Genomic DNA, 56,907 nt, shown 5'->3' on the forward strand with positions numbered 1-56,907 from the left:
TAATCCAGCATCGAGTTGATGGTGTACTTAGGGATGATCGACAGCGGGTTGCCGGTTTTTTTGTCTTTCGACTCCAGCATATAGGTGGCATTAGTCCGCCAGTCGAGCACATCACTCACCACCGGGATCGTCAGGCTGGCTTCCAGTCCTTCCACCAGCGCTTTGCCGCCATTTTCCCACTGCAGGATGTTATAACCGTTGGAGGCCTGTCCGAGCAGATCGGTGCCGGAGACGATTTTGTTTTTGTAGTCGTTGCGGAACCACGTCACACCCGCTGCATAACCGTCGGCAGCAAACTCCAGCCCCAGCTCTTTATTCACGCTGACTTCGGCGTCCAGATTGGTGTTGCCTAACAGGTAGCAGCTGCCGCTGGCAACCGTTGTCGGGCAGCCATTACCCCGGGTAGCCAGCAGGTAGCCTTCGCTTGACTGGTACAGGTTCGGGGCTTTAAACACCCGGGCAATACCGGCTTTCAGTTTAAACCCTTCACCCAGATCCTGAGAGAAGTTGAAACTCGGGCTGAAGTTACTGCCAAATTCACTGTGGTGATCAAAACGCAGGCCCGGGATCAGGAAGGTGCCTTCCCATGGCTGGATATTATCTTCGACGTAGAGTGCGGCCGTGGTCGCGCTGTTCTTGCTGCTGCGACTGGCGGGATCCCCCGACATATCGCCGATGATCACGCCGCTGGCATCGGTGGCTGACATGGAGGCACTGTCGTCCAGCTTTTCGTGATTCCACTCAGCGCCGAAAGTCACGGTTTGCTCAATCCAGCGGTCCAGCGGCATATTGGCTTCCGCGCTGGCACGGTAATTTTCCAGTCGGCTGGTGCTGTACTCATCGCTGTTGATCATCCCTTCCACGCGTCCGGTAGAACCTTCTTTCATGCGCGTGTTATTGGTTTTTTCATAGTTGAAGGCGAGCTTAGAATCGCCCCATTCCCAGAAGCCGTTATGGGTCAGGCCGTAAGACTGACGGTACAGGCGGTTGGTCTCGGAACCGTACAGTGAGTCGACCAGGCCACCGGGGCTGATGTTGCCATTGCTGTACTGGGTATCTCCGGCGTAGATATTGCCCTGGCGGCTGTAGCCGTAGCTGAAATCAACGATCTGCGAGGGGGTCATTTTCCAGGAAACCAGCGCATTAATATCTTTGTTACGCACCCCTTCACGGCCCGCAGCATAGGATCCGTTTTGCGCCTGGTTGATATCGGCGGCATCGGCGTCGGTTTTGTTGAGGTTACCGTAGAGGCGCATGGTCAGCGCGTCACCCGCCAGCGGGCCGCTCAGGCTGAAGTTGGTGCGTTTGGTGTCACCTTCTTTGCTGTTTTCCGGCTGATTGGTAAACAGCGACAGGGAACCGTGCCAGTCTTTAGTCGGGCGCTTGGTGTGGATATTGATCACGCCACCGGCGGCCCCGGAGCCATAGCGGGCAGCGGCCGGGCCACGCAGGACTTCAATACGTTCAACCATTTCAGCAGGCACCCAGTTGCTGTCGCCACGGGTATCACGTTCACCTTTCCAGCTGTAACGCACGGCGTTACGCGAGCTGACCGGCACGCCGTCAATCAGGATCAGGGTGTTCTCCGGGCCCATGCCGCGAATATCAATCTGGCGGTTATTACCCCGGCTGCCATTGGCACTGTTTCCGGTCAGGTTGACCCCGGGCATTTTGCGGATGATGTCGGACAAATCGTTAACGGGCGGATTCTTCGCAATATCCTCTGCCGTGATAATCGACACCCCTGGCTGCTGTTTTAATTCCTGCTCTGCCGTTTTCTGTACCAGCATTACATCATCCTGTTCAGCACTGACGTCGCCATCTTCAGCGGCCACGGCCGTCCCGGCCAGCGTAGCAGTCAGTAAAAGTGCCAGAGGGTGTAATCGAAAGCGTCCGTTCCTGTTCATCGCATCATCTCAAAGTGTATGGTGTTGTAAGAGAATGTGCATGATAACGATAATTGTTATCATTTCTATGGTGGGAATGACGAATCCTTAAAATCTCCACAATTGGTCACTTTTGTCAGTAAAAGTCAGTGTGATAATTTTAGTTGATAATAAACAATGGGTTGTATTATTCACATTTACCTCACAATCTGCTTATTTGGCACCGATTGTGAAAAATGGATGTTTTATGAACACTCTGTGCCATGTTCTGTCTACCCATCCTGCCGTTCAGTCGTTATTATCCCGCAACAAAATCAAACGCGAATCGTTCTCATTTTTGCTACTTATCTGATTCTCAGGAGAGAAAATGCGCTTCCCTCAGGCTTTGGCTATAACGCTGTGTTCCGCTCTGCTGGCCGTTACCCCCGCGACCTTTGCAGCAGAGGCGTCCGTGCTGTCAATCGTTCACGCGCAGGGCACCACGGAAGTGCCGAAAAATCCGCAGCGTGTGGTGATCCTCAGCCCGGCCACGCTGGATATTGCGGATGCCCTGGGGATTAACCCGATGGGTGTGCCACAAACCAGCGCGCACTATCCGCAGCATCTGGCGAAGTACAACGGCAAGGCGTATCTGAATGCCGGCACGCTGTTCGAACCCAACTTTGAAGCTCTGAGCAATGCCAGACCCGATCTGATCCTGGCCGGTGCCCGCGCCCACGATGCCTATAGCAAGCTGAGTGAAATTGCCCCGACGGTTTCGCTGGACCTCGACCCGAAACATTTTGTACAAAGCCTGACTGAGCGCACGGAGCAGTTAGGTCAGCTGTTTGGCAAAGAAGAAAAAGCCCGGCAGGTTTTGGCGGCGTTTAATGCGCAGATAGCTGACGTGCGTAAGGAGTCAGCCACTGCCGGTAGCGCCATGATGCTGATGATCAACGGCGGTAAGATCAGCGCCCATTCGCCAGGCTCGCGCTTTGGTTTTATCTATGACGTGCTGGGCTTTAAACCCGCAACCGCCTTCCCGGAAACGGGCAAACACGGTAACGCCGTGTCGCCTGAGTTCATTATGGAAGCTAACCCGGACTGGCTGTTTGTGCTGGATCGTGACAGCGCGATTGGCCGCAAAGAGGGCGAGTCAGCGCAGCAGGTGCTGGATAACCCGCTGGTGCGTAAAACCAACGCCTGGAAAAAACAGCAGGTGGTGTACCTGGATTCCGGTTCGCTGTATATCGCCGGTGGCATTCAGAGTTACAGCAATCTGATGACTCAGGTAAAACAGGTGCTGGATAAAACGAAAACCCAGCCGTAAATGAAACCCGTTGCCTTTGTTGCAGGCCTGGCATTGCTGCTGGGCCTGATGGCGTGCAGCCTGTTTGTCGGCGTCAGCCGCGTCACGCTGGTCAGCCTGTGGTCGGACCCGGAGATGCGCGAAATCCTGATGATCAGCCGCTTTCCGCGTACCGCCGCGCTGCTGCTGGCGGGCAGCGCGATGAGCGTGGCGGGGCTGATGATGCAGATGCTGACGCAGAACCGTTTCGTCGAACCTTCCGTGGTTGGCACCACGCAGTCTGCCAGCCTGGGGCTGCTGCTGGTGATGATCGTCAGCCCTGCCGCGCCGATCATGCTGAAGATGGGCGTTGCCACGCTGTTCGCCCTCGGCGGGACGGCACTGTTTATGCTGCTGATCCAACGTATCCGCATGAAATCCTCTCTGATGGTACCGCTGGCCGGCATTATGCTGGGGGCGGTGTTCAGCTCGGTCACCACTTTCCTGGCGATGAAATTTGATCTGCTACAGTCGCTGGGCGGCTGGGAGTCCGGCGATTTTTCCAGCGTGATGCAGGGACGCTATGAACTGCTGTGGGGCGTGGGGGCGATTACGCTGCTGGCGGCAGTGATTGCCGACCGCTTTACCGTGGCCGGAATGGGGCGTGACTTTTCGGTTAACGTCGGGCTGCGCTACCACCGCGTGATGCTTACCGGCATGGCGATGATTGCTATGATCAGCGGCGTGGTGATTGTCGTGGTCGGCGTGCTGCCTTTCCTTGGTCTGATCGTGCCCAATATTGTCAGCCTGGCGCTGGGCGATAACCTGCGCCGCACCGTGCCGTGGGTGGCGCTGGTGGGTGCAGTGCTGGTGATCGCCTGCGATATCATCGGCCGTTTGATTATTCATCCGTTTGAAATTCCGGTCAGCGCGCTGCTTGGTGTGCTGGGGGCGGCGATCTTCCTGGTGCTGATTGTGAGGTCGAAACGCCATGCGCACTGACCTGACACTGTCGCCGGGACAGCGTCTGCTGCTGCTTGCCGGGCTGCTGCTGGCGCTGATGGCGCTGTTTATGACCCTCGATCTGCACGGGAATATCGCCTACATCCTGCGGCATCGCGGGCAGATCCTTGCCACTATGGTGCTGGTCGGCTTTGCTTCCGGTATCAGTACGCTGTTGTTCCAGACCCTGACCCGTAACCGCATTCTGACCCCGTCGGTGATGGGGCTGGAGTCGCTGTTTGTGCTGATGCAGACGCTACTGATCTTCACGCTGGATGTCGGCGGGCTGAGTATGCTGGGCAGCGTGGGGCGGTTTGTGGCGGAAAGTACGCTGCTGGTGCTGTTTGCCACGCTGCTGTACCGCTGGCTGCTTGGCGGAGCCGGGCTGGATCTGCACCGGGTGCTGCTGATTGGTCTGGTGTGCGGCACGCTGTTCCGCAGCATTTCCGGGCTGATGCAGCGGCTGATGGAACCCGGCGAGTTTGCTGTGCTGCAGAGCCGTATTTTTGCCACCTTTACCCGCGCCGACGGTGATGTGCTGCTGATATCGGCGCTGGTGATGGCGCTGGTGACGCTGGTGGTGTGGCGGCTGCGTCACCGTCTGGATGTGATGGCGCTGGGGCCGGACAGCGCCATTGCGCTCGGCATTGCCTGGCAGCGGCACGTAACCGGCCTGCTGCTGCTGATTTCGCTGCTGGTGGCGATATCGACCGCGCTGGTTGGGCCGATGATGTTCCTCGGTCTGCTGATCGTTAACCTCGCTTATCCGCTGATTGGCTCGTGGCGTCACGGCTACCTGCTGCCCGGCTGCGTACTGATCGGCATGATTACGCTGGTGGGCGGCCAGCTTATCCTCGAACGGCTGCTGAATATGGCCGGTACTCTGTCGGTGGTGATTGAGTTCAGCGGCGGCGCATTGTTCATCTGGTTACTGCTGAGAAAGGGCGCGAAGTGATCGAAATTAAGCACGTTAGCAAAGACTATGATAACCAGCCGGTACTGCAGGATATCTGTGAAACGCTGCCATCGTCGGGTATTACCTCGATTATCGGGCCGAACGGCGCGGGGAAATCCACGTTGCTGTCGGTGATCAGCCGCCTGTTAAAAGCAGACAGCGGTGAAGTGAAGGTTGATGCGCTGGACGTCAGTGAGGCTAACAGTGAAAAACTGGCAAAAGTGTTGTCGGTGCTGCGCCAGGAGAATCACTTTACCAGCCGCCTGACGGTGTGGGACCTGGTGAGCTTTGGCCGCTATCCCTACAGCAAAGGCCGCCTGACGGAACAGGATCGTCAGCATATTGAGCAGTCGCTGACGTTTCTGGAGCTGATGCCGTTGCGCAACCGCTACCTGGATGAACTGTCCGGCGGGCAGCGTCAGCGCGCGTTTGTGGCAATGGTGCTGTGTCAGGATACTCAGTATGTGCTGCTGGATGAGCCGCTGAACAATCTGGATATGAAGCACAGCGTGGCGATGATGAAGCAATTGAGACGCGCCGCCGATCAGTTAGATAAATCCATTGTGCTGGTGATCCACGATATTAACTTTGCCTCGGCGTATTCAGACCATATCCTGGCCATGAAGGACGGACAGGTGGTATTCCGCGGTACGCCAGAGCAGGTGATGGTGCCAGAGGTGATTGAGCAGATCTTCGATCTGCCGGTGACCGTTGAGCAGGTCAACGGCCAGCGTATTGCGATGTATTACCGCTAGCCAGTCGCCGACGGTCTAAGGTGCGGATGTGGCGGTGTTCGGTGAGGATACGCGCGTTGACCACCAGCAGAGCAGCGATCCCAGGCTGACCATGCCAGCACCCTGCCAGAAGTTGATCGACAGGCTGGCGTTGAGCAGACAGGCCGCAAGCAGCGCAGAAATAACGGGGATAAAATAAGAGGCGGCCGCCAGTATCGTCACGTTGCCGTGCAGAATGCCGGTGTTCCAGGCGGCATAGCCAAAACCCATCGCCATCGCCGCCAGCCCCAGGCTGACCACGACCCGCACAGTGAAGATCATTTCCGGCTGCGGCCCGGCAAAAAATTTCACCCACAGCGCCAGTGCGGTGAGGATAAAGAACAGCGTAATGCCGTTACTGCCCTGGGCGATCTGGCGGGTGACCACGCAGTAAACCGACCAGATCACCGCACCGCTGAAGGCCAGACCGTAGCTGAGCGGGTTGGCCGCGATATGATGGCCGATCGCCATCAGGGAAAAGGCATTGTCGCCTGCCAGCACCCGGGCAATACCGGCGACCGATAGCACCAGGCCCGGGAGCAGCAGCAGGCTGCATTTCTGCCGGGTGGCCAGTACCGAGAGCACCACGGTCATCGCGGGCCACAAATAGTTGACCATACCAACCTCTATCGCCTGCGTGCGGCTAGTGGCAAAGCCCAGCGACAGCGACAGGCAGAGTTCGTAGCAGACAAACAGCAGGCTGCCGGTTATCAGATAAGCCCGGGGGAATTTTTTAACATCCGGAAAGCCCACCGTCAGCAGCAGCAGCGCGCTGAGTGAGTAGATCATCGCTGCCCCGCCTACTGCGCCCAGTCCTTCACTGACGGCGCGTATCAGCCCGACAATGGTGCTCCACAGCACGATAGCAATCAGTCCGGTCAGCGTGGCTTTGTTTTGTGTCATGGTGCGCTCCCTGCGAGTCATCATTCCCGCCTGTGACTTTACAGGTCGGAGCGTTAATGCGCACCGACTATTGTTGTCAGGAGATGGCGTCACAGGCGACGGTCATCGCCTGCGACGGGGCACTCAGGAAAGCTTAATGATCGCCATACCGGCGAGCAGCAGGAGTACCCCCAGCCAGCCTTTACGATCCAGACGCTGGCCGAACAGGATCCAGCCTGCGGCGATAGTGGCGACCAGGCCGAACCCACCCCACAAGGCATAGGCGACGGACAGATCGATACCCTTCACCGCCTGGGACAGGGCGCTGAACGCGGCCAGCACCGCCAGCAGCGACAGCAGACCGTAGGTTTTACGCTGAAAGCCGTCTGACAGCTTAAGAAAGATATTGGCGGCAATCTCCAGCAGCGTTGCCGCGCACAGCCAGGCGGCGTGGATCCACTCAAACGGCTGCATGTGGCCTCCTGCTGCGGGTGCCGGACTTAATCAGGGCAATCCCCGCCACCAGCGTGGCCAGGCCAATCGCTTTTGCCAGCGAAACGGACTCGTCAAACAGCAGCACGCTGAACAGCGTAATCAACACAATGCCAATGCCTTCCCACATCGCATAGGCAACGCCGAGGGCAATTTTTTTAATGGAAACAGAGAGTGCAATATAGGAGAGGGCGATCATCATCAGCATCAGGAAATAGCCCAGCTGATTGTCGCTGACGTTTGACCACTTCATCAATAGCGTACCGGTGATCTCAAGTGCGATCGCCAGGGCCAGTAACATCCAGTAAAACATGATTTTTTCTTCCAGATAATACGTCTACGCGCCAGCCTGAAGCGATTTCAGACGGCAATAAGTCTCAGACAAATAAAATGTGGAAGGGGACTAAAGCGCGGTGCGCCAGTGTTGTTCGCCGGAAAGGGAATAAGCAGAAGCGTGCAGGGAAGAGCGTTTTTGCCAGGTCTTGCCAATATTATCCATAATATTTACAACTTATCCGCGTTGTTGCTTCTCGTCGGTGCGGAAAGAAAATTGTCCTCAGTAGTGGTACACGCCTCTCTTTTACCCGATTATCAGCGGTTTTTCTGGCTGATTTGCAATTCTTTACGCTGCATTAGCAAGAAAAAGCAGTGACTGTCACTGCTTACAGGTTATAAGGCGTGATGATGCTGACCTGGGAAAATGGTGCCGGATCGTCCGGTGGCGTCATAAACCCGTGGAAGGCCAGAATGCTGTGAAAAATGCGCCTTGCGTCCTGCGCAAGGTCGTGGTGGATGATCGCATCCAGCCTGCCGTCACTGAGCAACTGGCGATTTTCCCGATCAAGATCGTGGCCAAGGTACGCCTTTAGCGACCGCCCTGCGTCGGAAAAGGCGCGCAGGATCGCCGTATTGCCCCCGCCTGCACAGTAGATCGCGCCCAGCAGGGGATGCGCCTCCAGCTGTTGTGACACCGCACTGTAGGTGGGGGCATCAATGCCATAGCCTGCGCGAATGCGGCGCATTTTCAGCGCGGGTGCCATCGTGGACATGGCCGCACAAAAGCCGTCTGCACGCGCCTCTTCCCCCAGAAAATGCGGGCTGCCGGTCACCACGGCCACTTCAGGCCGGTGCAGTGCCAGCAGGTGTGACATCAACCAGGCGGCGGTTTGTCCGGCGGCGTAATTATCCATACCGACGTAGCGAATACGCTGGCTGTCAGGCAGGTCGGTCACCAGCGTCACCACCGGTACGCGCTGTTTCAGCAACTCCCCGATGGCCTCCGTCAGGGCAGGGCTGCTTTCTGCCTTCAGCACGATGCCATAACTGTCGCTGGCGCAGCGCAGCATCAGCCGGGCGATCTGCTCTGCCGCGATCTCTTCAAAAATATGCAGGCGCAGGGTAAGCCGGAAGGGGGCAAAGCTGCTTAACGCCTCCATCAGCGCCGTCGCGACCAGCTGACTGAAGCGGGCGGGGGTGTGCATGATGACATCTACAGGCAGCGTTCTGCCGCTGGCCAGGCTCAAACGATGCTGCTGTTCAAGGTCGCTGATGGCCTGGGCGATGCGGCGTTCAGTCCGGGCATGAACTGCGCCGCGCTGGTGAAGGGCCCGGTCCACTGTGGCTTTGCTGACGCCCGCCTGGGCGGCAATCTGTTTAATGGAAAATTTCATCATTGAGGTCTTTCTGAGGTCATCCGTTTCGTTGAGAAATAATGTAGCGGTTAAATAAGTTGCAGGAAATGGTTAAATTGTGTAAAAAACCGTGTCAAATCTAACTGATAATCATTTTTATTTGCCTTTAGTTTTTTACCGGGAACCTTCATCCATGACCAACTCTGTGTTTGCTCCACGTGCGCTGCTCTGCGCGCTCTCTTTTGCTGTACTGGCCTTCACTCCCTCCGTTTTGGCTAAGGTTCAGACCCTGACCGACGTGATCGGCCGGGAAGTCAGCGTTGACCTGCCCGCAAAACGCGTGGTGCTGGGCTTTTACTTTGAAGATTATATGGCGGTGGGCGGGGAGAAAGCTTATGACGCCGTGGCAGGCATCTCCCGTGAGGCCTGGGAGGGCTGGGTGCCGGCCAACTGGAACATGCACGTGGCGCACCGTCCCTCGCTGAAAACTATCCCGGACGTGGGGGAGGTGGAAGCACAGAGTTTCTCGGTGGAAAAAGTGCTCAGTCTGAACCCGGACCTGGTGATCCTTGCCGACTGGCAGTTCCAGGCGCTGGGCCAGGACGTGCAGCGCATCGAAAAACAGGGTATTCCGGTGGTGGTCATTGACTACAACGCCCAGACCGTTGAGCGGCACGTCGCTTCAACGCGTGTACTGGGAACGCTGACCGGGCAGGAAGCCCGCGCCAGTGAAATGGCAGCACTGTATGCCGGTGCGCTGAAGCAGGTCGCCGACCGCATTGCCGCGGCGGGCAAACCTCAGCCAAAAGTCTACGTGGAGTTTGGTAATAAAGGGCCGGAAGAGTACTCCTTTACCTACGGTAAAAATATGTGGGGCGCAATGGCGACAGCAGCGGGCGGCAATAACATCGCCACGCCTTTCGTCGAGTGGTGGGGGCCGCTGAATCCTGAGCAGGTGCTGGCTTCAAAGCCCGATGCTGTCTTTATTTCCGGGCGTGAAAACAATAAAAACCCGAACGCCCTTCCGATGGGCCAGGGCGTGAAGGTGGAAGAAGCCCGTGCGAAGCTGAAAGGCTTTATGCAGCGCCCGGGCTGGAATGAATTACCGGCGGTGAAAAACGGTAAAGTGTTCGGGGTCTATCAGGGCGCATCGCGGACGCTGTCAGACTTCGCGATGGTGCAGTACATGGCGAAGCAGCTCTACCCGGACCTGTTTACGGATCTCGATCCGCTGGGTAACTACATGAACTTCTATAAAAAATACCTGCCGGTCACCCCGGAAGGGACGTTTGTGGTCAGTGTGAAAGAGTGAGTTGATCCCCCTGTGGGCTGACCGGAAAGAGGTCAGTCCCGCCGGTTCGGCTTTTCCGCGTGATACCCAGGACCGCTAAATGAACACACCTCCCGACCACCGTGTCGCCATTGCGGCACACCGCCTGCGTGAAGGAAAACGCTGGCGCTATGTCTTTCTCTTTGTTCTGCTTACTGCCGTTTGCCTGGTGCTGGATATTGCGACCGGGCCCTCGATGCTGGCCCCGTCAGAGGTGATCCGTTCACTGACCGGGATCGGCGAACGTGCGTCGATGACCGATGCTATCGTGCGTGAGTTTCGCCTGCCGATGGCGCTGATGGCGCTGGTGGTAGGCGCGGCGCTGGGTGCCGGGGGAGCGCAGATGCAGACCCTGCTGAATAACCCGATGGCCAGCCCCTACACGCTGGGGATGGCCGCAGCGGCCGGGTTCGGTGCAGCGTTAAGCCTGGCGTCTGGCGGCTTCGGGCTTCATCCGATGATCGCCGTGCCGGTGGGGGCATTTCTTTTCTCCATGCTGGCGGCGTTGTTCCTGTTTATGCTGGCTTCCCTGCGGCGGGTGCGTACGGAAACCATTATTCTCGGCGGCATTGCTCTGCTGTTTCTGTTCCAGTCGATGCTGTCGTTGATCCAGTTTCTCTCCGCCCCGGAACTGTCGCAGCAGATTTTATTCTGGCTGTTTGGCAGCCTGACCAAAGCCACCTGGCCGACGCTGGCCCTGACGGCAGGGGTGACGCTGGTGTGTTGCCTGCTGCTGATGGCGGACGCGTGGAAGCTGGCCGCGCTGCGGATGGGGGAAATGCGTGCGCTCAGTCTGGGGGTTAACGTACGGCGTCTGCGGATGAAGGTGCTGGTGATTGTCGCGGTGATGACCGCGACTGCCACCAGTTTTGTTGGCGTCATCGGCTTTATCGGGCTGGTCGCTCCGCATATTGCCCGCATGCTGGTGGGGGAAGATCAGCGCTTTTCTCTGCCGATGTCGCTCCTGAGCGGTGCGCTGATGCTGTCTGCCGCCTCGGTGCTGTCAAAATCCATCGTGCCCGGTGCGCTGTTTCCGGTGGGGATTGTCACTGCCATTGTCGGCGTGCCGTTCCTGCTCTGGCTGATATTTTCCCCGCGAAGGAGTGCGCTGTGATCCAGCTTGATAGGGTCTCTGTCTGTCGTCAGGGGCGAGCGGTCATCGACGACGTCAGCGCCGGGCTGGAGGGCGGTAAAATCCACGTGATGATCGGCCCGAACGGCACCGGTAAAACCACGCTGCTGAACGCCCTGTTTGGTGAACTGGCGCTGGCTTCCGGCCAGATTTTTTGTGCCGGCCAGCGGCTGGTGGCGGGAAAGCCGTCGGGCCGTTCGCTCAACGCCTGGCGTGAGCTGTTTGCCTACCTTCCGCAGGACAGCAGCGCCGATATTGGTCTGACGGTGCTGGAAGTGGTGGTGCTGGGACGGCTGGGCAGGTTGTCGCTGCATATCGATGATGAGACGTTGGAAGCGGCGATGCAGCGGCTGGAGCAGGCGGGTATCGCCCACCTTGCCGGGCGCGATATCGCCTCGTTAAGCGGCGGTCAACGTCAGATGGCGCTGTTTGCGCAGGTGATGATGCGGGAACCACAGGTGATGCTGCTGGATGAGCCGGTCAGCGCCCTTGATGTGAAGCATCAGCTGGCGCTCCTCGACCTCGTCCGGCGGGAAACCCGCGCCCGTGGCTGGGTCACGGTGATTGTGCTGCATGACCTGAATCTGGCCTGCCAGTATGCCGATAACCTGCTGGTGGTGGCACAGGGGAAAATTCAGGCTGTCGGTAAACCGCGCGATGTGGTCACCGCTGAACTGATCGCCACCACCTACGGCGTCGACGTTGAGATCCTGCGCGATCGCGTCGGTAATCCGGTGATCCAGCCGTTCAGTCCGACCGCCGGTTAATGCGTCAGGGAAGGGGCGTACCGCTGCCTTTCCTGACGTTTTGTCACTAAAAAAACTCTGTACCAGCTCGCATTTCAGGGATTGAGGTTGGGAAAGAACACCCTGCCCGGTGTATGTTGCACGCACGGGAGAATGCGGATTGCAGGATATGTACGAATTTACGTTGATTTTACTACTGTTACAGCAGATGTGTGTGTTTCTGGTTATTGCCTGGCTGATGAGTAAAACCCGTCTGTTTATCCCTCTGATGCAGGTGACCGTGCGCCTGCCGCATAAGCTGCTGTGCTACATCACCTTCTCTATTTTCTGCATCATGGGTACCTACTTTGGCCTGCATATTGAAGACTCCATTGCCAATACGCGCGCCATCGGTGCGGTGATGGGTGGGCTGCTGGGTGGGCCGGTGGTCGGCGGATTAGTTGGCCTGACCGGGGGGCTGCATCGCTATTCACTGGGGGGAATGACCGCCCTCAGCTGTATGGTTTCTACCATTGCCGAAGGGCTGCTGGGCGGCCTGATGCACAGCATTCTGATCAAACGCGGCCGCAGCGATAAAGTCTTCAGTCCGCTGACGGCGGGGGGCATTACCTTTGTGGCTGAACTGGTACAGATGGCGATCATTCTGCTGATTGCCCGCCCGTTTCAGGATGCGCTGCATCTGGTGCAGAACATTGCGGCCCCGATGATGGTGACGAATACCCTCGGGGCCGCCATGTTTATGCGCATCCTGCTGGATAAGCGGGCGATGTTTGAGAAATACACCACGGCATTTTCCACCACCGCGCTGAAGGTGGCGGCGTCTACTGAAGGCATACTGCGCCAGGGGTTTAACGAAGAGAACAGCATGAAGGTGGCGCAGGTGCTTTATCAGGAGCTGGATATCGGTGCGGTGGCGATTACCGATCGCGAACGGTTACTGGCGTTTACCGGCACCGGTGACGATCACCACCTGCCGGGCAAACCCATCTCCTCTTCCTGTACCTGGCGCGCCATCGACAGCGGGGAGGTGGTGTATGCCGACGGTAATGAAGTGCCTTACCGCTGTTCCCTGCACCCGAACTGCAAGCTGGGCTCGACGCTGGTGATCCCGCTCAGGGGGGAAAATCAGCGGGTGATCGGCACGATAAAACTCTACGAGGCACGTAACCGGCTTTTCAGCTCGATTAACCGTACGCTGGGCGAAGGGATTGCGCAGCTGCTCTCCGCGCAGATTCTGGCCGGGCAGTATGAGCGCCAGAAGGCGCTGCTGGCTCAGTCGGAAATCAAACTGCTGCACGCCCAGGTGAACCCGCATTTCCTGTTTAACGCCCTGAATACGCTGATGGCGGTGATCCGTCAGGACAGCGAAAAAGCCGGGCAGCTGGTGCACTATCTCTCCACCTTTTTCCGCAAAAATCTGAAGCGGCCTTCGGAGATAGTGACCCTGGCGAATGAGATTGAGCACGTTAACGCCTACCTGCAGATCGAACAGGCTCGTTTTCAGTCGCGGCTGAGCATCCGGCTGCGGGTGCCGGAGGCGCTGGCGTACTACCGGCTTCCGGCGTTTACTCTGCAACCGATTGTGGAAAATGCCATTAAGCACGGCACTTCGCAGTTGCTGGGCCGGGGGGAAATCACCCTTCAGGCCAGCCGCGACGGGGAGCATCTGGTGCTGGATATTGAAGATAACGCCGGGCTGTACCAGCCCAAAGAGAGCAGCGGTGGGCTGGGAATGAGTCTGGTGGATAAACGTTTGCGCGCGCGGTATGGCGATGCTTACGGCATCACCGTCACCTGTGAGAAGGATTGCCTCACCCGCATCACTCTGCGGTTGCCGTTGGAGGAAACAGTATGATTAGCGTATTGATTGTCGATGATGAACCGCTGGCACGTGAAAACCTGCGTGTTTTGCTGCAGAAAGAAGCGGATATCGAGATCGTGGGTGAGTGTGGCAATGCCGTTGAGGCCATCGGCATGGTGCATAAGCTGCACCCTGACGTCCTGTTTCTCGATATTCAGATGCCGCGCATCAGCGGCCTGGAAATGGTCAGTATGCTCGACCCGGAGGAACGCCCGTGGATCGTGTTTCTCACCGCCTTTGATGAGTTCGCCGTGCAGGCGTTTGAAGAACACGCCTTTGACTACCTGCTGAAACCGGTGGAGGCCACGCGACTGAACAAAACGTTGATGCGCCTGCGTCACGATCGCCACGGACAGGATGTCTCGGTGCTACCGGACAGCCAGCAGGATCTGAAATGTATACCCTGCAGCGGCCTGAGCCGTATCTGGCTGCTGCAGATGGAAGAGGTGGTGTTCGTCAGCAGTCGCCTGAGCGGGGTGTATGTCACCAGCCAGCAGGGAAAAGAGGGCTTTACCGAGCTGACGTTACGTACGCTGGAAAACCGCACGCCGCTGGTGCGCTGCCACCGTCAGTTTCTGGTGAATATGGCGCATCTGAAGGAGATCCGCCTGGAGGATAACGGTCAGGCCGAGCTGCTACTCAGCGGCGGCCACACCGTGCCGGTGAGCCGGCGCTATCTGAAAAGCCTGAAGGAGACCGTCGGGCTGTAGGCTAGGATTTCAGTCCGGCAAAGGCTGCGCGGATCTCCGCTTCCGGCAGCTGAATGCCGATAAACACCAGCGTGCTGGCAGGCTGTTCATCCGCCTGCCACTCGCGATCCCAGTCGGCACTGTACAGGCGCTGCACGCCCTGGAACAGCAGGCGGCAGGGATGGCCGGCAATCCACAGCATTCCCTTATAGCGCAGCAGCCTGTCGGCAAACCCGGCCAGCAGCCCTTCCATGACGGCAGACACCGCCTCCAGCGCCAGCGGATAATCCAGCTCCACTACCACCGAGGTGATGGCGTTTTCCTGCGGCGCAATAAACTGGAAACGCGGTTTTGGCGTCACAATGGTCTCTTCCAGCATAAAGCCCCGGGTATCAAAGAGCTGCGCCAGGTCAATCTTGCCGTGGATCACCGGGTGGATCGGCGCACGGGCATTGATGCGCTGTAAACGCTCCAGCAGGGCCGGGGGCGTTCCGCAGACATCGGTTTTGGTCAGCAGGATCCGGTCAGCATAGCCCACCTGCGACTGAGCAAGCGTGAACTGATCCATCTGCTGCCCGGCATGGACTGCATCCACCAGGGCAATTACCCCATCCAGCAGATAGCGCTCGCAGAGGATGTCATGAGAGAAGAAGGTCTGAATGATCGGGCCGGGGTCGGCCATACCAGTACATTCTATGATTAAGCGGTCAAAGGTCAGTTCGCCGCTGTCGCGACGCGCAAGCAGGTCGAGCAGCGCCTCTTCCAGCTCGCCGGATCGGGTGCAGCAGATGCAGCCATTCGTCAGCGTGGTGATCTGGGCGCTGCTGTCACCCAGCAGCTGGTCATCGACGGCGACGGCACCAAATTCATTCTCAATGACCGCAATTTTGTAGTCCTGCTGTTCATGCAAAATATGGCGCAACAGCGTGGTTTTGCCCGCGCCAAGAAAGCCGGTCAGTACCGTAACAGCAACAGGTGTCATCATTTTTTCCTTATCAACAGCAGCGCATTCCGCCTTTTCCATCTCCGCCATAACGTGCCTGCTGGCGCTCGCGGAAGAACTCTTTATAAGTCATCACCGGCTTATCCGGGTGATTATTCTGCATATGTTCGACATAGGTGTCGTAATCAGGAATGCCGACCAGCATACGCGCAGCCTGCCCGAGATATTTTTTCGCGCTGTTCAGATTATCAAACATCAGGTACTCCCAACGACGAGCCCCGCCGCAGCGGGGCCGTGTTAACGCGGATCAGTGTCAGTGGCCGGAAGCGATTTTCACCCCTTCCTTCGGCACGGCCACATACGGGGTTTCAGTATCCGTCGGACCATCGGCCTGGCGTGCTTTCAGCCAGGCTTTAATGCCGTAGAAGATAATACTGTACACCACCACGAGGAACAGGATACTCAGACCGGCATTTGTGTAGTTGTTGATCACAATATGATTCATATTGCTCACCTGCTGTGCCGTCAGATCGGCTCCCCCGGCAGCGGCTTTGGCTTTGTACTCGCGGGCCATGTAGAAGAAACCTTCCATCTGCGGGTTGTTGCTGAACAGCTTAAGACCCAGCGCCCAGGTGGTACAGATCAGCAGCCAGATGGCTGGCAGCATGGTCACCCAGATGTACTTCGTCCGCTTCATCTTAATCAGCACCACGCTTGCCAGCACCAGGGCGACGGCGGCCAGCATCTGGTTAGAAATCCCGAACAGCGGCCACAGGCTTTTCACGCCGCCCAGCGGGTCAACTACGCCCTGATAAAGCAGATAACCCCACAGCCCGACGCAGCCAGCGGTACCCACGACGCCCGCCAGCAGCGAGTCGGTTTTTTTCAGGAACGGCACAAAGTTACCCAGCAGATCCTGCAGCATAAAGCGGCCGGAGCGGGTACCCGCATCCAGAGCGGTCAGGATAAACAGCGCTTCAAACAGAATACCGAAGTGATACCAGAACCCCATATCGGCTATCGGCATAATTTTGTCGAACACATGGGCAATCCCGACGGCCAGCGTTGGTGCGCCCCCCGCACGGTTCAGCACCGACGGTTCACCGATATCCTTCGCCGTTTGCAGGATCGCTTCCGGGGAGATGACAAAGCCCCACGAGCTGACGGTAGCGGCCGCCTGGGCGGTCACGTCCTGCAGCTGCGCCATGATCAGCGGGGCGTTAGCGCCTCCCAGCTCATGCAGGTTCGGCATCACGATGCCAAGGCCCGCCGGTGGTGTGTTCATGGCAAAGTAGAGGCCGGGTTCGATAATCGATGCGGCCACCAGCGCCATCACGGCGACAAAGGACTCCATCAGCATCGCGCCGTAGCCGATAAAGCGGGCATCGGTTTCACAGGCCAGCAGCTTCGGCGTGGTGCCGGAGGCGATCAGCGCGTGGAAACCCGAGACTGCGCCGCAGGCGATGGTAATAAACAGGAACGGGAAGAGCGCCCCTTTCCACAGCGGGCCGGTGCCGTCGATATACTGCGTCAGCGCCGGCATTTTCAGTTCAGGGTTGAGGATGACAATCCCGATGGCCAGACCGACGATGACGCCGATTTTCAGGAAAGTGGCCAGATAGTCACGCGGGGCCAGGATCAGCCACACCGGCAGCAGGGCGGAAACAAACGCGTAGCCGATCAGGGTATAGGTAATCGTGGTGTCTTTGAAGGTCAGCGCCGGGCCCCAGTAAGGGTCGTGGGCAATCACGCCGCCGAAGTAAATAGCAGCGATCAGCAGTATCACGCCGATAACCGAAATCTCACCCACCCGTCCGGGGCGGATAAAGCGCATGTAGATACCCATAAACAGCGCAATCGGCACCGTCGAGCAGACGGTAAATACGCCCCACGGGCTCTCAGCCAGTGCCTTCACCACGATCAGCGCCAGCACCGCCAGGATAATAATCATGATCAGGAAGCAGCCGAACAGGGCGATGGTGCCGGGCACCGGGCCCATCTCATTTTTGATCATCTCACCGAGTGACGCCCCGTTACGCCGCTGGGAGATAAACAGCACCATAAAGTCCTGTACCGCCCCTGCCAGCACCACACCGGCCAGCAGCCACAGCACGCCGGGCAGGTAGCCCATCTGCGCCGCCAGTACCGGGCCGACCAGTGGACCAGCCCCGGCAATGGCAGCAAAGTGGTGACCAAACAGCACGTTACGATTGGTTGGTACGTAGTTCAGACCGTCGTTATTGATCACCGCCGGGGTGGCGCGGGTCGGGTCCAGCCGCATCACTTTTTGCGCAATGTAGAGGCTGTAGTAACGGTAGGCGACCAGGTAGACCGAGACGCTGGCAACCACAATCCACAGCGCACTGATATGTTCACCGCGCCGCAGCGCGACGACGGCCAGACAGCACGCGCCGATAATCCCAAGGATCATCCAGGGTATGTGTTTGAATAGTTTATTTTTATTCATAGGGGACCTGGTTTTTTATCAAATGATAATGAGTCGGTTTGTCACATTTTCAGACCGGGTCTATGGTGGCGAATTTCAATGGCTCCAGGGGGGATAATTCGTTGAGTGGCGTTATCGGGCGGGTAAGCGGTTGTTGAGTGGTATAAGCGGTTTTACACGTTAACCTGAGGATTAAAATTTGTGACTGGGGTCTCACTGTAAGGAGGCCGGGATAAGCGCTGCCGCAGGGTGGGGACGGGCGGGGATGAAGTGCAGCCATCACGGGAGGATTTCAGGGCCATTTATTTTCTGAATCCTGCGTTGTTAACTGATATAACAACATATTCATACATTGTCTTATTTCATCCCTTTATCAGCACAGACACGTTTTCGCCGCGTGTGGCCTGCCAGGACTGGCGGACGAAAACTCAGGAAGAAGCCATACTATGACCACGCATTTTGAACCTCTGGACGCGATCCTCAGCCGCCGCGCGCACCTGCACGCGCTGTTTGTCGGTCAGCAATTTGAAGCCCTGGAGACGTTACTGGAACAGCAGTCCCGGCCCTGGTTGAACGGCATCAGCGAAGCCTATGACTACGAGTGGAGCATCGATGTGTTCTTCGATTCACTCCAGCCTGCCACCGAAACACTGTCTCTTCTGCAGGCATGGGTCAGACGCTACCCGGCGTCTTATCATGCGCACCTTCTGCTGGGATGCTACTGGGAGCGGGCCGCCGGGCGTATTCGTACCCAGGATGGCGGTGAATACGTCTCCAGTGATCGTTGGATGGGGGCCGAACTGGCGCGGGATTTGGGCATCGCAGCCTGTCTTCAGGCCGTTGCTTTGCACCCGAAGCCTGCCTTTGCTCTGTTCCGTATCTTCCGTCTGAGCTGTTATCTGGGTGAGCCGCAGTGGCTGGCGGCGCTGGCGGCGGGCATCGCGCCGGGGGATTATTCGCAGCGCGAGGCGGAGATTGATCCGGCTCTCTGGGCCGCCGGTGTTCAGCGCCTGCGTGATGAAGGCGGCAGTGAACTGGCGATCATCCCTGCGACGTTACCCCCTTTATTACCGTTGCGCAGTGAGCAGGAGCGGGACAACAGTAAGCTCTACTGGCTGCGGTTAACCCTGGCCGCGCGGCCGAACCTCTTCGCTATCCTCAGTTCATGGGTCTATTTTCTTTACCCTCGCTGGGGGGGGAGCCATCAGGAGATGTCGGCGTTTATCGACAGCGACTGGTGCAGCGGGCTGACTGAAAACGAACGTAATGGCCTGCGGATGACCCAGGCCTGGGACTATCTTGGCTATGTGGCCCTGTTGCCGGACGCTGACGATCGCGAACATATTGCGTTTTGTTTGCAGGAATATGACGCACTGCTCACCCTCAACCTGACCCCACGCCAGCACGCTGCCGTGCTGCGCAGTTACGCTAATTTCGTTAGCCACTATGCTCGTACGGAAGAAGAGGGTGAGGTGCGCTGGGATCAACCAGCGATGCAGCGGGCTTACGATGCGCTGGTGCGGGCATGGCAGGTGGATCACCCTGTTGCCGATCCGGGGAGCAGCGATGCCTTCAGCACCTTACTCGCCTGCCTGGATTTTGCCGGTATTGAGGACAGCTTTGGCCTGCGCCCGCTGTGGCTTGAGCGCAGTCAGCAGTGGGGTGACAGCCAGTACGAGGTGCTGGTCGCGGGTCTGGCAAGTCGCTTCGGTTTTTACGGCATCGCACCGGGGCAGTTTGATCATGAAAAGCTGATCGCGCGGGGGCTGGCACTGCCGTCTGACTTAGATATCGGCCAGGCTGCGGCGAACCTGTTTGAATCCGTGTCGGAGGAGGCAGGCATTTATCTCGATCATGCGGCCGCCGGGGCCGGAGACGCATCGGCGATGGCCGGTCTGTATGACCTTTACTCCGGCAGCCTGTCACGGCGCTACGGGCGCGACGCTTCGCTCTATGAGGATCCAGCCCTGGCACAGCACTGGCTGGCGCGGGCGGCTGAGGCGGGCAGCGTGGTGTGCCAGTACAATCTCGGTTATGTCATAGCCCGGGAAAATGACATCGTCAATGCAGAGCAGTATCAGCGTGCGCGCGACCTGTTTTTCACGGTGATGAAAGCGCCCAACGTCTCTCTGGAGGTCTGGCAGCGTGCCACGCGTGAGCTGGCAGGGCTCCTCCTTTTCAGTGAGTATGCCAGCTATGCGGATCGGAAGCTGGCGGTGGCGGAGGTCCTGGGTGAACTGTGGCGTGATGAACGCGCGGAGAATCAGGAGTATGCTGCGGCCTATTATGCTTATGCCTTTTTCACCGGGACGGGATGCGTGGCCAACCGCTATCTGGCAAAAGTGTGGGTTGACCGCGGTCTCGCGATCAATCCGCAGGATGCGTATCTGCGCGAACGGGCGGATGAGATTTACCAGCGTGGCGCCCTTTTGGGCGGGCTGCGGGCGTCAATGGCCTTCCGTCGCGATCGGAAACATATCGATGAACGTGGGCAGGCCATCACTTTTGATGAGGCAGAGTAAGTCTGCCGGTACGCTTTCATTTCTTTGTCGTACTTTTTGCTATTTTTTCCGGTAGATTATTCCTGCCTGACAGGCGGGCTTCTGTCCCGCCACAATACACATTTGAGCACCTGCTAATCAGCATGACATGATGGAAAGGGCGTAAGGAAATAAGAATGATAAAGCTAAAATACGGTCTGGGGATTGGGCTGGCTATGCTGGCGCAGAACGCGCTGGCCGCCGGTTTCGACTGTTCGCTAACCGGTCTGAACAAGACGGAACAAACCATCTGCAAAGATCCCTATCTTTCCGGCCTGGATAACGTCACCAATGGGTATTTCGTTAAAGCCATGGATAACAGCTTTGCGGTCGGCAGCCTGTCGCGTGAGCAGAGAAAATGGCTGGCAGAAAGAAACCGCTGTGGGGTGGATGCGGAGTGTATCAAGCAGCGCTATATCGAGCGCAATAAAACCCTGTCGCGTGCCGGAGTTTATCAAAAGATTAGCGATGTCTTTACCCGTCCGGGCGATAAACTGGATAAACCCGTCGCTGCCGGATTAAAAAGTGAAGCCGGTTTCACCATTACCGAAGAGCCGTGGCGCGTCCGGCCGCTGATCACCTCCAGTGATGTCACCGATCTGACCGTGGGCACCAGCGGGCATTATCTCAGCCCGCTGACCTACCGCATCGTGAATAACGACCTGATAGTGTTTGTCGTACTGTATGTTGAAAAAGACGACAAAAAAGGGGCATTTCTCCTCAGTCTGAAAGACGGTGAGAAACCGCAGGTGCAGGCGGTGTACGAGGGCTATAACCTCGTGCTGACGCTGCTGGATAACGTCAACACGGTCGAGGGCGATATCCGCTACTCGGTGGCAGAATACCGCGCGCCGGGCGTGACGGTGAACAGCCAAAGCGACTTTGCCACGCCGCATGCCTATGCGCTGAAGGTTTCCAACAAAGAGCTCAGCGAGATCAAAGAGATAACTCCCCCGGCCGGTGAACCTGCTATCAACAAGTGGGTGGGGTACTGCGGAAGCAATGAGTGCAACAGCCGGCTGACGTCACCTGATGGCCAGTGGCGTCTGGCCTCTGCTGACCGCAGCAACAGCGAGGTTGATGAGGGGATGTACGTCTTCCCGCATGACCGGCCGGATGCCGGTATGAACGTGTTCCTGCCGCAGGCCGACACGGCAAAGGGCCCGGATTTCAGCTACAACCGTAACTATGTCTGGGGGCGTGATTCCTCATTCTACTTTGACAATGAGGGCGGCTACGCCTGTATCTGGAAAACCGATCTCGCCGATAAAACCACTAAGCGAATTCTGCCGGTCGAAGCCTTCCTGCAGCCGCACTACGTGAACTACCGGGGTGAAGATATGATTATCGCTTCTTACAGTTATTACAATGAGGGCGGTGATTTCCACCTCGAAGAGATCTACCTTGCCAGGAAATGATTAAGCCCGCTTTTGCCTGAAATAATCAGCCCGCCAGCCGGGCTGATTATTTCATCCTCTTGCCGTCAAAGCGGCGATCTTTTTAACCTTCGGTGATGCCTCTGGGGCGCAGACAGGCAGGCACTGAGCGGTTATGCAGCCACGAAATGTGGCGGTCACAGCACATTTTTTATTTTACTTAAGTGCATTATGACGTCTTTTGGCGGTTGTTTTTTTCTGAATTCGTTTTCCAAAAAAATTGTTAAAACCTGTTTTTTAACGGGTTTTCTATATTTAATTTAATTAAAAAACAATGGCTTAATTTTATTGTTTTTTGCTGGTGAATTTGGAAACCCCCTAAAAAGGTGTGGTGCTAGTCTGTCCACCCAGGGAATAATGGCCTGACCAGAATGGGGGGAATCAATATAAAATTCAGGACCCTTCAATTGCGAACGGAGTGAGCTGCGCCATGCCGGGAAAAAGAGTGCTGAAAATCCCTAATGAAGAACATCTTGAGTATATCTGCAGGATGGCCTTCCTTAGCGGCCTGGTCGTCACCGCCGGCTGGCTGGTCGTGTTTGCCTTCATGCAGCAGTGGACGCTGGTGATCTCTCTGTTAATCATGGGTATGGCGGCGTTTTTCAGCTGGCGCATTGCCGCGGGCGGTTATTTCTCCACCGGGCTGATGCTGGCGCAGCTGGTCCATCTGCTTTATGCCGTCCTGTTCTGCCTGCTGTATGACGTGCCTGAAACGGGTATCCCCAGAACCACGCATCTCTACCTGCTGACCATTGCCCTAGTCGGCTACATCAACTATCAGCGCAGGCATACGCTGGCGCAGCTGGTGCTGATGGGCGTGACGCTGCTGGCGTTTATTATTTTCAGCAGTGCCGATATGATCTATCCCTTTGCGCGCCCGATCCCCTATCGTCTGCACCTCTGTCTTCCGCTGATTAATGCCGTGTCGGCAACGGTCATTTTATGCGGCGGTATTGCGGCCATGCATGTGGATTTTTCCCGGCGCAGCGAGAAGATCAGGGCCATCCAGCATGCGCTGTATAACCATGAATTTGTTCTTTTTTATCAGCCGCTGCTGAATGCTACCGGGCAGATCAGCGGGGCCGAAGCGCTGCTGCGCTGGCAGGAGCCGGGCAAGGAAATGGTGCCCCCCTCTGAGTTTATTCCCGATGCCCAGCGAGCCGGGCTGATGCCCGCCGTGGGGGACTGGGTGATCGACAACGCCCTGAGCGCGCTGGCGACGTGGCAGCGCGATCCGGCGATGGACCATCTGACCATCTCCGTCAATATTACCGTTGACCACCTGATGAAAGCAGATTTTGTCGAACGCCTGATCCACCTGGCGGATGTGCGTTCCGTTGTCCCGTCACGGGTGAAGCTTGAGCTGACAGAGAGCGTGTTTGCCTCGGATATTGAGACGGTGGTCGCGAAGATGAATGCGCTGGCGGCGGCGGGATTCCGCTTCTCACTCGACGATTTTGGAACCGGCTTTTCCTCGCTTAATTATCTGCGCCGTCTGCCGCTGGAGCAGATCAAAATCGATCGCAGCTTTATCTCTGGCGCAACGGAGGGGCCGAAAGGGGCGGTCATTGCCATGAATATTGCCCGCATGGGGCTGGAACTCAAGTTGGAGGTGCTGGCGGAAGGTATTGAAACAGCGGAGCAGTGGCTGTTGATGCAGGGATTTGGCTGTACGGCCTTTCAGGGGTTCTACTTTTCCCGTCCGCTCAGTCTCAGCGATTTCCGCCTGTTCGCGCGCAGGAACAGCGCCGGACAGCAGAACGGGGCTGCGGCTGAACTCAGCCAGTAGTGCGCTGAGTTCAGCCGCATTATGCTTACCTCCCGGCAGGCGTACGTTGGCCTGACGCCGTCACCGGACGGATGCGGAACCAGATAGCGTACATCGCAGGCAGGAAGATCAGTGTCATTGCGGTTCCCCCGAGGGTTCCTCCAATCAGGGTGTAGGCCAGCGTCCCCCAGAACACCGAGTGCGTCAGGGGAATAAAGGCCAGCACCGCCGCCAGCGCGGTCAGCAGCACCGGACGGGCGCGCTGTACCGTGGCCTCCACCACCGCCTGGAAAGGTTCCAGTCCCTCCTGCTCGTTCTGATGAATCTGCCCAATCAGTATCAGCGTGTTACGCATCAGAATGCCCGACAGCGCGATCAGCCCGACCAGCGCATTGATTCCAAACGGCTGCTGGAACAGCAGCAGCGTGGGCACCACGCCAATCAGCCCCAGCGGGGCGGTCAGGAATACCATCGCCATCGCCGACATTGAACGCACCTGCAGAATAATAATCAGCAGCGTCATGGCAATCATGATGGGGAACAGCGGCAGCATCGCCTGACTGGCTTTGCCGGACTCCTCAATCGAACCGGCCTGCTCAATACGGTATCCCGGCGGAAGCGCATCCACCACCGGCTGCAGGGACCGGCCAATCGCGACCGACACATCCGGCGGTTGCAGGCCGTCGGCGATATCGCCCCGCACGGTGATCGTCGGGGTGCGATCGCGGCGTCGCAGCAGGGGATCTTCCATTCCAACGCTGACTTCCCCCACCTGGGACAGGGGAATGCGCTGCCCGGCAGCACCCACCAGCGTGAACGCAGAAATCTTAGCGGGATCGAGCCGGATGTCACCAGCGGCACGCCCCACCACCTGGACGGAACGAATATCTTCACGCACGGCCGTAATGGGCACGCCGGCAAGCAGGAACTGCAACTGCTGCGCCACGGAGCTGGAGGTCAGGCCTACGGCCTGTAGCCGGTCCTGATCCAGCGCAAAGTGCAGGACAGGCGTACGCGGCCCCCAGTCGCTGTTGACCGTTCTCATCTGCGGGCTGGCCTGCAGGATGCCCTGAACCTTCGCGGCGATGGTACGCAGCACCGCGGGATCGGGACCCATTACGCGCCAGGCCACCGGGAACGGGGAGTAGGGGCCGAACACCAGCTGCGTGACCCTGACCCGGGCATCGGGCACCAGGCCGTCGGCTGCCGCCTGACGCAGACGGCTTTTCAGCGCATCGCGATCCTGCTGGCTGTCGGTCAGCACGACGATCTTGGCAAAGGAGGGATCGGGCAGCTCCGGGGCCATGGCCAGATAGAAACGCGGCGCGCCCTGGCCGATATAGGCGGTCACAATGCGCGTCTCTTTCTGTTTTTGCAGCCAGGCCTCTACCTTTGCACTGGCCGCGCTGGTCTGCTCTATCGACGTGCCGTAAGGCATCTGTACTTCAATCAGGACTTCCGGACGGTCGGACGCCGGGAAAAACTGTTTCTTGACCAGCCCCATACCGATAACCGCCGCGACAAACAGGCTGATAACCGTGATCGCCACCAGCCACTTGCGGGCAATCACCTTGCCCAGCAGGGTACGGAAGCGGTTGTAATGACGGGTGTTATAGATAGCCGCATGGCCACCCGCCACCGGCTTGATCGCCGGCAGCAGTTTCACCCCCAGGTATGGGGTAAAGACCACTGCCACCACCCAGGAGGCAATAAGGGCGATGCCGACGATCCAGAACATATTGCTGGTGTACTCGCCTGCGGTGGACTGGGCAAACCCATTGGGCATAAAGCCAATGGCGGTCACCAGCGTCCCGGAGAGCATCGGTGCAGCCGTATGGCTCCAGGCATAGGCAGAGGCGGCGATGCGGTCATAACCCTCTTCCATTTTCACCACCATCATTTCAATGGCAATGATGGCGTCATCCACCAGCAGGCCCAGCGCCAGGATCAGCGAGCCCAGGGTAATACGGTCAAAGTTTTTTCCGCTGGCGGCCATCACCACAAACACCACGGCCAGCGTCAGGGGAACCGCTGCTGCCACCACCACGCCAACGCGCCAGCCCATGCTGACGAAACAGACCACCATCACCACCAGCAGCGCGACGAAGAATTTAACCATAAACTCGTCGACGGCCGAGCTGATGTTTACCGCCTGATCGCTGACTTTGGTCAGAGACATTCCCAGCGGCATTCCGGCATTGATCTGTGCGGTCTCTTTGTCCAGCGCCTGGCCCAGATCGAGGCCGTTCCAGCCGTCGCGCATAATCACACCCAGCAGCAGCGCCTGTTCACCGTTGTTGCGCACGATAAAGGTGGCGGGATCTTCATAGCCTCTTTCCACCGTGGCAACATCGGACAGCTTGAGGGTGCGGCCCTGCACACTGATTGGGGTATTACGGATCTTATCCAGCTTGTCGAGCGCACCTTCAAGACGCAGGAAAACCTGCGGACCGTGCGTATCGATCGAACCGGCAGGGGTCAGCAGGTTCTGACCGTTCAGGGCGTTAAAAATATCCTGGGGCATTACGCCCAGGGTGGCCAGCCTGTCATGAGAGAAGGAAACAAATATACGTTCAGGCTGCTCACCGATGATGTTGACCTTTTTCACCCCCGGCACATGCAGGATCCGCTGGCGTAACGCTTCGGCATCGCGCACCAGCTGACGCTGAGGTTCACCTCGGGCTTTCAGCGCGAACAGGGCAAAGGTCACGTCTGAAAACTCGTCGTTGACCATCGGTCCGATCACCCCGGCGGGCAGATTCTGGCTTTCGTCACTCAGCTTTTTGCGCGCCTGGTAAAAGGACTCCTGAACCTCACCGGGTGGCGTGCTGTCGAGCAGGGAGACCATGGTGAATGCCATGCCCGGACGGGTATAGGTCTCGGTACGGTCATACCATTTCAGTTCCTGCAGGCGTTTTTCTAACGGGTCAGCCACCTGGTCCTGCATTTCCTGCGCCGTTGCGCCGGGCCAGGCGGTAATGACGGTCAGCTGCTTGACGGTAAACGGAGGGTCTTCTGCCCGTCCCAGCTGAAAGAACGCCAGGATACCTGCAACGGCCACCAGCAGGATCAGAAACAGGGTCACGGAGCGTTCACGCACCGCGAGGGCGGAGAGGTTAAAGCGATGCGCACTCATGGCTGGGCTCCCGGAACATTTTGCACGGCCAGGCGTACTTTTTCCCCGCTGTGAAGCAGATGGGCACCCAGTGCCACGACCTGCTCACCGCGCGCCAGTTTCCCCGTCACGCGGGCGGTATCATCACTCAGGCTGATAACCTGTACGGCGCGCCAGGTGACGGTCGCCGGCTTGCCCTTCACTACCCACACGCCGGGCCCCTGGCCTGCGTCGTACACGGCGGCGATCGGCACCTCCACGCCCGGACGGGCATCGGCGGTTTGTGGCAGGCGCAGCGTCACTGTAGCGCCAAGCGGGGCGCGGGCAAGGGCGTCCTGCAGAACGTAGCGGGCTTCATAGGTGCGGGTCACGCTGTCAGCAGAGTCAGACAGCACCCGCAGGGTGGCCGCGACGGGTGCATCTTTATTGCCGTACAGCGAGGCCCAGGCGATAGAGTGAAGCGCAGGACGCAAGGTTTCAGGGAGTTGCACAACGGCTTCGCGTTGTCCTGCCCGGGCCACGCGCACCACGGCCTGTCCGGCGCTGACCACCTGGCCGGGTTCGGCCAGGGTTTCCATCACCACGCCGTCCGCATCGGCCCGCAGCACGGCATAGGTCGAGGCGTTACGCGATACATCGGCCTGTGCCTGGGCGGCGTTCAGATCGGCCTTTGCCGCTTCTGCCGTGGCCTTAATCTGGCTGTAAGACGAGGCCGAGATGGCCCCGGCGGAGACCAGACCCCGGTAACGACGCTCGTCTTCCGTGGCCTGCACAGCGCGGGCGCGGGCAGCGGTCACCGCCTCCTGTTGAGCGCGAACCTGCAGCCCGAGATCAACGGGATCCAGGCGCATCAGCGGCTGCCCCTTGCTGACGCTTTGTCCGCTATCGACAAGGCGTTCCAGCACCTTACCTGATACCCGGAAGCCCAGATCGCTTTGTGTACGCGCGGCAACAACGCCGGTAAAGGTGCGTGAAGATGCGGCGGCATCCTGCACGCTGGCCACCCGCACCAGCGGAGGCTGATTGCGGGGATCCCCGGCCTCTGAAGGGGGATCGCCACAGGCGGCCAGGGTCAGGGGCAGCAGACAGACAGCAATGGTAACAGGTCGTAGCCGGAGCATGGGTTCCCTTACTTTTTGAAAAGAGCAGAAACCGCATTCTGTAACTAGTGACCAAATATGTCAATGGTCACTTTCAGGGAGCCAGGCTGCGCAGGATCAGCGCTGCCAGCTGAACCGCCCCTTCCTCGGCAATTTCCAGATTAAATTGCAGCTGAACCGGATTCATATAAGGGCGGATCACCAGGTAGATAGCACTGGCGGCCTCGTCGAGCGGGGTCTTTCGTTCGAACTCACCCGACTCCCGGCCCTGATGCAAAATGTCCTGTATCAGCAGTCGCAGATGTTCTTCATGTCCTTTGATTGACGGCCAGCGATCGCGGGCCGCTACGGCGGCAATGTCATACAGTTTACGATCGTGGAAAAACAGCTCTCTGCCGGTGTCGGAAAGCGTGCGGAACAGGCGGCGAAGCTTGTCAGAGGCGGTCGGTGCCTCCGCGATGGCACTGTCGACGCGCGCCATGATCATCGCCAGGCGGTTGGCACAGATCACTTCACCGATTGCCTGTTTCGAGTCGAAAAACTTATAGATATAGGCTTTTGAAAAACCGATGGCTTTGGCCAGATCGGACACGGTGGTTTTTTCGTAACCGTAATGACCGAAGTGTACGGTCGCCGCCTCGACGATCTGGTCGCGCACGCTGTGCTCGGAGGGCCCGCGTGACGGGGGCAGAGGGGTATTTTCAGTCATATTCACCACTTAGCTTGTAGAGCCTGATTGACAACTAGTGACCATTTGGTAATCTGGTCACTATCTTAACGCGTTTTCCAAGGAATCTCCATGTCTTCCCTGCGTTCCCTTGTTGTGGCTGTGAGCAGCACGTTGCTGTTTGGCTGTGCCGTTGGCCCGGACTATCACAGACCCGGGGTTCCATTACAAGCGCGTTACCTGAGCCAGCCTTCTGCGGGCGAACGCGCCGCACTACCGCCGACCTCGCTGGCTGTCTGGTGGCAGGGATTTAACGATCCTGTGATGACTCACCTGATTTCGCAAGCCCTGGCGCAGAATCTCGATCTGACGCAGGCGATCGCCCGTGTCGCTCAGACGCGCGCCGGACTGGGAGCGGCGACTGCCGCACTGCTGCCGTCAGGCAATATCAGCGCCCAGGCTGGACGTGCCCGCGAATCGACGGAAACCCCGCTGGGGAGAGTCCTCAGTACCACTCCGGATTATGACCGCTACGGCAGTCGCTGGGAAACCAACCTGGGAGCCAGCTGGGAGCTGGACCTGGCGGGGGGGCAGCGGCGTCAGCGTCAGGCCGCGCTGGCGGAATATCAGGCTGCGCAGGCGGATGTGGTGGCAACCCGACTGGCCGTCGCCGCACAAACGGCGGATCTCTATATTACCGTTCGTGGCCTGCAGATGCGGCTTGAGATTGCCCGCCAGCAGTCCGCAACGCAGCGGATGCTGCTGGAAAAAGTCAGACTGCGCCAGCGCGAGGGCATCGCGGCAGATTATCAGGTGCGCCAGACGGAAGGGGCGCTGTCGCAGGTGGACGCCACGCTGCCGGTTCTGCGTAACGGGCTGGAGACGGCCATGAATGCGCTGGATGTGATGTTAGCCACGCCGCCCGGCACGCAGCGCCGTCTGCTGGAGGTGCCTGTGGGGCTGCCAGCGATCCCGTCGATGAGCGATACAGGGACCCCCGGCGATCTGCTGAGACGCAGGCCTGACCTGATTGTGGCAGAGCGTCGTCTGGCGGCGTCAAATGCGCGCATCGGGGTCGCTATTGCGGAGTATTACCCCAAATTTAGCCTCAGCGCCTTACTGGGCAGTGCGACCACCGTGTCCGACGGCCATCTGTTCAGCGGCCCTGCCAGCCAGTCGTCAGTGGGGCTTGGCCTGCAGTGGCGTCTGTTTGATTTTGGCCGTATCAATGCCGACATTGACCGTGCCAGAGGTCAGGAGGCTGAGGCGCTGGCGGCCTATCGTCAGTCGGTGCTGCGCGCAACAGAAGAGGTTGAAAATGCCTTTTCCGCGCTGATCAACCGGGAACAGCAGGCGAGGATCCTGGCGCAGGGAGAGGCGTCCCTGACCCAGGCCCGTGCCTCTTCGTATGCTGCCTGGCAGAACGGTGCGGCCAGCCTGATTGACGTGTTGCAGGCGGATGATACCCGGCTTCAGGCGTCGGATGGCCTTGTGATGGCACAAACGGCATCAGCCCGCGCCGCCGTAGCAGCCTTTCTCGCCCTCGGGGGCGGATGGCAGCCGCCGGCGCGGGATGAAGCGGCCTTCGCCGCCACCGATCGTGCCGTCAGCCATGTCCGCTCCGCAGGAGTTCAACCGTGAGTTCGCCTGAGCCGTCCCGGGCCGTCCGCCCCCTGACGGGAAAGATCGTTGCGCTACTGGCAGGATTAGCCGCTATTGGCATGCTGTCGACGAATATTATCCTGCCGGCCTTCCCGGAGATGGGCAGGGCGCTGGGCGTATCCACCCGCGAGCTGGGGTTGACACTGTCGGCATTCTTTATCGCGTTCGCCTTTGGCCAGCTGGTGGTGGGCCCGCTGGCGGATCGCTTCGGGCGGCAGAAACTGGTCCTGGGCGGGCTGGCGGTATTTGTCACCGGCAGCGTGCTGGCGGGCTGTGCGGACAGCCTGGCACAGATGATTACCGGCCGGGTGATTCAGGCGCTGGGGGTCTGCGCAACGTCGGTTCTGTCCCGGGCCATTGCCCGCGATCTTTACGAGGGGGACACACTCGCCCGTGCGCTCTCGCTGACGATGATTGCCACGGCCGCCGCACCGGGCTTTTCGCCCCTGCTGGGCAGCCTGTTAACGCTGGCGTTCGGATGGCGGGCCATGTTCCTGCTGGTGGGGCTGAGCGCCGTGGTGCTTGCCGTGTGCTACCGGTGGGGGATGGGAGAAACCCATCCCGCCGACCGGCGCGCACCGCATTTGGCCGGCACGGTGATCCGCGCCTACTGCCGGCTGCTCACAGACCGGCGTTTTATCCTGCCTGCGTTGTCGATGGCGCTGCTGATGAGCGGGCTGTTCGCCGCTTTCGCTGCGGCTCCGGCCATTCTGATGAACGGGATGGGGCTGTCCCCGCTCCAGGCCGGATACTTCTTTGCCTCGACGGTGTTTGTGGTCTTCTCGGCGGGACTGGCTGCGCCGCGACTGGCCCGCCGTTTTGGATCAGCCAGGGTGGCTGCCGCCGGGATCGCTATCGCCGCCCTGGGGGGGCTGGTGCTCTTTTGGGGACCGGCCCACCCCGGACCTGGGGCGTATGCGCTTTCGATGGTGCTGTTTCTTCTGGGGATGGGGCTGGCTAACCCGCTGGGGACGGCGCTGGCCATGGGCCCGTTTGGTCGGGAGGCGGGGCTGGCTTCCGCCCTGTTTGGCTTTCTGCAGATGGCCGCTGCGGCCCTCGCGACCTGGCTGGGGTCGGTACTGACCTTTGCCCCGGTAAGCACGCTCGGCGGCCTGCAGACCAGCGCCTGCCTGATGGCGTTGCTGTTGCTGGTGATGCGCAATGCGGCGTCGTCGCCACGCTAGCGCCAGCCTTCCCCCGCGCGGTGATCTGCCGCCACTGACTAAATTTTCCTCTCTCGCGGCCGATAACAGGATCGGTTTGTTAAACAACATCACAATGCCTGCTTTATCGTTGTGCATCCGGATCCTGATGGGCTGAAACAAAAAAACAGAGCCGGATTCACAGGATCCTGATGATTTTTTTGACTTACACACACTGATGCTGACTGCAATTATGCTGTTACGGAATGCCCGTATGCGATTGACAGAGAGCATGAAATTCCGACCCTGATGTAAGGTAAAAACATGCTCAGAGTAAAAAATATGAAACTCAGCGTGATGCTGAGTCTGGCGTTCCTGGTGGTCATCGCCGGTGGCGTACTGGTCTCCGTTTTTGCGGGAATTAAACTGTCTGATGCCAACGATCAGCAGAAACTTACCAGCGCCCGGCTGGACGACCTGCAGATACTGCGGACGGTGAAGGATAACGCCACTCTACAGTCAACGCTGATGCTGCGGGCACTGGCGACAGAAGAGGGTGCCGTTGCGCCTGACATGCTGGCGCAGATTGAACAGGCCCAGTCCGGAAATCAGGCCATTACCACACGCTTCCGCCAGCTGGTGGAAGGGGCGAAATCGCTGCCAGGCATTAATCTGCAGGAAGTGGAGGAAGCCTCGACGCTGCTGGCAGGCATCGAGCAGACGCAGCCGGCGTTCGTGGCGGCGATGACCCGCCTGTTACAGTTGAAAAGTAGCAACGATATGGCGGGCACCCGGGCCCTGATCACCGGGCCGTTAAAGGTAGCGCAGGATGCCTACCTGACGGCAATTGATGCCATGGTCAATTACCAGAGCCGCGTGACCAAAGGCACGGCCGTACAGTCACAGGAGAGCCTGTCCGGGGTGTTCGTGACGCTGGTCGTCCTGACGCTGGCGTCGGTGGCGCTGGGTCTGCTGATGAGTGGTTTGATTACCCGTCATATCAAGCGGCAGTTAGGGGGTGAACCGGTTCAGGCCCAGCGACTGGCCTCTGCCATTGCGGACGGCGACCTCAATACGCCGGTCGAACTGCGGGCAAAGGATACCACCAGCCTGCTGGCGTCTCTCGATGTGATGCAGACGCGCCTGCGGAGTCTGGTCACGCAGATCAAAGAGACGGCGGCATCGGTGTCGCTGGCGTCGGATGAGATTGCTCAGGGGAACACCGAGCTTTCTTCCCGTACGGAGCAGCAGGCGGCGGCCCTGCAGCAGACGGCGGCGAGCATGGAGCAGCTGACGGCCACCATCAGAAATAACTCCCAGAGCGCCACGCAGACGGCCTCGTCCGCACGCGGTGCGGCGGTGCTGGCCCGCGAAGGTGAGAAGCACGTCCAGACCATGGGCAGCACGATGAAAGATATCGCGCAGAGTTCGGGTAAAATTCGTGATATTACCGGCGTGATTGAAGGCATTGCTTTCCAGACCAATATTCTGGCACTGAACGCGGCCGTGGAAGCGGCGCGTGCCGGTGAGCAGGGGCGCGGGTTTGCCGTGGTGGCGGGTGAAGTGCGTATCCTTGCACAGCGCAGCGCCACCGCCGCCCGTGAGATCAAGGCGCTGATCGCGGAAGCGGTTGCCGAAGTCGAGAACGGCGTGACGGTGGCGGACAACACCGGACGCAGCATTGTGGCGGTGGTCAGCATGGTGAGTGAACTTGCCACGTCAATGGATGAGATCGCCCTGGCCTCCGGCGAGCAGATGCTGGGCATTTCCCAGATCAGCACCGCCGTCAGCCAGATGGATAATGTGACGCAGAGCAATGCGGCGCTGGTGGAAGAGTCTTCTACCGCGTCACAGTCGCTGGCAGAGCAGGTTCACAGCCTGCAGGCGATGACCGATACCTTCCGCGTATAATCTCCCGGCCGGGCGGGCCTGTTGCGGTCCGCCCGTATCCGTTGTCAGACTAAAACAGCGCGTTAATATCTGCATAGGGTGTGGCTGTCGCCATCAGCGGTGCTGTCTCGTCCTGCGATAAAAAGCCCCGTACCAGCTGTTCGTTGCTGGCCCACAGCGTCTGTGGCAGCCAGGAGCCAGCGCTAATGCGTCGCACGCCGCAGGCTGCCAGCGACGCCAGCGGCGGAAGTTGTGGCCAGACGCTGACGTTGAGCAGCAGATCGCTGCTTTGCGCAATGCTCAGCATCTCTCCTGCCTCCACCAGTCCCAGCACAAACAGACCATCAGCCCCTGCCTGGCGGTAATCCTGCGCCCGGGCCTTCACTTCGCTGACTTTCTGCGGCGGCGGCACCAGATTGCGGGCGTAAACGTCGGTTCGCACATTAATATACAGCGGCACGCCTGCCCCCGTGCTGGCGGCGCGGATCGCTTCGATCTTGCGGCACAGTAACCGGGGATCGGCGCTGCCGTCTTCAATATTAATCCCCTCCACCCCTGCGTCGATCAGGCGCAGCACGGTGTCAGCTACGGCCAGGGCACGATCGTCATAGCCACCTTCGATATCGACACTGAGTGGAACGTTAATTACCCGGGCCATCGATCGGGCGCGGGCGACATACTCTGCCACCGGCAGATGATTGCCGTCGCGGTAGCCCAGTGACCAGGCCACGCCAGCGCTGGTGGTGGCAATAGCCTGCGCGCCCAGGTTCTGGATCTGGCGGGCGCTGCCGGCATCCCAGGCATTGGGCAGGCGCAATGGCTCCGGTTGTAAGTGAAGCTGGTGAAAACGGGAAGACGACGTCATTAGAGGATCTCCAAAAACACCGATTCTAATCATGCTTATTTTGATTGATAATAGCCGGAAATAAGATTCATTCATTTACTGAGAGCAATAATGCCATCACCCCCTCTGCACCTGGTTCAGACCTTTATCAGCGTGGTGGAACACAACAGCTTTGCCCGTGCGGCAGAGGCGCTGGCGATTACGCCTTCTTCGGTCAGCCGCTTTATCAGGATGCTGGAAGAGCAACTGGGCAGCACGCTGCTGAACCGCACCACGCGCGCCATGTCACTGACGGAAACCGGGCAGCGTTATTTCTCTGAGTGCCAGCAGGCGTTAGGCCAGCTGCGCGATGCCGCCGATCGGGTGCGTGATGAGCAGATCCAGCCGCAGGGCCGGCTGGTGGTCAGCGCACCCGTGGCGTTTGGTCACACCCATGTGGTGCCCCATCTGGCGGGATTCCTGCGTGCCTTCCCGGAAATACAGCTGGATTTACGCCTCAACGATGGCTATGTGGATCTGGTGGCGGAAGGGGTGATGCTGGCCCTGCGCATCGGGCGGATGAAGGACTCCTCACTGGTGGCACACAAGCTGCTGGAGAACCGCCGTATTCTGGTCGCCTCGCCCGGTTATCTGGCCTTAAACGGGACGCCCTCCACCGTTGATGAGCTGGCGCACCATGAGTGTATTGTCTCGGCTGCCAGCCACGATGGGCGGCTATGGCGCTTATTTTCTCAGGACGGGCAGCGTACGCTGCAACCGGGAGGGCGCATCAACGTGGATAATGCTGATGCGGCACGGCGCCTGTGCATCGACGGCATGGGTATCGCTTTTCATTCCGCGCTGACAATGAGCGCTGCCATTACCGCCGGAGACCTGGTGCAGGTTCTGCCGCAGTGGACCGGCCGTGAAACCGGTCTGTACTGCGTGCGCCCACAGCGCCGCATGGGGCCGGCGGCCCGGGTTTTTGTTGATTTCCTGTCCGCACGCTGGCTGAACGCAGAGGCGGTGACGGCGGAGAGGCTGGAACACGCATTGCTGACGACGGTGTGACAATCCGGAGCACCGGCACTGGCCGCAAGAGATCGGAAACAGGGGATATTCACATTACCGGAGCCTTGTTTGTATGAGGGGGGCGTTATCATTTTGTCTGCTCCAGAGTAAAAAGATAAAATTTTATTTATTGCGATTTTAAATGCTAATTTTACTTTTGTTTATAAATTATTATTTCATTATCTATCGTTATTTGGACGGTTTTTGCGCAGTGCGAAGTAAAAGCTTTCAACCTGAAAGCCGTTGTCTGAGGTCAATCGCCCTGGTTTATCTTTAAGCGAGCAGAATGAGAGACGGTAAATCTTCGCGACGCCGGGAATCACTGTATCCACTCTGTTTCGCCTGGCATGTCTGAAATTGATGACTTATTACCAGCAGGAAAAAAATAAATATTTTTTCGCCTTAATTTTAGCCAGTAATTCTCCGCAACGTATCAGGATATTTATAAAAAACTGACGATCGACATGGCGGTATTTTTATTAATTTTATATTTTTGGTTATACGTTGATGAATTTTAATTAAGCTAACTTAATGGTCTTTTTGAATTTAAAAAATAAAAAACATACTCACGCGACGTAAAATCCTGTTTACCCAGGTTTATATCTATTAAATTGCCTGTTGCTGCTGTTGATCGTTACCATTATTGATTAAGGGAGAAATACAGGGGCGAGCATTGATAGCCGACAGCCGTGCCATGACCTGTATTCCATGTTAAAAATCCAAGAGGAATCTTAGAATGAAAAAATGGAATGCCCTTAAGTGGCCATTTCTGGCGGCTGTTTTACTATTAAGTGCCTGTCGGGGAACGGGATATAGTGCGACAGATAAATCAGTGGCCAGCGATCAGCAACGCCAGACGGAACAGGATGGCGAAAAACTGCAGCAGTGCCAGCAGGAACTGGCGGTGCTGGGATCGTTAAAAACCCGTAATTACGAGGCAAATAAGCAAGCCTTCGATCAGCTGATGGGCAGTGCGGCGCAATATGCCAGCCTGCGCAACAAGGTTAACGGAACGACTCAGGGAACGGTGGATGCCTTATACCATTATAAAGTCAGCCTGCTTTGTGCGGAAATAAGCCAGGCGGTGCTGTTCCAGTTAGCCCGGCTTGAGGGGCCGGGTCAATGAATGTTCATCGCCGCTTACCCCGGATGCCTGCTTTGCTGTTCCGGCTCACCTTACTGAGCCTGATGGTGACGGGTAACCTGCTTATCGTGCCAATGGCACGGGCGGAGGGGCGTGGTATACCCGCGTTGCTCCAGTTCGCTGAACAGTACCACGAGCAAAAATCCCGGGAGGAGTCAGCGGCAGCGCCAGCGGTGACTGCGCCCTCCGCCCGCGTTCAGAATACAAAGAAACCCCCTCGTTCAGAGAAAAAAAACAGCGCACCGCCCTTATTATGGCGCACCAAAGAGGCTGAGTCGCAGCGTATGCGCACCACCATTACCCGGCTTGAACATCAGGTGAATGCGCTGCAGGCCATGCTGGCAGAGAAAAATGAATCCTCTGCGTTGTCACCTGTTCCAGATGTCAAAGTGGTGGGCCAGATGGTGCAGGGGCTACGCGAGGTGCTGTCAATCACCCCTAAACAACAGCAGGCGTTGACCCTACTTAAACAAGAACAGCAGGCGGGGCAGGCGCTGAAAACCAGTAATGCGCAACTGCAGACGGCACTGAACACCCTTAACGGGCGGATGAATGCCGTCTCGGAGGTGAACGATAAGCTGCAGAAGGACCTCGCTCAGGTCCATGAAGAGAACCAAACGCTGACCACCCGCAGCGAAACGTTAAACAAGCAGCTGATCGCTGCTAATGAGCTGGATAAGCAACAGCATCAACAGCAGGAGGAGTTGACGCAGCAGTGGCTCGCTTTACAAAGTGAGCTGGATGGTCACGAGACGACCGTTACCGCACTCCAGTCTGAATTGTCGGCGTTGCAGGCGTCGTCGCCTTTGCAGGTTACTCAAAAAGACCTGGAAAACCCTTCATACCGTCAGGATTACGCTGCGGGAATCTCTCTGGGCGAGGATATTTTGCAGGTGCGCGAAGAGCGTAAAAAGTGGGGCATCGAAACTGATAAACAGATTGTTCTGGCAGGTATCAGTGATACTTTCGCAGGCAAGCGGCTGATGAGTGAGGAGCAACTCCTCAAGGCGTTAACCGCGTCTGAAAGCCTGGTGACGCAGGCCAGGGATCACATGATGTCAGAGCAGGCTAAACAAGGTGAAATCTATCAGGCTGCGTTCAAAAAGAACTCGCAGGTTAAGCGTACCGCTGCCGGTGCCTGGTACCGCGTTGACTACGCGGGAGACAATCCGATCCCGGCAGGTGCAGCTATTGATGTCGTGGTGAAAGAAACGCTATCAAACGGGACGGTTATTCAGGATATGGAAGCGAATCAAAGCGTGTTGAGTCAGACGCTTGATAAGTTTCCGCCTCTGTTTCAGGAGGCGTTAAAAACGCTGAATAATCACGGTTCTTTAACGCTGGTGGTGCCGCCGGAGCTCGCCTACGGGGAAAAAGGATATCCGCCTGACGTCCCGCCTAACGCCACCATGATTTATACGCTGCGTATTGCTGAAGTGTACTCTCAGGGACAAAAAATGCCGTCTGCCCCGGTGAGTGAGGAGAAAAAGATGCTGTGACGCCTCAGGAGCATTACTGCAATGCTTAAACACAGTGAATGTAACGCAGGCTGTCGTGATTGATAGCGCCAGCGGGGGAAACGAGTCTGTTTCCCTCAAATACTTTCCTCACCAGGGGCAAAATAAAAGTCTATGTTGCCCTCTTTGTCTGTCCGCTAATGATATTTGCTGCGCCGGTGTACTCGCTAAATGCTGCAGAATGGCTGAATGACAGCGGAATCGCACCGGGCGCACCGCGCTGATGAAACAATCGTGACGGGTAGATTTCAGGATCCTCCTCCGGCCAGGGATAGCAGGAGGCTTAATTTTAATGGTAGACGCAGTGACTTTTTTATCGCTGTGCCTGTTCCTGGCCAGTGAAAATATTCCTTCGCTTTATCTCCTCAGCGATAAGCTGAGGCACTTCGCCGACGTTGGAAATGGCCCGATTGTTAACGATGATCTGGCTGGCATTATCATAGCCCGGAGCCCACAGATCGTTATTGTCTACTACGTTCTTATAGACGGATATCAGCGTTTTGTTCCATGCAGCAGAAATATGGACGATGGCCGTATCCGGTGAAATAACCAGATCGCACTCATGAATTAGTGCCATAACATGATGTAACGTATTGAACGGATTCACAATGACATTATCAGGGAGGGGAAGGTTAATCTCTTTCAAACGGTCGAGTAGAATAATCTGCAGATCATCATAATGCGTATTCAGGTCGGTAAGGATCTGCGCTAGCTGTTGTTGTGAAAAATCCCGTTCCCGGCTACCGGTAAAGGCATTAATGACGATTTTTTTCTTATTATTCATTGCTCTGAAGAAGTGCCTGACCTCATTAAACGTATCCTCAGGGATAGATAAATTATAGGGCTGGCCTTGCGTCGGACTGTCGGTCAGGAATTCAGCAATTAATGAGGCTGCCTGAGTGACATGCTCTCTGTCACTCTCTAAAAATTCCAGAGAATGACTGTAATGGTTGAAGTGCTTTTTTTTATTAAAGGCAAGCACCGATTTAGGCTTGATATCCCGCAATAGCTGCATTCTGTGTACCGGCGTGTCGAATAATGACGGGTCAATCACTAAGTCGTAGTCGTTATTTTTAAGTGTTTCCATCGTTGAGGCGGGGACAGTGTGGTTGAAGCTCTTCAAATAGACCTCGGTGCTGGCGTCATCCGCTTCATAGATGTTTCTGACATAGGGGTTATGCTTCATCACAACACTACTGGATTTCGTCAGTAAAACATCAACGCTGTAACCTGCCGTATGCAGGCTTTTCACCAGAGGACAATAGACAACCATATCGCCAATGGTGCCCTCATTACGAATAAGCAAGATGGTTTTCACAGCGGTGATATCCAGCGTGCTCTTTTTATATTTATCCCACCTTATTTTTGCCATGAGCAGTCTGGTATCCAGTCTTACTTGTTTCATAAAGTAATTTTTGCGTCTGTTTAGCTCTCTTAATTTTCTAAAGCGTCCGCTGGATATTGAAATGGCAAGCTGTTCAGTCATGAGGAATGTCCTTATAAAAATAGCGGAACAGTGTAGTATTTTTCTTATTACGTTACCATAACTTGTTAGTAACGCTGTTGATAGTTTACATCTGGTTGTATTTTGTGAGACTGAGCTTAACGGGGGGGATGACAGGGTATTTTAGTAGGGGGTGCGATTAAGGATGAAATGCGTTATCGAACGTCGTTCGATGGAGAGTCCGGATCGCAGAAAGCAAAAAACCAGCCGTTAAGCTGGTTTCTTTAAATAGTGGTGCCCGGACTCGGACAAAAACGTCGGGAGCGTTTTTGAATGACGCTTTAGCGTTAACCCCGCAGGGGCGAGTCTCATGGATGAGACGAGTAATCGAACGCAGTTCGATGGAGAGTCCGGATCGCAGAAAGCAAAAAACCAGCCGTTAAGCTGGTTTCTTTAAATAGTGGTGCCCGGACTCGGAATCGAACCAAGGACACGGGGATTTTCAATCCCCTGCTCTACCGACTGAGCTATCCGGGCAACGGGTCGCATTAAACCTTATGCCGCTGCCAGCGTCAACGGCTTTATTATGAAAAACCGACCGATTGCACTCTTTTCCACCAGTCAGACGCTGAAATGCTTTTTTCTGGCTGTTTTATCTGCAATTGAGTTTCTCATTACCTGCTGGCTGACAGGCTGGCGATGACCGGAAGCCGCCACTCTTTTCTTTCTTATCCCGGTTGTCCGAAAATTACTTACATCCTTTCATTGGGTTAGGTTGAATCATTCAGCACCGTGCTCGCAGCCGTTTTACTGTATCAATGACCATTTTAGCTTCCGCCCCGGACTGCGCGGCAAACGGGCGAAAAACATGCGCAGGGTAAGGCAGATAAAAGCCTGATGCCGGGGGCTGGCATTGAACCCGCTGCTAAAAAATGCCATTATTGCGCAAATTTTGACATCCCTGTCATCCCTGTACACTGAGGTCGTCGCCATGAGAGGTTCAGCGCTGATAAATCGCTTCTGTAACCCGCATCCGCAGATGCCGTGCCGCCGATCTTCATGTTGTCACACCCTGTCGATACTCTCTCTCACCGTGCGGTGAGGTCTTACTACGCTTTACTGTTGGCCATGCGTAAAAGCAGATGCGATCTGATTTTACTGATGTCTACCGGTCTGAGCGGCGCTTCATCGCTGACAGCCTCTGACACCCACTTATCCTTGAACGCCGGGCATTTGTGCTATGACACCTTTAAAAATTGCAGCCAGTACCACCGTGGCAATCCATCTCCAGACCGGGCGCGAAGTCGTCACGCTGGATAATACCGATTTTACCGATGTGGCAGCGGTGGTGCTGTCTGTTTCTGACGCCAGGAGCGGTATGCTGGCACTGTTACGCCACACGGGATTTAACCTGCCGGTGTTTATCGCGCTGGACGATGCCTCGCAGGCCGACAGTCTGCCTGCGGTGGACGGGGTGCTGACGGGCGAAAAGGGCGATGCTTCACTGCTGGAAGCCGCGGCTTCCGGGTATCAGGCTGACTTACTGCCGCCGTTTTTCCAGACGCTGACCAAGTATGTAGCCATGGATAACACCACCTTTGCCTGCCCCGGGCATCAGGGCGGCGAGTTCTTTAAAAAACATCCGGCCGGGCGTCAGTTCTTTGACTTCTTTGGTGAGAACGTGTTTCGCGCCGATATGTGCAACGCCGACGTTAAGCTCGGGGATTTGCTGATCCATGAAGGGTCAGCCAAACATGCGCAGAAGTTTGCAGCGAAAGTTTTCAACGCGGATAAAACCTACTTTGTGCTGAACGGTACCTCCAGCGCGAATAAAGTGGTCACTAATGCGCTGCTGACCCGTGGCGATCTGGTGCTGTTTGACCGCAATAATCATAAATCAAACCATCACGGCGCACTGATCCAGGCAGGAGCCACGCCGGTATATCTGGAGACCGCGCGTAACCCGTTCGGCTTTATCGGTGGTATTGATGCGCACTGCTTTGACGAGACCTACGTGCGTGAGCGGATTAAAGAGGTGGCGCCGGATCGGGCCGGAGACGCGCGGCCGTTCCGCCTGGCCGTGATCCAGCTCGGTACTTACGATGGCACGGTTTACAACGCGCGGAAGGTGCTCGACAGTATCGGCCACCTGTGCGACTACATCCTGTTTGACTCGGCATGGGTCGGCTACGAACAGTTTATTCCGGTTATGGAGGCCTGCTCGCCGCTGCTGCTTGAGCTGCAACCTTCCGATCCGGGGATCTTTGTGACTCAGTCGGTACACAAGCAGCAGGCCGGGTTCTCCCAGACCTCGCAGATCCACAAAAAAGATAACCATATTCGCGGCCAGCAGCGTTTTTGCAGCCATAAGCGGCTGAACAATGCCTTTATGCTTCATGCCTCTACCAGCCCGTTCTATCCGCTGTTTGCGGCGCTGGATATCAACGCCAAAATGCATCAGGGGGAAGCCGGTCGCCGCCTGTGGCACGAATGTGTGGTGCTGGGGATTGACGCCCGCAAGGCGATTCTGGCGCGCTGTGAGATGATTAAACCGTTTATCCCTGATGAGGTCGACGGCAGGCCATGGCAGGATGCGCCGACGGCCACTATCGCCTCGGACGTCCGTTACTTCAGTTTCGCTCCTGGCGCGGCGTGGCACGGTTTTACCGGCTACGAGAAAGATCAGTATCTGGTCGACCCGTGCAAGCTGCTGCTGACCACGCCCGGTATTGATGCTGCCAGCGGTCAATATGCTGCGTTCGGCATTCCGGCGACCATCCTGGCAAACTACCTGCGTGAAAATGGCGTCGTGCCCGAAAAGTGCGATCTGAACTCTATTCTGTTCCTGCTGACGCCGGCAGAAAGTATGGAGAAAATGGCGCGGCTGGTGGCGAAGCTGGCTCAGTTTGAACAGCACATCAAAGAGGATGCGCTGCTGCGCGACGTGCTGCCGACCATTTACCGTAAAAATGCGGCGCGTTACGAAGGCTACACCCTCAAGCGCCTGTGCCAGGAGATGCACGATCTGTATGTCAGCCATGATGTGAAGGATCTGCAGAAGGCGATGTTCCGCCAGCAGAGCTGGCCGAAAATGGTGATGAACCCGCAGGATGCCAACATCGCGTTTATTCGCGGTAACGTCGAACTGGTGCCGATTGCCGAAGCGGCAGGACGTATCGCGGCAGAAGGGGCCTTGCCTTATCCTCCGGGCGTACTCTGTGTGGTACCGGGCGAAGAGTGGGGCGGGGCGGTACAGGACTATTTCCTGGCGCTGGAAGCGGGGCTGAATCTGCTGCCGGGCTTCTCACCGGAGCTGCAGGGCGTGTATGTTGAAACCGACGAGCAGGGCGTAAAACGGCTTCAGGGCTACGTGCTGACGGCGTGATCATGGGCCGGTGGTCGCCGAAAAAGGGTCGACCACCGGTCATGAAACCGTCACTTCAGGACGGATTTAACGCGTCTTCCCGTGCCTGGCGGACAATCGCTTTCGCGATCCACTTACCAATATCCTGCAGCTCATCGTTGTCGCAGCCCCAGATATCTTTCATCACCAGAAAGATCTCTGAGCCATATACCAGCGACAGCGAACGAATGACGCGATCCATTAGCTCCGGCGGCAGCTCTTTGCTAAGCGGTTCCACCACCTGCGTTAACATCTCTTTGCGGTTGCCACGCACCAGCTTCTCTTTCAACGGCGGTGCATTCACCGCCTGGGACTGCGCCCACTGCGTCAGTGAAAGATGCAGGGCCGCCCGAAGCGTACCTTCATGCTTCAACATGCGCGGAAAAGCAAAACTCAGCAGTTCATCAATCCGGGCGCTGGCATCTGTTTTGGTCGGCTGCCAGCTTTTAATCGGACTGAGCGTCTCGGAGACAATGGCCGAGACCAACGCACTTTGCGTAGGGAAGTAGCGATAGGCTGTAGCGCGAGAAAGCTGTGCCTCCTGAGCGACTTCAGTAATGGATGGAAATGCGCCGCTATCAAACAGCTTCATTGCCGTATCAATCAGTAAGCGACGTGTTCTGGCCCGGGTGGATGTTAACCCCAAAATGCCAGCAGAATCCCTTTGCTCCACGATAACCTCATTTTCCAGTAGATCTGACTCTGTATCGGTCCGGTAACCATTATAACCATGCTACCGGCATTTTACTGCCGGTGATGCGGGGCTGCACCTTTCTCCGGCGTTATAAGCGTAGTCAAAAACAGCTGTAGTCTCATATTTCATTCAATTGATTTATCAATCTTTAAGGTGCTACTGTGAGCCGCAGCCCTTGAGATGTCTTTGCGCTCCAAAGTTATTTACGTTTTTATTTCATTAATATCAACTCTTTATTAATATAAATAACAGGTTATCGTAACGCCAATGAAAAATCAGAATGGATCTATCTACGTTGTTGCGACAGCGGATACTAAAGGAAGGGAACTGTTTTACGTGCGCGATCTGATAGTGCAGACCGGCGTGAAAGTCCTGACAGTTGATCTGTCTACTCAACCACTTAGCGAAACTTTTCGCGCAGATATTCCGGCTGAAATGGTGGCCGATTATCATCCCCAGGGCCGCAGCAGTGTGTTCTGTGGTGACCGTGGAAAAGCCATTGATGCCATGGCACAATCTTTTAGGATTTTCCTTAGCCAGCGTAGCGACGTTGCTGGGATTATCGGGCTGGGTGGTTCCGGCGGGACGGCGCTGATTACTCCCGCGATGCAGGCCTTACCCGTGGGCGTGCCGAAGCTGATGGTGTCAACAATGGCCTCGGGCGATGTCTCTGCCTATGTCGGTGCCAGTGATATCAGCATGCTTTACTCGGTGACTGACGTGGCAGGCCTTAACCGTATTTCCCGCCGCGTACTGGGTAATGCGGCCCATCAGATTGCTGGTGCGGTCAAATTCTCGCTGCCTTCTTCCGGTGACGATAAACCGGCCATCGGTTTGACCATGTTTGGTGTGACCACGCCGTGTATAGAGGCCGTCAGCGCCGGGCTGGAGGCTGACTATGACTGTCTGGTGTTCCACGCTACCGGTAGCGGAGGCAGGGCGATGGAGAAGCTGGCAGACAGCGGGATGCTGACCGGGATGCTCGACCTGACCACCACGGAGGTCTGCGATTTACTCTTTGGCGGCGTGCTGGCCTGCGGTGAAGACCGTTTTGATGCCCTGTCGCGCAGCCAGATACCCGGCGTATTATCCTGCGGTGCGCTGGATATGGTGAACTTTGGTCATCCCTCCGGCGTGCCGGAAAAGTATGCTGCCCGCCAGTTCTACCATCATAATGCCCAGGTGACGCTGATGCGGACCACGGTGGAGGAGAACATCGCCATGGCGCAGTGGATCGCTGGTAAACTGAACCAGTGTGAAGGCGAGGTGCGCTTCCTGATCCCCGAAGGGGGATTTTCCGCCCTTGATGCCCCGGGCCAGCCATTCTGGTCACCCGAGGCCGACCGGGCGTTTATCACCACCCTGGGATCCCACTGTCACCAGACTGAAAAACGTCAACTTATCCACCTGCCGTGGAATATTAATGACCCACAGTTCGCCGCTGAAGCAGTGGCACAATTTCGTCAACTGGCGTCGAGAGGAAGATAATCATGCCCGCTTTTACCCGTCAGCAGCTGCTGACTCATTTCAGACAGATGATTGCCCGCCGTGAGCCGATTATCGGCGGTGGGGCCGGTACCGGGCTGTCGGCTAAATGTGAAGAGGCCGGGGGTATCGATCTTATTGTTATTTATAACTCCGGGCGCTATCGGATGGCCGGGCGCGGCTCACTGGCCGGGCTGCTGGCATATGGCAACGCGAATGAGATCGTGGTCGATATGGCTAAAGAGGTTCTGCCGGTGGTGAAACACACCCCGGTACTGGCCGGCGTGAACGGCACCGATCCCTTCTGTCATTTTGATAAGTTCCTGGATGATTTGAAAGCGATGGGCTTTTCCGGTGTACAAAATTTTCCCACGGTTGGCCTGATTGACGGCAACTTCCGCGCCAATCTGGAAGAGACCGGCATGGGGTACGGGCTGGAAGTCGACATGATTGCGCTGGCGCATCAGAAAGAGATGCTGACCACGCCCTACGTCTTCAGCGCGGAGGATGCCGTGGCAATGACGCTGGCCGGTGCTGATATTATTGTGCCGCATATGGGGCTGACTACCGGCGGCAATATCGGCGCGGCAACGGCATTACAGTTGAAGGACTGTGTTCCCCGGGTGAATGAGTGGGCAGCGGCAGCGAAAGCCGTGCGGGAGGACGTGATTGTCCTGTGCCACGGCGGGCCGATATCCAGCCCGGAGGATGCACAGTACATTATGGACAACTGCCCGCAGTGCGATGGTTTCTACGGTGCCAGTTCAATGGAGCGGCTGCCAACGGAAGTGGCGCTGACCGAAACGACCCGCCGGTTTAAAAACATCAGCCGGTAATGTCTGAGTGAAGTTAAGAAGGGCAGGCAAGGTACAGGTTGCTGTACCTTGCCTGTGTTTTAGTAACGGTGATAGCTCTTCTGCGCGTTATTCACCTTATACAGGTAACGACGTGATTCGGCGGACGGATGGCTGGTGGTCAGCTTCTGGTACACCTCGGCAGGCGACAGGCCGTTAATGGCGCTGAAGGCACGGTCTTTATCGCTGGAGAACACACGCAGCACGCTACCCGCACCGCCGTTGTAGGCGGTGATCACCGCATAACGGCGGGAGGTCGGGTTACTGATCCCGGCCAGGTAGTTGCCCTGTAGCAGCGACAGATAGGCCGCACCGGCATCAATATTATTTTCCGGATCCAGCAGATAGCTGCGGCTGGGTTTGCCCCATTTCCCTTTCATGCGGAACACGTCTACTCCGGCGGTATGCTGCACGACCTGCATCAGCCCCAGTGCGTCAGCATGACTGACCGCGTACGGGTTAAAGCTGGACTCAATCTGCATGATCGCCAGGATCAGCGACTGATCGACGCCGTAGCGTTCGGCGGCCTTACGCACCATCGGCAGATATTTGTGCGCACGTTTATCCAGGTGGTTAGGCACCATCGGAATGGTCACCGACCAGATGACGTGCAGCCCGGAGTTACGGCGCTGAAGTTTATTCTGGATCAGGTAGTCGGCAAAGCTGGCGGCGCGGCCCTGCCAGCGGATCGGCTGGCCGGTATTATCCAGTACCTGGCCGTACAGCAATGGCTCTTTACTGATCTGAATATCTTTGGCGTCGGAATAGAGATCGACATTGCCCGGATCTTCCCCGATCAGCAGGGTGGTGATAATGGCCTGACGCAGGCTGGCCGTCGGATTGGTCCCGGCGATGGTTTCAATCGTAATGCTACCGGCATCGAAGTTAATATGGCTTCGGGTGTAGTACTGATCGCTGTATTTAACGTAGTCTTTCGGACCCGCAATCAGGACTTCGTTAATCCCCCAGATATTTTCGATGTTGTGGGCAAACTGTCCCATCAAAATATCAAAACCGTTGGTGTCTTTAATCCAATTTTCATCAGACGCGTTCTGTTTCTTGCCGGAGCAGGAAACCAACAACGGTGCAATAATCAGCAAACTTATCAGTTTTTTCTTCATTTTATTGTACATGCCCACAATTGAGAGGGCCTCATCAGTGAGGCCCAACGACTTATTCTTCCGGCGGGGTATAACCTTCGATATGCACGTCGTGGCCTTCAAACAGGAATTTAATCATCTCCTGTTCCAGCAGCTTACGGTCATCAGGGTTCATCATGCTGAGTTTCTTTTCATTGATCAGCATGGTCTGTTTTGCCATCCATTTTGACCAGGCTTCTTTGGAAATTTCGTTAAAAATACGTTTACCTGTCTCACCCGGATACAGCTGAAAATCCTGTCCTTCGGCGTCACGTTGCAGGAACGTACAAAAAATAGTTCGGCTCATTACTCTTCCTCTTCCGTTACGCGAGCGCTCAATGCCATGGCGTGTGGCTGGCGCAACTGCTGTAGCAGACGCTCTACCGGCGCGGCCAGCCCCACAGCGGGCGGCTGCGCTAAGTTATACCAGAGACCCGGCCCATCATCCATTGCTGCACGGACAGAAGGCAGATCCAGCCACATTGGCACAATATCCAGGTGGAAATGGCTGAAGGTATGACGGAAGGCGTTCATCTGACGTAATTTCCGATCATCCACTCCGCGCTGCCGCAGGGCCTGGCGCAGTGCTTCCTCGCTGGCGTACTGGGGAAAGCAGAATAACCCGCCCCACAGGCCGACGGGCGGGCGCTGTTCCAGCCAGACATCCTGTCCTTGCTGCATCAGAAGCAGATAACCGGTCCGCTCCGGGATAGTCTGCTTCGGTTTTTTTCCCGGGTACTGCGCCCAGCTGCTGTGCGCGTAAGCCAGGCAACCGCTATTCAGTGGGCAGATCTCACACTTCGGTTTTGACCGGGTGCAGACCATGGCACCCAGATCCATCATCGCCTGATTAAACTGGCTGACACCCTCGGCAGGCGTGACGGCTTCACTGAGCTGCCACAGGCGCTTTTCAACCTCTTTCTTTCCTGGCCAGCCGTCCACGGCATAGCAGCGTGCCAGCACGCGCTTTACGTTGCCATCAAGGATCGGGAAGTGCTTGCCCAGCGCCAGTGAAAGCACTGCGCCAGCGGTGGAACGACCGATACCCGGCAGGGCCTCGACCTCCTCCAGCGTTTCCGGGAATACCCCACCGTGTTTATCGACGACGGTTTTCGCTGCTTTGTGCAGGTTACGCGCACGCGCGTAGTAGCCCAGGCCAGTCCACAGGTGCAGCACTTCGTCCAGCGGGGCGGCGGCCAGATCGCTGACGGTGGGAAAACGCGCCATAAAGCGCCCGAAGTAGGGGATCACGGTGGCGACCTGCGTCTGTTGCAGCATGACCTCAGACAGCCAGACTTTATAGGGCGTTTTTTCCAGCTGCCAGGGCAGGGTTTTACGCCCGTAGCGCTGATACCATTCCAGTACCTGATGTGAAAACTGCGCTGGCTGCATGATGTGGGTTCCCGTTGTGCCATTCTGAAAATCAGGCAGGGATTCCAGCACAGACATTAAGGGCTGTAAACCGGATATTCACTGCATTTTATTAACCACCCGATGAGGCCGCGCAGCCACCCGAACGCCGATCGGACGCTATACTGCCAGTCAGCCCTGAAGGTGAGCCGGTAAGGGTGTTCTTTATGTTTTCACTTCCTGAAGGCATAATGCCCGCTTTCTACAGTGCACAGCCGCAGGCAGAATCATGAAAAACGATGTTATCTCACCGGAATTTGACGAAAATGGCCGCGCTATGCGCCGTATCCGCAGCTTTGTGCGCCGCCAGGGCCGCCTGACCAAAGGCCAGCAGCAGGCGCTGGATACGCTGTGGCCGGTAATGGGCGTTGAGTTTCAGCCGGAACCGGTAGATTTAACCGCTCTGTTTGGCCGTGATGCACCGCTGGTGCTGGAAATTGGCTTTGGTATGGGAGCGTCGCTGGTGGCGATGGCAGCCAGTAATCCGCACCAGAATTTTTTGGGTATTGAAGTACACTCTCCTGGCGTGGGTGCCTGCCTGGCCACGGCGGAAGAGGCCGGGGTCAGCAATCTGCGCGTGATGTGTCATGATGCGGTCGAAGTGCTGGATTTGATGATCCCGGATAATTCGCTGCGTATGGTGCAGCTGTTCTTCCCGGACCCGTGGCATAAAGCGCGTCATAACAAACGTCGTATCGTGCAGGTGCCGTTTGCTGAATTAGTACAGCGTAAACTGAAACCGGGCGGCGTGTTCCACATGGCAACTGACTGGGAAGCTTACGCGGAGCATATGCTGGAAGTGATGAGCAGTATCGACGGGTATAAAAACCAGTCAGAAGCCGGAAACTGGGTGCCGCGTCCCGAGTCTCGGCCGTTAACGAAATTTGAGCAGCGTGGGCAGCGTCTTGGCCACGGTGTATGGGATCTGATGTTTGAGAGGATTAAATAATGGCTACACAACGCAGTCGTCGTCTACGTAAGAAAATGCACATCGATGAGTTCCAGGAGTTAGGTTTCTCCGTGGGCTTTACCTTCCCGGAAGGGACTGACGAACAGACTATCGACAGCACCGTTGATGCACTGATCAATGAAGTCATTGATCCAAATGGCCTGGCTTTTGATGGCAGCGGCTATCTGCAGTGGGAAGGTCTGATCTGCCTGCAGAAAATTGGCAAGTGCACCGACGAGCATCGTGAGCTGGTCAAAAACTGGCTGGAAGCCCGTAAACTGAACGACGTCAAAGTGACCGAACTTTTTGACGTCTGGTGGGACTGACGGTCTGCCCTCCGGCGTGACCATATAAGGGGGGCGACCATTTTTCTGGTTGCCCCTTTTTTCATATCAAGGAGACGATTTATGCGTAAGGCACTTTTCAGTGGAGCATTACTGCTGCTGGCCGCAGGCCAGGCTCAGGCGGATTACCAGTGCAGCGTTAATCCTCAGGACGATATCATTATCAGCCCGAACCAGGTGGAAGTGGTGGGTGCCAGCGGTAAGCTGATTATTTCCCCCGTTGGTGACGTGCAGCGTAATGGCAAAGTGGCCAGTATCGATGACGCTACGCGTCAGAAAGCCATCGATTATCAGACCGCGCTGCGCCGTGATCTGCCGTGGATTGATAACGGAGCAAAACAGCGGCTGGAAAAAGGCCGTGTGGCGCTGGATCGGGTGATTGTGCAGAAGCTGGGGCAGGACAGTAACGTGCGTCAGCGCCTGACCTCGCTGGACGGGCAGCTCAAGCAGCAGATGAATCGCATCATCGAGCATCGCAGCGATGGCTTAACCTTCCACCATCAGGCCGTGGAGCAGGTTCGTCAGGAGGGGGAGCGTCTGGTACAGAATGCGATGGGCGGCGTGGTGCAGGACAGCCTGAATGAGATGGGCAGCAAATCGACCGGCGGCGATAACCCGTTGCAGGCGATCATGGGCAATCTGGGGGGCTTACAGCAGGCGATTCAGGCCGAGTGGAGCAATCAGGAGCAGGATTTCCAGAACTTTGGTCATGAAGTCTGTAATCGTGTTACCACCCTGGAAGGACAGCGCAAGGCGCTGATCGCCGGGTTGAAATAACGTGCCATTTGATGTGGCGGGCTGACCGAAAAAGAAGGTCAGCCCCTGCGTCATGGTTTATACGCAGGGGGCGGCCGTTTTTTCCGCTCGCCCCGCGGCGTATTATTCTGCCAGGAAAAGCTCCAGCAGCGAGTTCAGGAACAGCTTCCCTTTCTCAGTAATCTGCCACGCCTCTGCCGTTTCCGTCAGATAGCCTCTGGCGATCGCCTCGTCGAGCTGCGTGCGGATGGTACTTTCCGCCAGGCCGGTGTAGCGCGTGTACTCTTCGCGCGGTGCGGCTTCCAGCAGACGGAAACGATTCATAAAGAACTCAAACGGCTTCTCCGCATCGGCCACTTCGTGTCGTTTATCCAGATATTTGCCGCTCATAAAACCGCGCGGGTGCTTCGTTTTTGCGGTGCGGATAATGATACCGTCCGGCTGGGTCAGCTTGCCGTGGGCACCACAGCCAATACCCAGGTAATCACCAAAGCGCCAGTAGTTGAGGTTATGTTCGCAGCGATAGCCGGGTTTGGCATAGGCGGACGTCTCATATTGCTGGTATCCCGCCGCTGTCAGCAGCGCATCACCCTGTTCGAAAATATCCCACAGGTCGTCCTCATCCGGCAGGCGCGGCGGCCGCGAAGCAAACAGGGTATTCGGCTCGATGGTCAGCTGATACCACGACAGATGAGGCGGATTGAGCGCGATGGCCTGGCGCAGATCGTCCAGCGCCTCTTCCAGCGACTGATCCGGCAGGCCGTGCATCAGGTCGAGGTTAAAGCTGCGCAGCCCGAGGCCTTCGGCCAGCCGTGCCGCCCGCTTTGCTTCTTCTGGTCCGTGAATGCGCCCCAGACGCTCCAGTTTGGCCGCGCTGAAGCTCTGCACACCTATGGAGATACGATTGACTCCAGCGCGCTGGTAGCCGCTGAAGCGCTCTGCTTCGACGGCACCCGGATTGGCTTCCATGGTGATCTCAGCGGCAGGCGACAGGGGCAGACGCGCACGCACGCCGTCCAGCAGCATCTGCATCGCTTCGCTGCTTAACAGGCTTGGCGTACCGCCCCCGATGAAGATGGTGCTCACTTCGCGGCCTGACGTCAGCGGCAGATCGAGATCCAGGTCGTTCAGCAGGTGCTGCACGTACTCTTCGTGCGGCACTTCCCCTTTCAGCGCATGGGAGTTGAAATCGCAGTACGGGCACTTCTGCACACACCAGGGAATATGGATGTACAGGCTTAACGGCGGGAGATTAGCCATCTTTCATGGCACTCAACAGCAGGCTGAGGGCCTGGCCACGGTGTGACACCGCCTGTTTTTCCGCTTTACTCAGTTCAGCTGCGGTTTTCCCCAGCGCCGGCACGTAGAAAATGGGGTCATAGCCAAAGCCGCCGACGCCTGCAGCGGTGCGGGTGATTTCGCCCGCCCAGCTGCCGTGGAACACCAGCGGCGTCGGATCTTCAGCATGACGCAGATAGACCAGCACGCAGTGAAACTGCGCCTGACGCTCCCCGTCCGGCGTGGCTGCCAGTGCGGTCAGCAGTTTTTCCAGATTCTGCTGGTCACTGGCGTCCGGGCCCGCATAGCGTGCTGAATAGATACCCGGCGCACCGCCAAGGGCATCGACCGCCAGCCCGGAGTCATCGGCGATCGCCGGTAAACCGGTCATGGCTGCGGCATGACGTGCTTTCAGAATGGCGTTTTCAATAAAGGTCAGACCGGTTTCTTCGGCAGACTCCACGCCCAGTTCCGTTTGCGCGACAATATCCAGCCCAAACGCGGCCAGCAGGTCAGCCAGTTCGCGAACTTTCCCGGGGTTGCCGGTGGCGAGTACAACTTTTTGCATAATCATTCCAGAGCGATAATTTTTAGAAAACAGATTGAGAAACAGATTGAGAGATATAACCAGGAAGTTTGCCCTTCAAGGGAAAGAATCATGGTTAATCCAATAGCCAAAATAATTGGAGCTGCCGCAAGGCGGCAAGGACATGAGACCCCGGGAACTTACTGTAGTAAGTGACCGGGGCGAATGTACGCAGCCAACGCAGCGGCAGTTTCAAGTATGAAGGCTATTTAAAATTGGGCCCAACCGGGGATATATTCCAGCCCCAGGAAGTTCAGCATATAGAGAACCAGAATGACGGCCATCGCCGAGAAGTCGATGCCACCCATCGCCGGAATAATGCGGCGTACCGGGGCCATCAGGGGCTCGGTCAGCTGGATCAGCACGTAATCAACCGGGTTACGACCCTGGCTTACCCAGCTCATCAGTGAGCGAACGATAATCACCCAGAACACCAGCATGCCCGCTGCTTTAACCAGAATGACCAGGCCCAGATAGAGGAAAATCGGATCCGGTACAAACAGGCGCAACGTCACCGGCCCCAGCAGCACGCTGACGAGATAGGCCAGCAGCAGCGAGGCAGTATCCACCGGTCCGACAGAGGGGATGATTCGGCGCACGGGTTTGACGATCGGTTGGGTGATTTTCACCACAAACTGTGAAAACGGGTTATAGAAGTCACACCGTGCCCACTGCATCCAGACGCGCAGTAATAACACTTTGATGTAAATCGCAATCACCGTTGTGACCAGAAAGATCAACGCTAGCATGGGGTTCCTCAGTTGTTGTGATGAACGGCGGCATGACCGTAGTCGCGCGCGCCGAAAATAGCGGTGCCAATGCGCACCAGGGTACTACCGGCCGCGATCGCGGCGTCCATATCGTCACTCATTCCCAGCGACAGCGTATCCACGCCGGGGATCTCCTGCTGTAACTGCTTAAATGCTGCCGCCATCTGCTGACACACCGCCAGCTGGCGGGCGTAGTCGGCTTCCGGCGCGGGGATTGCCATCAGTCCCCGCAGCCTGAGCCGTGGCAGCGCGGCAATATCTTGTGCCAGCGCAGGCAGGTCAGTAAGGGGAATACCGGACTTGCTCTGCTCATCGCTGATGTTTATCTGGATCAGAACGTTAAGCGGTGGCAGCGTTTCAGGGCGCTGTTCGTTCAGACGGCGGGCAATGCGCAGCCGGTCAACGGTATGACACCAGTCAAAGTTCTCCGCCACCAGGCGACTTTTGTTAGATTGCAGCGGGCCAATAAAGTGCCAGGTCAGGTCGGAATTTGCCAGCAGCTGGATTTTGTCCACGCCTTCCTGCACGTAATTTTCACCGAAGCTGCGCTGACCGGCCGCTACCGCTTCTTCGACCGCGCTCGCAGGTTTTGTTTTACTCACTGCAAGCAGCTCAATCTCATGTGGATCGCGCCCGCACTGTGTCGCCGCCGCCGCGATCCGCTGGTGGACTTGCTGTAAGTTGTGCTCAATCGAAGTCATAGTCAGGGAAAAAATATGGATATTGAGGAATTAGTGGCCCTTAGTGTAAAGCATAATGCAGGCGATCTGCACCTTTGCAGTGGTCATTCTCCATTCTGGCGCTGCAATGGCCGCCTGACACCGATTGAGGGCACGCCGGAAATGACGAATGAGTGGCTGGAAAGCTTCGCTATACGCTGGCTGACGGTTGTGCAGCAGCAGACGCTGGCGGAGGAGGGGCAGGTCGACTTTGCCCTGACGATGCCCGACGGCGTTCGCCTGCGGGCCAACCTTTTTCGTCAGCGCCACGGTCTGTCGCTGGCGCTGCGGCTGATTGCCAGCCGTTGTCCGGACATGGCGTCACTGTGCCTGCCTGCGGTGGCTCACTCGCTGCTGCAGAGGGAAGAGGGCCTGGTCCTGATCGTCGGGGCGACCGGCAGCGGAAAATCCACCACGCTGGCGGCCATGATTGACGAGATGAACCAGCAGCAGCAGCGGCATATCCTGACGCTGGAGGACCCGGTCGAATATCTGCATCACAGCGCACGGTCACTGATCCAGCAGCGGGAGAAAGGGTTGCATTTTACCGACTTTGACGGCGGGTTAAGGGCGGCGCTGAGGGAAGATCCTGATGTGATCCTGCTGGGTGAGCTGCGCGATGCCGGGACGATCCAGCTGGCATTGACCGCCGCAGAAACAGGGCATCTGGTGCTGGCAACGCTGCACACCCGTGGCGCTGCACAGGCGGTGGAGCGGCTGGTGGATGTGTTCCCGGGCAACGAAAAGAATCTGGTACGCAGCCAGCTGGCAGGCAGTTTACAGGCGGTTATTGCCCAGCGGCTGGTGGCCGCCACCGGCGGCAGAGTCGCGCTGTTCGAGGTACTGGTTAATACCCCGGCAGTGGCAAATCTGATCCGAGAGGGGAAAACCCATCAGCTACCGGCACTGTTACAGACCGGCAGCCAGCAGGGAATGCAGACGTTTGAGCAGAGTCTGGCGGAGTGGAAGAGAAAGGGAGTACTGGCTGACTGACCGAAAAAAGAAGGTCAGCCACTACCGTCCGGTCTGAGCGGGCCGTCCTGTTCACCGTCACCAGCGTTGGTGGGGCTGCGATCTGTTTACGTATAATGATTTTCGAACCAGCTTTCCAGAATAATCACCGCTGAGAGCGAGTCGACGCTACCTTTGCTCAGGGCGCGGAAACCGCCGCGCTCAAACAGTTCAGCACGGGCTTCGACGGTGCTCAGGCGCTCATCGTGCAGTTCTATCTGTACGCCAAAACGGCCGTGCAGGCGATTGGCGAATTTACGGGCTCGCACCGTTAATGGCTGCTCGGTGCCATCCATATTTAGCGGCAGCCCTACCACGACGCGGTCAGGCTGCCACTCTTTCAGCAGTGCTTCAATCTTGTTCCAGTCCGGCACGCCATCGTTGGCTTTCAGCGCCGTCAGCGGACGGGCGGTGCCGGTCAGCTGCTGGCCGATGGCCACGCCAATGCTTTTCGTCCCAAAATCAAAGGACAACATAGTCATACTGCTCATCAGGCGTGTCCTGCTTCACTGGCAATATTGTGGATATCCACGCCCATGCTTTTTGCCGCTTCGCGCCAGCGCTCGGCAATCGGGGTATGGAACAGAATATTGCTGTTGGCCGAGGTCGTCAGCCAGGCGTTTTCCAGCAGTTCACTTTCCAGCTGGTCTTTTTCCCAGGCACAGTAGCCCAGGGCCACCAGCACGTTGTCAGGCTGCTCCGGGGTGCCCAGCGTTTCCAGCACGTCACGGGAGGTGGTGATCACCGTGTTGTCAGAAACGCGAATGCTGGAGGTAAATGTCTTCTGCGCGGAGTGCAGAATAAAGCCGCGATCCTCCGCCAGCGGCCCGCCTGAAAATACCGGTTTATCCAGTCTGGCGTCGGGCTCACGCGGCGTCGGTGATATTTTCAGCTTGGTCAGAATGCCGTCAACCGTCAGATTATCCATCGGTTTATTGACGATCAAACCCATCGCACCGTCACTATTATGTTCGCAGATATAGACCACTGAACGTTTGAACAGCGGGTCCTGAAGCGTTGGCATGGCAATCAAAAAATGATGCTGTAAATTCATACTTAATGTTCTGTAGTCTGGTTAACGCCCGGGCGGGTAGCCGCGGGCGTTAATGGGTGAGCAGGGGGCAGTCCGGCCCCGCCGCAACAATCAGGCCAGGCGTTTTTCGATCGCATCCATCAGCATACCGGTGACAGAAATCGGGAATGCGGCTTCGATCTCACGAACGCAGGTTGGACTGGTCACATTAATTTCAGTCAGCTTGTCACCGATAATATCCAGCCCGACAAAGATCAGCCCTTTCTCTTTCAGGATCGGGCCGACGCGGCGGGCAATTTCCCAGTCGCTTTCGGTCAGCGGACGGGCTTCGCCACGGCCACCGGCTGCCAGGTTACCACGGGTTTCACCTGATTTTGGAATGCGCGCCAGGCAGTAAGGTACCGGCTCGCCGTCCACCACCAGCACGCGTTTGTCACCGTCTTTGATCGCTGGCAGGTAATTCTGCGCCATGCAGTAGAAGCTGCCGTGCTCGGTCAGGGTTTCAATAATGACCGACAGATTCGGATCTTCCTGCTTAATGCGGAAGATTGACGCACCGCCCATGCCGTCCAGCGGCTTAAGGATAATGTCGCCGTGTTCCTGCCAGAATTCACGGATCTGGCTGGCATTGCGGGTGACCAGCGTATCCGGGGTCAGCTCTGCGAACCAGGCGGTGAACAGCTTTTCGTTACAGTCGCGCAGGCTCTGCGGCTTGTTAACGATCAGCGTGCCTTTCTCTTCCGCGCGCTCAAGAATGTAGGTGGCATAGATAAATTCGGTATCAAACGGTGGATCTTTGCGCATCAGCACCACGTTCAGATCGCTGAGAGCAATATCCTGCTCGCTGCCGAACTCAAACCATTTGTCATAGCTCTGTTCAACACTCAGCTGGCGGGTGCGAGCCCGGCCTTCACCGCCGCGCAGATAGAGATCGTTCATCTCCATATAATGAATTTCATAACCACGGCGCTGTGCTTCCAGCAGCATAGCGAAGCTACTGTCTTTTTTAATATTAATAGAGGTGATGGGGTCCATCACGATGCCAAGCTTAATCATTGTGTCTCCAAATTGAGCTATATCGTTAGCGATAATGCCCAAGCTATGCGGAATAATGTCTGAAAG

The 56,907-nt window shown here is 57.1% G+C and carries 50 protein-coding genes and 1 tRNA gene (1 of these 51 cut by a window edge); 25 read left to right on the forward strand and 26 right to left on the reverse strand.

What is annotated here, in order from left to right:
• Window positions 1-1,907: the 5' portion of a TonB-dependent siderophore receptor gene (locus ACZ3HG_RS09095; protein WP_465332714.1), read on the reverse strand. Its footprint begins 292 nt before the window's first position; only the first 1,907 of its 2,199 coding nucleotides appear in the window; its start codon is at window positions 1,905-1,907; the stop codon falls past the left edge of the window.
• A gap of 346 nt (window positions 1,908-2,253) precedes the next feature.
• On the opposite strand from ACZ3HG_RS09095, the gene ACZ3HG_RS09100 reads away from it, so the two are divergent.
• Genes ACZ3HG_RS09100 through ACZ3HG_RS09115 form a run of 4 tightly spaced genes read left to right on the forward strand, consistent with a single transcriptional unit; the run spans window position 2,254 to window position 5,865 of the window.
• On the forward strand, window positions 2,254-3,195 hold the full coding sequence (locus ACZ3HG_RS09100) for a siderophore ABC transporter substrate-binding protein (protein WP_191936286.1): 942 nt from the start codon (window positions 2,254-2,256) through the stop codon (window positions 3,193-3,195).
• Window positions 3,196-4,155 (forward strand): ABC transporter permease, encoded by a 960-nt coding sequence (locus tag ACZ3HG_RS09105; protein WP_191933818.1) that lies wholly within the window; start codon window positions 3,196-3,198, stop codon window positions 4,153-4,155. It begins immediately after the preceding gene.
• Window positions 4,145-5,110: an iron chelate uptake ABC transporter family permease subunit gene (locus ACZ3HG_RS09110; protein WP_244633674.1), complete on the forward strand. Its 966-nt coding sequence runs from the start codon at window positions 4,145-4,147 to the stop codon at window positions 5,108-5,110. Before ACZ3HG_RS09105 ends, ACZ3HG_RS09110 begins: the two co-directional genes overlap by 11 nt.
• Window positions 5,107-5,865, forward strand: coding sequence for an ATP-binding cassette domain-containing protein (locus tag ACZ3HG_RS09115; protein WP_191933819.1), 759 nt, complete (start codon window positions 5,107-5,109; stop codon window positions 5,863-5,865). The genes ACZ3HG_RS09110 and ACZ3HG_RS09115 overlap by 4 nt, the downstream gene beginning before the upstream one ends.
• Window positions 5,866-5,880: 15 nt before the next feature.
• On the opposite strand, the gene yddG is transcribed toward ACZ3HG_RS09115, so the two are convergent.
• The 5 genes from yddG to ACZ3HG_RS09140 all read right to left on the reverse strand — a co-directional run bounded on the left by yddG (window position 5,881) and on the right by ACZ3HG_RS09140 (window position 8,930).
• Window positions 5,881-6,786, reverse strand: a complete 906-nt coding sequence (gene yddG / locus ACZ3HG_RS09120; protein ID WP_465332715.1) for an aromatic amino acid DMT transporter YddG — start codon at window positions 6,784-6,786, stop codon at window positions 5,881-5,883.
• A 123-nt stretch (window positions 6,787-6,909) separates the two neighbouring features.
• The gene (gene mdtI / locus ACZ3HG_RS09125; RefSeq protein ID WP_465332716.1) at window positions 6,910-7,239 is read right to left on the reverse strand and encodes a multidrug/spermidine efflux SMR transporter subunit MdtI; all 330 of its coding nucleotides are present in this window, start codon (window positions 7,237-7,239) and stop codon (window positions 6,910-6,912) included.
• Complete coding sequence (mdtJ, locus tag ACZ3HG_RS09130; protein WP_191933822.1) at window positions 7,226-7,570, reverse strand: multidrug/spermidine efflux SMR transporter subunit MdtJ; 345 nt, start codon at window positions 7,568-7,570, stop codon at window positions 7,226-7,228. Before mdtJ ends, mdtI begins: the two co-directional genes overlap by 14 nt.
• 90 nt (window positions 7,571-7,660) lie before the next feature.
• Entirely contained in the window at window positions 7,661-7,756 is a 96-nt protein-coding gene (locus ACZ3HG_RS09135) for a protein YdgV (protein WP_465332717.1), read from the reverse strand.
• Between the two features lie 163 nt (window positions 7,757-7,919).
• Entirely contained in the window at window positions 7,920-8,930 is a 1,011-nt protein-coding gene (locus ACZ3HG_RS09140) for a substrate-binding domain-containing protein (RefSeq protein WP_191933823.1), read from the reverse strand.
• Between the two features lie 151 nt (window positions 8,931-9,081).
• Between ACZ3HG_RS09140 and ACZ3HG_RS09145 the strand changes: the two genes are divergently transcribed.
• From ACZ3HG_RS09145 to btsR, 5 genes are all read left to right on the forward strand, one after another.
• The gene (locus tag ACZ3HG_RS09145; protein WP_191933824.1) at window positions 9,082-10,200 is read left to right on the forward strand and encodes an ABC transporter substrate-binding protein; all 1,119 of its coding nucleotides are present in this window, start codon (window positions 9,082-9,084) and stop codon (window positions 10,198-10,200) included.
• A gap of 79 nt (window positions 10,201-10,279) precedes the next feature.
• Window positions 10,280-11,332 (forward strand): FecCD family ABC transporter permease, encoded by a 1,053-nt coding sequence (locus tag ACZ3HG_RS09150; RefSeq protein ID WP_191933825.1) that lies wholly within the window; start codon window positions 10,280-10,282, stop codon window positions 11,330-11,332.
• The gene (locus tag ACZ3HG_RS09155) at window positions 11,329-12,117 is read left to right on the forward strand and encodes an ATP-binding cassette domain-containing protein (protein ID WP_191936284.1); all 789 of its coding nucleotides are present in this window, start codon (window positions 11,329-11,331) and stop codon (window positions 12,115-12,117) included. The genes ACZ3HG_RS09150 and ACZ3HG_RS09155 overlap by 4 nt, the downstream gene beginning before the upstream one ends.
• Window positions 12,118-12,265: 148 nt before the next feature.
• Window positions 12,266-13,951 (forward strand): sensor histidine kinase, encoded by a 1,686-nt coding sequence (locus ACZ3HG_RS09160; protein WP_191933827.1) that lies wholly within the window; start codon window positions 12,266-12,268, stop codon window positions 13,949-13,951.
• Entirely contained in the window at window positions 13,948-14,667 is a 720-nt protein-coding gene (gene btsR / locus ACZ3HG_RS09165; RefSeq protein ID WP_191933828.1) for a two-component system response regulator BtsR, read from the forward strand. The genes ACZ3HG_RS09160 and btsR overlap by 4 nt, the downstream gene beginning before the upstream one ends.
• 1 nt (window position 14,668) lies before the next feature.
• Here btsR and yjiA read toward each other — a convergent pair whose 3' ends face one another.
• Genes yjiA through ACZ3HG_RS09180 form a run of 3 tightly spaced genes read right to left on the reverse strand, consistent with a single transcriptional unit; the run spans window position 14,669 to window position 18,056 of the window.
• Window positions 14,669-15,628 (reverse strand): GTPase, encoded by a 960-nt coding sequence (gene yjiA / locus ACZ3HG_RS09170; protein WP_191934046.1) that lies wholly within the window; start codon window positions 15,626-15,628, stop codon window positions 14,669-14,671.
• Window positions 15,629-15,641: 13 nt separating this feature from the next.
• The gene (locus ACZ3HG_RS09175) at window positions 15,642-15,845 is read right to left on the reverse strand and encodes a YbdD/YjiX family protein (RefSeq protein WP_062746071.1); all 204 of its coding nucleotides are present in this window, start codon (window positions 15,843-15,845) and stop codon (window positions 15,642-15,644) included.
• A gap of 57 nt (window positions 15,846-15,902) precedes the next feature.
• The gene (locus ACZ3HG_RS09180; protein WP_191933829.1) at window positions 15,903-18,056 is read right to left on the reverse strand and encodes a carbon starvation CstA family protein; all 2,154 of its coding nucleotides are present in this window, start codon (window positions 18,054-18,056) and stop codon (window positions 15,903-15,905) included.
• A gap of 425 nt (window positions 18,057-18,481) precedes the next feature.
• On the opposite strand from ACZ3HG_RS09180, the gene ACZ3HG_RS09185 reads away from it, so the two are divergent.
• The 3 genes from ACZ3HG_RS09185 (at window position 18,482) to ACZ3HG_RS09195 (ending at window position 23,800) form a co-directional block, all read left to right on the forward strand.
• Window positions 18,482-20,557, forward strand: coding sequence for a DUF4034 domain-containing protein (locus tag ACZ3HG_RS09185; RefSeq protein ID WP_465332718.1), 2,076 nt, complete (start codon window positions 18,482-18,484; stop codon window positions 20,555-20,557).
• Window positions 20,558-20,712: 155 nt separating this feature from the next.
• Window positions 20,713-21,993 carry a lysozyme inhibitor LprI family protein gene (locus tag ACZ3HG_RS09190; protein WP_244636250.1) on the forward strand — a complete coding sequence of 427 codons (1,281 nt, stop codon included), beginning with the start codon at window positions 20,713-20,715 and terminating at the stop codon, window positions 21,991-21,993.
• Window positions 21,994-22,456: 463 nt separating this feature from the next.
• The gene (locus tag ACZ3HG_RS09195) at window positions 22,457-23,800 is read left to right on the forward strand and encodes an EAL domain-containing protein (protein ID WP_465332719.1); all 1,344 of its coding nucleotides are present in this window, start codon (window positions 22,457-22,459) and stop codon (window positions 23,798-23,800) included.
• A gap of 25 nt (window positions 23,801-23,825) precedes the next feature.
• On the opposite strand, the gene ACZ3HG_RS09200 is transcribed toward ACZ3HG_RS09195, so the two are convergent.
• From ACZ3HG_RS09200 to ACZ3HG_RS09210, 3 genes are all read right to left on the reverse strand, one after another.
• Window positions 23,826-26,915 (reverse strand): efflux RND transporter permease subunit, encoded by a 3,090-nt coding sequence (locus ACZ3HG_RS09200; RefSeq protein ID WP_465332720.1) that lies wholly within the window; start codon window positions 26,913-26,915, stop codon window positions 23,826-23,828.
• A complete protein-coding gene (locus ACZ3HG_RS09205) occupies window positions 26,912-28,015 on the reverse strand; it encodes an efflux RND transporter periplasmic adaptor subunit (protein ID WP_191933833.1) in 1,104 nt (367 codons plus the stop codon). Before ACZ3HG_RS09205 ends, ACZ3HG_RS09200 begins: the two co-directional genes overlap by 4 nt.
• 73 nt (window positions 28,016-28,088) lie before the next feature.
• Window positions 28,089-28,703: a TetR/AcrR family transcriptional regulator gene (locus ACZ3HG_RS09210; protein ID WP_191933834.1), complete on the reverse strand. Its 615-nt coding sequence runs from the start codon at window positions 28,701-28,703 to the stop codon at window positions 28,089-28,091.
• 90 nt (window positions 28,704-28,793) lie between these two features.
• On the opposite strand from ACZ3HG_RS09210, the gene ACZ3HG_RS09215 reads away from it, so the two are divergent.
• The 3 genes from ACZ3HG_RS09215 to ACZ3HG_RS09225 all read left to right on the forward strand — a co-directional run bounded on the left by ACZ3HG_RS09215 (window position 28,794) and on the right by ACZ3HG_RS09225 (window position 33,376).
• Window positions 28,794-30,302: an efflux transporter outer membrane subunit gene (locus tag ACZ3HG_RS09215; RefSeq protein WP_465332721.1), complete on the forward strand. Its 1,509-nt coding sequence runs from the start codon at window positions 28,794-28,796 to the stop codon at window positions 30,300-30,302.
• On the forward strand, window positions 30,299-31,507 hold the full coding sequence (locus tag ACZ3HG_RS09220; RefSeq protein WP_465332722.1) for a multidrug effflux MFS transporter: 1,209 nt from the start codon (window positions 30,299-30,301) through the stop codon (window positions 31,505-31,507). The genes ACZ3HG_RS09215 and ACZ3HG_RS09220 overlap by 4 nt, the downstream gene beginning before the upstream one ends.
• 282 nt (window positions 31,508-31,789) lie before the next feature.
• Window positions 31,790-33,376, forward strand: a complete 1,587-nt coding sequence (locus tag ACZ3HG_RS09225; protein ID WP_244636249.1) for a methyl-accepting chemotaxis protein — start codon at window positions 31,790-31,792, stop codon at window positions 33,374-33,376.
• 49 nt (window positions 33,377-33,425) lie between these two features.
• Here the strand turns inward: ACZ3HG_RS09225 and ACZ3HG_RS09230 are convergent, their stop codons facing one another.
• Window positions 33,426-34,220: an isocitrate lyase/PEP mutase family protein gene (locus tag ACZ3HG_RS09230; RefSeq protein WP_465332723.1), complete on the reverse strand. Its 795-nt coding sequence runs from the start codon at window positions 34,218-34,220 to the stop codon at window positions 33,426-33,428.
• A gap of 90 nt (window positions 34,221-34,310) precedes the next feature.
• Between ACZ3HG_RS09230 and ACZ3HG_RS09235 the strand changes: the two genes are divergently transcribed.
• The 3 genes from ACZ3HG_RS09235 (at window position 34,311) to ACZ3HG_RS09245 (ending at window position 37,892) form a co-directional block, all read left to right on the forward strand.
• On the forward strand, window positions 34,311-35,249 hold the full coding sequence (locus ACZ3HG_RS09235; RefSeq protein WP_465332724.1) for a LysR family transcriptional regulator: 939 nt from the start codon (window positions 34,311-34,313) through the stop codon (window positions 35,247-35,249).
• Between the two features lie 736 nt (window positions 35,250-35,985).
• On the forward strand, window positions 35,986-36,375 hold the full coding sequence (locus ACZ3HG_RS09240; protein WP_465332725.1) for a hypothetical protein: 390 nt from the start codon (window positions 35,986-35,988) through the stop codon (window positions 36,373-36,375).
• Window positions 36,372-37,892 (forward strand): FKBP-type peptidyl-prolyl cis-trans isomerase N-terminal domain-containing protein, encoded by a 1,521-nt coding sequence (locus tag ACZ3HG_RS09245; protein WP_465332726.1) that lies wholly within the window; start codon window positions 36,372-36,374, stop codon window positions 37,890-37,892. The genes ACZ3HG_RS09240 and ACZ3HG_RS09245 overlap by 4 nt, the downstream gene beginning before the upstream one ends.
• Before the next feature lie 331 nt (window positions 37,893-38,223).
• Here ACZ3HG_RS09245 and ACZ3HG_RS09250 read toward each other — a convergent pair whose 3' ends face one another.
• Window positions 38,224-39,396, reverse strand: a complete 1,173-nt coding sequence (locus ACZ3HG_RS09250) for a glycosyltransferase family 9 protein (protein ID WP_465332727.1) — start codon at window positions 39,394-39,396, stop codon at window positions 38,224-38,226.
• Window positions 39,397-39,815: 419 nt separating this feature from the next.
• Window positions 39,816-39,891: transfer RNA gene (locus ACZ3HG_RS09255), tRNA-Phe, on the reverse strand.
• A 703-nt stretch (window positions 39,892-40,594) separates the two neighbouring features.
• On the opposite strand from ACZ3HG_RS09255, the gene ACZ3HG_RS09260 reads away from it, so the two are divergent.
• Window positions 40,595-42,739 (forward strand): ornithine decarboxylase, encoded by a 2,145-nt coding sequence (locus ACZ3HG_RS09260; protein WP_191933844.1) that lies wholly within the window; start codon window positions 40,595-40,597, stop codon window positions 42,737-42,739.
• Between the two features lie 55 nt (window positions 42,740-42,794).
• On the opposite strand, the gene ACZ3HG_RS09265 is transcribed toward ACZ3HG_RS09260, so the two are convergent.
• The gene (locus tag ACZ3HG_RS09265; RefSeq protein ID WP_191934047.1) at window positions 42,795-43,448 is read right to left on the reverse strand and encodes a TetR/AcrR family transcriptional regulator; all 654 of its coding nucleotides are present in this window, start codon (window positions 43,446-43,448) and stop codon (window positions 42,795-42,797) included.
• Window positions 43,449-43,718: 270 nt separating this feature from the next.
• On the opposite strand from ACZ3HG_RS09265, the gene ACZ3HG_RS09270 reads away from it, so the two are divergent.
• Window positions 43,719-44,939 (forward strand): Tm-1-like ATP-binding domain-containing protein, encoded by a 1,221-nt coding sequence (locus tag ACZ3HG_RS09270; RefSeq protein ID WP_465332728.1) that lies wholly within the window; start codon window positions 43,719-43,721, stop codon window positions 44,937-44,939.
• Window positions 44,940-44,941: 2 nt separating this feature from the next.
• Window positions 44,942-45,772, forward strand: a complete 831-nt coding sequence (locus ACZ3HG_RS09275; protein WP_191933846.1) for a phosphoenolpyruvate hydrolase family protein — start codon at window positions 44,942-44,944, stop codon at window positions 45,770-45,772.
• Between the two features lie 59 nt (window positions 45,773-45,831).
• On the opposite strand, the gene mltC is transcribed toward ACZ3HG_RS09275, so the two are convergent.
• From mltC to mutY, 3 genes are read right to left on the reverse strand one after another with little or no spacing between them, the layout of a single operon-like run.
• Window positions 45,832-46,911, reverse strand: a complete 1,080-nt coding sequence (gene mltC, locus ACZ3HG_RS09280) for a membrane-bound lytic murein transglycosylase MltC (protein WP_191933847.1) — start codon at window positions 46,909-46,911, stop codon at window positions 45,832-45,834.
• A 52-nt stretch (window positions 46,912-46,963) separates the two neighbouring features.
• Entirely contained in the window at window positions 46,964-47,236 is a 273-nt protein-coding gene (locus tag ACZ3HG_RS09285) for an oxidative damage protection protein (RefSeq protein ID WP_062744330.1), read from the reverse strand.
• On the reverse strand, window positions 47,236-48,321 hold the full coding sequence (mutY, locus tag ACZ3HG_RS09290; protein ID WP_465332729.1) for an A/G-specific adenine glycosylase: 1,086 nt from the start codon (window positions 48,319-48,321) through the stop codon (window positions 47,236-47,238). The genes ACZ3HG_RS09285 and mutY overlap by 1 nt, the downstream gene beginning before the upstream one ends.
• 247 nt (window positions 48,322-48,568) lie before the next feature.
• Between mutY and trmB the strand changes: the two genes are divergently transcribed.
• From trmB to ACZ3HG_RS09305, 3 genes are all read left to right on the forward strand, one after another.
• Window positions 48,569-49,288, forward strand: coding sequence for a tRNA (guanosine(46)-N7)-methyltransferase TrmB (gene trmB / locus ACZ3HG_RS09295; RefSeq protein ID WP_191933849.1), 720 nt, complete (start codon window positions 48,569-48,571; stop codon window positions 49,286-49,288).
• Window positions 49,288-49,614 carry a YggL family protein gene (locus ACZ3HG_RS09300; protein ID WP_062744328.1) on the forward strand — a complete coding sequence of 109 codons (327 nt, stop codon included), beginning with the start codon at window positions 49,288-49,290 and terminating at the stop codon, window positions 49,612-49,614. The genes trmB and ACZ3HG_RS09300 overlap by 1 nt, the downstream gene beginning before the upstream one ends.
• Window positions 49,615-49,695: 81 nt before the next feature.
• A complete protein-coding gene (locus ACZ3HG_RS09305) occupies window positions 49,696-50,409 on the forward strand; it encodes a YggN family protein (protein ID WP_191933850.1) in 714 nt (237 codons plus the stop codon).
• A gap of 102 nt (window positions 50,410-50,511) precedes the next feature.
• Here the strand turns inward: ACZ3HG_RS09305 and hemW are convergent, their stop codons facing one another.
• The 4 genes from hemW to ACZ3HG_RS09325 all read right to left on the reverse strand — a co-directional run bounded on the left by hemW (window position 50,512) and on the right by ACZ3HG_RS09325 (window position 53,723).
• The gene (gene hemW / locus ACZ3HG_RS09310; protein WP_191933851.1) at window positions 50,512-51,648 is read right to left on the reverse strand and encodes a radical SAM family heme chaperone HemW; all 1,137 of its coding nucleotides are present in this window, start codon (window positions 51,646-51,648) and stop codon (window positions 50,512-50,514) included.
• Window positions 51,641-52,234, reverse strand: coding sequence for an RdgB/HAM1 family non-canonical purine NTP pyrophosphatase (rdgB, locus tag ACZ3HG_RS09315; RefSeq protein WP_191933852.1), 594 nt, complete (start codon window positions 52,232-52,234; stop codon window positions 51,641-51,643). The genes hemW and rdgB overlap by 8 nt, the downstream gene beginning before the upstream one ends.
• A gap of 227 nt (window positions 52,235-52,461) precedes the next feature.
• Entirely contained in the window at window positions 52,462-53,001 is a 540-nt protein-coding gene (locus ACZ3HG_RS09320; protein WP_191933853.1) for a YggT family protein, read from the reverse strand.
• Window positions 53,002-53,009: 8 nt separating this feature from the next.
• A complete protein-coding gene (locus ACZ3HG_RS09325; protein ID WP_465332730.1) occupies window positions 53,010-53,723 on the reverse strand; it encodes a YggS family pyridoxal phosphate-dependent enzyme in 714 nt (237 codons plus the stop codon).
• A 15-nt stretch (window positions 53,724-53,738) separates the two neighbouring features.
• Between ACZ3HG_RS09325 and ACZ3HG_RS09330 the strand changes: the two genes are divergently transcribed.
• Window positions 53,739-54,734 (forward strand): type IV pilus twitching motility protein PilT, encoded by a 996-nt coding sequence (locus ACZ3HG_RS09330; RefSeq protein WP_191936269.1) that lies wholly within the window; start codon window positions 53,739-53,741, stop codon window positions 54,732-54,734.
• An 86-nt stretch (window positions 54,735-54,820) separates the two neighbouring features.
• On the opposite strand, the gene ruvX is transcribed toward ACZ3HG_RS09330, so the two are convergent.
• The 3 genes from ruvX to gshB form a co-directional block, all read right to left on the reverse strand.
• Window positions 54,821-55,243: a Holliday junction resolvase RuvX gene (gene ruvX, locus ACZ3HG_RS09335; RefSeq protein WP_191933856.1), complete on the reverse strand. Its 423-nt coding sequence runs from the start codon at window positions 55,241-55,243 to the stop codon at window positions 54,821-54,823.
• On the reverse strand, window positions 55,243-55,806 hold the full coding sequence (locus ACZ3HG_RS09340) for a YqgE/AlgH family protein (protein ID WP_191933857.1): 564 nt from the start codon (window positions 55,804-55,806) through the stop codon (window positions 55,243-55,245). The genes ruvX and ACZ3HG_RS09340 overlap by 1 nt, the downstream gene beginning before the upstream one ends.
• Window positions 55,807-55,896: 90 nt before the next feature.
• Window positions 55,897-56,841 (reverse strand): glutathione synthase, encoded by a 945-nt coding sequence (gene gshB / locus ACZ3HG_RS09345; RefSeq protein WP_465332731.1) that lies wholly within the window; start codon window positions 56,839-56,841, stop codon window positions 55,897-55,899.
• Between the last annotated feature and the right edge of the window lie 66 nt (window positions 56,842-56,907).

This window comes from Erwinia sp. PME.40.26/001 (assembly GCF_055556675.1).

Bases quoted from the DNA above. Each gene is read 5' to 3' on its own strand.
- hemW (WP_191933851.1), bottom strand. From the start codon at position 51,648: ATGGCTAATCTCCCGCCGTTAAGCCTGTACATCCATATTCCCTGGTGT.
- ACZ3HG_RS09110 (WP_244633674.1), top strand. From the start codon at position 4,145: ATGCGCACTGACCTGACACTGTCGCCGGGACAGCGTCTGCTGCTGCTT.
- ACZ3HG_RS09150 (WP_191933825.1), top strand. From the start codon at position 10,280: ATGAACACACCTCCCGACCACCGTGTCGCCATTGCGGCACACCGCCTG.
- trmB (WP_191933849.1), top strand. From the start codon at position 48,569: ATGAAAAACGATGTTATCTCACCGGAATTTGACGAAAATGGCCGCGCT.
- rdgB (WP_191933852.1), bottom strand. From the start codon at position 52,234: ATGCAAAAAGTTGTACTCGCCACCGGCAACCCCGGGAAAGTTCGCGAA.
- ACZ3HG_RS09245 (WP_465332726.1), top strand. From the start codon at position 36,372: ATGAATGTTCATCGCCGCTTACCCCGGATGCCTGCTTTGCTGTTCCGG.
- ACZ3HG_RS09190 (WP_244636250.1), top strand. From the start codon at position 20,713: ATGATAAAGCTAAAATACGGTCTGGGGATTGGGCTGGCTATGCTGGCG.
- yddG (WP_465332715.1), bottom strand. From the start codon at position 6,786: ATGACACAAAACAAAGCCACGCTGACCGGACTGATTGCTATCGTGCTG.
- ACZ3HG_RS09135 (WP_465332717.1), bottom strand. From the start codon at position 7,756: ATGGATAATATTGGCAAGACCTGGCAAAAACGCTCTTCCCTGCACGCT.
- ACZ3HG_RS09300 (WP_062744328.1), top strand. From the start codon at position 49,288: ATGGCTACACAACGCAGTCGTCGTCTACGTAAGAAAATGCACATCGAT.
- ACZ3HG_RS09140 (WP_191933823.1), bottom strand. From the start codon at position 8,930: ATGATGAAATTTTCCATTAAACAGATTGCCGCCCAGGCGGGCGTCAGC.
- ACZ3HG_RS09330 (WP_191936269.1), top strand. From the start codon at position 53,739: ATGGATATTGAGGAATTAGTGGCCCTTAGTGTAAAGCATAATGCAGGC.
- ACZ3HG_RS09235 (WP_465332724.1), top strand. From the start codon at position 34,311: ATGCCATCACCCCCTCTGCACCTGGTTCAGACCTTTATCAGCGTGGTG.
- ACZ3HG_RS09100 (WP_191936286.1), top strand. From the start codon at position 2,254: ATGCGCTTCCCTCAGGCTTTGGCTATAACGCTGTGTTCCGCTCTGCTG.
- ACZ3HG_RS09325 (WP_465332730.1), bottom strand. From the start codon at position 53,723: ATGACTTCGATTGAGCACAACTTACAGCAAGTCCACCAGCGGATCGCG.
- ACZ3HG_RS09305 (WP_191933850.1), top strand. From the start codon at position 49,696: ATGCGTAAGGCACTTTTCAGTGGAGCATTACTGCTGCTGGCCGCAGGC.
- ACZ3HG_RS09320 (WP_191933853.1), bottom strand. From the start codon at position 53,001: ATGCTAGCGTTGATCTTTCTGGTCACAACGGTGATTGCGATTTACATC.
- ACZ3HG_RS09205 (WP_191933833.1), bottom strand. From the start codon at position 28,015: ATGCTCCGGCTACGACCTGTTACCATTGCTGTCTGTCTGCTGCCCCTG.
- mutY (WP_465332729.1), bottom strand. From the start codon at position 48,321: ATGCAGCCAGCGCAGTTTTCACATCAGGTACTGGAATGGTATCAGCGC.
- ACZ3HG_RS09175 (WP_062746071.1), bottom strand. From the start codon at position 15,845: ATGTTTGATAATCTGAACAGCGCGAAAAAATATCTCGGGCAGGCTGCG.
- ruvX (WP_191933856.1), bottom strand. From the start codon at position 55,243: ATGAGCAGTATGACTATGTTGTCCTTTGATTTTGGGACGAAAAGCATT.
- ACZ3HG_RS09200 (WP_465332720.1), bottom strand. From the start codon at position 26,915: ATGAGTGCGCATCGCTTTAACCTCTCCGCCCTCGCGGTGCGTGAACGC.
- ACZ3HG_RS09260 (WP_191933844.1), top strand. From the start codon at position 40,595: ATGACACCTTTAAAAATTGCAGCCAGTACCACCGTGGCAATCCATCTC.
- ACZ3HG_RS09160 (WP_191933827.1), top strand. From the start codon at position 12,266: ATGTACGAATTTACGTTGATTTTACTACTGTTACAGCAGATGTGTGTG.
- ACZ3HG_RS09275 (WP_191933846.1), top strand. From the start codon at position 44,942: ATGCCCGCTTTTACCCGTCAGCAGCTGCTGACTCATTTCAGACAGATG.
- ACZ3HG_RS09285 (WP_062744330.1), bottom strand. From the start codon at position 47,236: ATGAGCCGAACTATTTTTTGTACGTTCCTGCAACGTGACGCCGAAGGA.
- ACZ3HG_RS09270 (WP_465332728.1), top strand. From the start codon at position 43,719: ATGAAAAATCAGAATGGATCTATCTACGTTGTTGCGACAGCGGATACT.
- ACZ3HG_RS09145 (WP_191933824.1), top strand. From the start codon at position 9,082: ATGACCAACTCTGTGTTTGCTCCACGTGCGCTGCTCTGCGCGCTCTCT.
- ACZ3HG_RS09185 (WP_465332718.1), top strand. From the start codon at position 18,482: ATGACCACGCATTTTGAACCTCTGGACGCGATCCTCAGCCGCCGCGCG.
- gshB (WP_465332731.1), bottom strand. From the start codon at position 56,841: ATGATTAAGCTTGGCATCGTGATGGACCCCATCACCTCTATTAATATT.
- ACZ3HG_RS09180 (WP_191933829.1), bottom strand. From the start codon at position 18,056: ATGAATAAAAATAAACTATTCAAACACATACCCTGGATGATCCTTGGG.
- mltC (WP_191933847.1), bottom strand. From the start codon at position 46,911: ATGAAGAAAAAACTGATAAGTTTGCTGATTATTGCACCGTTGTTGGTT.
- ACZ3HG_RS09215 (WP_465332721.1), top strand. From the start codon at position 28,794: ATGTCTTCCCTGCGTTCCCTTGTTGTGGCTGTGAGCAGCACGTTGCTG.
- ACZ3HG_RS09105 (WP_191933818.1), top strand. From the start codon at position 3,196: ATGAAACCCGTTGCCTTTGTTGCAGGCCTGGCATTGCTGCTGGGCCTG.
- yjiA (WP_191934046.1), bottom strand. From the start codon at position 15,628: ATGACACCTGTTGCTGTTACGGTACTGACCGGCTTTCTTGGCGCGGGC.
- ACZ3HG_RS09230 (WP_465332723.1), bottom strand. From the start codon at position 34,220: ATGACGTCGTCTTCCCGTTTTCACCAGCTTCACTTACAACCGGAGCCA.
- ACZ3HG_RS09210 (WP_191933834.1), bottom strand. From the start codon at position 28,703: ATGACTGAAAATACCCCTCTGCCCCCGTCACGCGGGCCCTCCGAGCAC.
- ACZ3HG_RS09240 (WP_465332725.1), top strand. From the start codon at position 35,986: ATGAAAAAATGGAATGCCCTTAAGTGGCCATTTCTGGCGGCTGTTTTA.
- btsR (WP_191933828.1), top strand. From the start codon at position 13,948: ATGATTAGCGTATTGATTGTCGATGATGAACCGCTGGCACGTGAAAAC.
- mdtJ (WP_191933822.1), bottom strand. From the start codon at position 7,570: ATGTTTTACTGGATGTTACTGGCCCTGGCGATCGCACTTGAGATCACC.
- ACZ3HG_RS09340 (WP_191933857.1), bottom strand. From the start codon at position 55,806: ATGAATTTACAGCATCATTTTTTGATTGCCATGCCAACGCTTCAGGAC.
- ACZ3HG_RS09250 (WP_465332727.1), bottom strand. From the start codon at position 39,396: ATGACTGAACAGCTTGCCATTTCAATATCCAGCGGACGCTTTAGAAAA.
- ACZ3HG_RS09225 (WP_244636249.1), top strand. From the start codon at position 31,790: ATGCTCAGAGTAAAAAATATGAAACTCAGCGTGATGCTGAGTCTGGCG.
- mdtI (WP_465332716.1), bottom strand. From the start codon at position 7,239: ATGCAGCCGTTTGAGTGGATCCACGCCGCCTGGCTGTGCGCGGCAACG.